General features: G+C 68.8%; 50 protein-coding genes and 1 tRNA gene (1 of these 51 running past the window's edge). 12 read left to right on the top strand and 39 right to left on the bottom strand.

Annotated features, from left to right (window positions below; genetic code table 11):
- The 4 genes from WBG06_RS25850 to WBG06_RS25835 all read right to left on the bottom strand — a co-directional run.
- Window positions 1-507 carry the beginning of a TIGR01777 family oxidoreductase gene (locus WBG06_RS25850; protein ID WP_336740597.1) on the bottom strand. It extends 813 nt beyond the left edge of the window, so 507 of the gene's 1,320 nt are visible here — the first part of the coding sequence; it begins with the start codon at window positions 505-507; its stop codon lies beyond the left edge, outside the window.
- Window positions 508-514: 7 nt separating this feature from the next.
- On the bottom strand, window positions 515-1,663 hold the full coding sequence (locus WBG06_RS25845; protein ID WP_336740595.1) for an acyl-CoA dehydrogenase family protein: 1,149 nt from the start codon (window positions 1,661-1,663) through the stop codon (window positions 515-517).
- 77 nt (window positions 1,664-1,740) lie between these two features.
- Complete coding sequence (locus tag WBG06_RS25840) at window positions 1,741-2,214, bottom strand: MerR family transcriptional regulator (RefSeq protein WP_336740593.1); 474 nt, start codon at window positions 2,212-2,214, stop codon at window positions 1,741-1,743.
- Between the two features lie 15 nt (window positions 2,215-2,229).
- A complete protein-coding gene (locus WBG06_RS25835; RefSeq protein ID WP_336740591.1) occupies window positions 2,230-3,096 on the bottom strand; it encodes an SDR family NAD(P)-dependent oxidoreductase in 867 nt (288 codons plus the stop codon).
- A 92-nt stretch (window positions 3,097-3,188) separates the two neighbouring features.
- Here WBG06_RS25835 and WBG06_RS25830 point away from each other — a divergent pair, with 92 nt between their 5' ends.
- Both WBG06_RS25830 and WBG06_RS25825 read left to right on the top strand, forming a co-directional pair.
- Window positions 3,189-4,130 carry an alpha/beta fold hydrolase gene (locus tag WBG06_RS25830; RefSeq protein WP_336740589.1) on the top strand — a complete coding sequence of 314 codons (942 nt, stop codon included), beginning with the start codon at window positions 3,189-3,191 and terminating at the stop codon, window positions 4,128-4,130.
- 66 nt (window positions 4,131-4,196) lie between these two features.
- Entirely contained in the window at window positions 4,197-5,171 is a 975-nt protein-coding gene (locus WBG06_RS25825) for a 2-hydroxyacid dehydrogenase (RefSeq protein ID WP_336740588.1), read from the top strand.
- Here the strand turns inward: WBG06_RS25825 and WBG06_RS25820 are convergent.
- The 4 genes from WBG06_RS25820 to WBG06_RS25805 all read right to left on the bottom strand — a co-directional run bounded on the left by WBG06_RS25820 (window position 5,122) and on the right by WBG06_RS25805 (window position 11,334).
- The gene (locus WBG06_RS25820) at window positions 5,122-6,414 is read right to left on the bottom strand and encodes a hemolysin family protein (RefSeq protein ID WP_336740586.1); all 1,293 of its coding nucleotides are present in this window, start codon (window positions 6,412-6,414) and stop codon (window positions 5,122-5,124) included. The genes WBG06_RS25825 and WBG06_RS25820 overlap by 50 nt on opposite strands.
- A 90-nt stretch (window positions 6,415-6,504) precedes the next feature.
- Window positions 6,505-8,766 carry an FdhF/YdeP family oxidoreductase gene (locus tag WBG06_RS25815; RefSeq protein WP_336740637.1) on the bottom strand — a complete coding sequence of 754 codons (2,262 nt, stop codon included), beginning with the start codon at window positions 8,764-8,766 and terminating at the stop codon, window positions 6,505-6,507.
- A gap of 74 nt (window positions 8,767-8,840) precedes the next feature.
- A complete protein-coding gene (locus WBG06_RS25810) occupies window positions 8,841-10,670 on the bottom strand; it encodes a BCCT family transporter (RefSeq protein WP_336740585.1) in 1,830 nt (609 codons plus the stop codon).
- A 145-nt stretch (window positions 10,671-10,815) separates the two neighbouring features.
- Window positions 10,816-11,334: a RidA family protein gene (locus tag WBG06_RS25805; protein WP_336740583.1), complete on the bottom strand. Its 519-nt coding sequence runs from the start codon at window positions 11,332-11,334 to the stop codon at window positions 10,816-10,818.
- A gap of 172 nt (window positions 11,335-11,506) precedes the next feature.
- Between WBG06_RS25805 and WBG06_RS25800 the strand changes: the two genes are divergently transcribed.
- Window positions 11,507-12,181, top strand: coding sequence for a GntR family transcriptional regulator (locus WBG06_RS25800; protein ID WP_336740581.1), 675 nt, complete (start codon window positions 11,507-11,509; stop codon window positions 12,179-12,181).
- A 71-nt stretch (window positions 12,182-12,252) separates the two neighbouring features.
- Here the strand turns inward: WBG06_RS25800 and WBG06_RS25795 are convergent, their stop codons facing one another.
- From WBG06_RS25795 to WBG06_RS25785, 3 genes are all read right to left on the bottom strand, one after another.
- Entirely contained in the window at window positions 12,253-13,419 is a 1,167-nt protein-coding gene (locus WBG06_RS25795; RefSeq protein WP_336740579.1) for a hybrid-cluster NAD(P)-dependent oxidoreductase, read from the bottom strand.
- Window positions 13,420-13,438: 19 nt separating this feature from the next.
- The gene (locus WBG06_RS25790; RefSeq protein WP_336740577.1) at window positions 13,439-14,689 is read right to left on the bottom strand and encodes an aromatic ring-hydroxylating oxygenase subunit alpha; all 1,251 of its coding nucleotides are present in this window, start codon (window positions 14,687-14,689) and stop codon (window positions 13,439-13,441) included.
- Window positions 14,690-14,965: 276 nt separating this feature from the next.
- Window positions 14,966-15,706, bottom strand: coding sequence for an IclR family transcriptional regulator (locus tag WBG06_RS25785; RefSeq protein ID WP_336740575.1), 741 nt, complete (start codon window positions 15,704-15,706; stop codon window positions 14,966-14,968).
- Window positions 15,707-15,999: 293 nt separating this feature from the next.
- Between WBG06_RS25785 and fdhA the strand changes: the two genes are divergently transcribed.
- Window positions 16,000-17,211 carry a formaldehyde dehydrogenase, glutathione-independent gene (gene fdhA / locus WBG06_RS25780; RefSeq protein ID WP_336740573.1) on the top strand — a complete coding sequence of 404 codons (1,212 nt, stop codon included), beginning with the start codon at window positions 16,000-16,002 and terminating at the stop codon, window positions 17,209-17,211.
- 75 nt (window positions 17,212-17,286) lie between these two features.
- Here fdhA and WBG06_RS25775 read toward each other — a convergent pair whose 3' ends face one another.
- The 9 genes from WBG06_RS25775 to glyA are packed head-to-tail and all read right to left on the bottom strand — an operon-like array spanning window position 17,287 to window position 28,143.
- Window positions 17,287-18,612: a bifunctional folylpolyglutamate synthase/dihydrofolate synthase gene (locus WBG06_RS25775; RefSeq protein ID WP_336740571.1), complete on the bottom strand. Its 1,326-nt coding sequence runs from the start codon at window positions 18,610-18,612 to the stop codon at window positions 17,287-17,289.
- Window positions 18,609-19,493, bottom strand: coding sequence for a dihydropteroate synthase (folP, locus tag WBG06_RS25770; protein WP_336740570.1), 885 nt, complete (start codon window positions 19,491-19,493; stop codon window positions 18,609-18,611). Before folP ends, WBG06_RS25775 begins: the two co-directional genes overlap by 4 nt.
- Window positions 19,490-20,374 carry a bifunctional methylenetetrahydrofolate dehydrogenase/methenyltetrahydrofolate cyclohydrolase gene (locus WBG06_RS25765; protein WP_336740569.1) on the bottom strand — a complete coding sequence of 295 codons (885 nt, stop codon included), beginning with the start codon at window positions 20,372-20,374 and terminating at the stop codon, window positions 19,490-19,492. Before WBG06_RS25765 ends, folP begins: the two co-directional genes overlap by 4 nt.
- A 22-nt stretch (window positions 20,375-20,396) precedes the next feature.
- A complete protein-coding gene (locus tag WBG06_RS25760; RefSeq protein WP_336740567.1) occupies window positions 20,397-21,770 on the bottom strand; it encodes an L-serine ammonia-lyase in 1,374 nt (457 codons plus the stop codon).
- Complete coding sequence (locus WBG06_RS25755; RefSeq protein ID WP_336740565.1) at window positions 21,770-22,426, bottom strand: sarcosine oxidase subunit gamma; 657 nt, start codon at window positions 22,424-22,426, stop codon at window positions 21,770-21,772. Before WBG06_RS25755 ends, WBG06_RS25760 begins: the two co-directional genes overlap by 1 nt.
- Complete coding sequence (locus tag WBG06_RS25750) at window positions 22,419-25,331, bottom strand: 2Fe-2S iron-sulfur cluster-binding protein (RefSeq protein ID WP_336740564.1); 2,913 nt, start codon at window positions 25,329-25,331, stop codon at window positions 22,419-22,421. Before WBG06_RS25750 ends, WBG06_RS25755 begins: the two co-directional genes overlap by 8 nt.
- A complete protein-coding gene (locus WBG06_RS25745) occupies window positions 25,328-25,618 on the bottom strand; it encodes a sarcosine oxidase subunit delta (RefSeq protein ID WP_336740562.1) in 291 nt (96 codons plus the stop codon). The genes WBG06_RS25750 and WBG06_RS25745 overlap by 4 nt, the downstream gene beginning before the upstream one ends.
- Window positions 25,619-25,630: 12 nt before the next feature.
- On the bottom strand, window positions 25,631-26,848 hold the full coding sequence (locus WBG06_RS25740) for a sarcosine oxidase subunit beta family protein (protein WP_336740560.1): 1,218 nt from the start codon (window positions 26,846-26,848) through the stop codon (window positions 25,631-25,633).
- A complete protein-coding gene (glyA, locus tag WBG06_RS25735; RefSeq protein WP_336740558.1) occupies window positions 26,848-28,143 on the bottom strand; it encodes a serine hydroxymethyltransferase in 1,296 nt (431 codons plus the stop codon). The genes WBG06_RS25740 and glyA overlap by 1 nt, the downstream gene beginning before the upstream one ends.
- A gap of 127 nt (window positions 28,144-28,270) precedes the next feature.
- Between glyA and WBG06_RS25730 the strand changes: the two genes are divergently transcribed.
- A complete protein-coding gene (locus tag WBG06_RS25730; RefSeq protein ID WP_336740556.1) occupies window positions 28,271-28,948 on the top strand; it encodes a GntR family transcriptional regulator in 678 nt (225 codons plus the stop codon).
- Window positions 28,949-29,015: 67 nt separating this feature from the next.
- On the opposite strand, the gene WBG06_RS25725 is transcribed toward WBG06_RS25730, so the two are convergent.
- Both WBG06_RS25725 and purU read right to left on the bottom strand, forming a co-directional pair.
- Window positions 29,016-31,520, bottom strand: a complete 2,505-nt coding sequence (locus tag WBG06_RS25725) for a GcvT family protein (protein ID WP_336740554.1) — start codon at window positions 31,518-31,520, stop codon at window positions 29,016-29,018.
- Window positions 31,521-31,549: 29 nt separating this feature from the next.
- Window positions 31,550-32,452: a formyltetrahydrofolate deformylase gene (purU, locus tag WBG06_RS25720; protein ID WP_336740552.1), complete on the bottom strand. Its 903-nt coding sequence runs from the start codon at window positions 32,450-32,452 to the stop codon at window positions 31,550-31,552.
- Window positions 32,453-32,681: 229 nt separating this feature from the next.
- Between purU and gdhA the strand changes: the two genes are divergently transcribed.
- Window positions 32,682-34,022, top strand: coding sequence for an NADP-specific glutamate dehydrogenase (gene gdhA / locus WBG06_RS25715; protein ID WP_336740636.1), 1,341 nt, complete (start codon window positions 32,682-32,684; stop codon window positions 34,020-34,022).
- 87 nt (window positions 34,023-34,109) lie between these two features.
- Here the strand turns inward: gdhA and WBG06_RS25710 are convergent, their stop codons facing one another.
- The 5 genes from WBG06_RS25710 to WBG06_RS25690 all read right to left on the bottom strand — a co-directional run bounded on the left by WBG06_RS25710 (window position 34,110) and on the right by WBG06_RS25690 (window position 41,307).
- Window positions 34,110-37,478 (bottom strand): PQQ-dependent sugar dehydrogenase, encoded by a 3,369-nt coding sequence (locus WBG06_RS25710; RefSeq protein WP_336740551.1) that lies wholly within the window; start codon window positions 37,476-37,478, stop codon window positions 34,110-34,112.
- Window positions 37,479-37,602: 124 nt separating this feature from the next.
- Window positions 37,603-38,730 carry a sugar phosphate isomerase/epimerase family protein gene (locus WBG06_RS25705; RefSeq protein WP_336740550.1) on the bottom strand — a complete coding sequence of 376 codons (1,128 nt, stop codon included), beginning with the start codon at window positions 38,728-38,730 and terminating at the stop codon, window positions 37,603-37,605.
- Window positions 38,731-39,112: 382 nt separating this feature from the next.
- Window positions 39,113-39,832 carry an SMI1/KNR4 family protein gene (locus WBG06_RS25700; RefSeq protein WP_336740549.1) on the bottom strand — a complete coding sequence of 240 codons (720 nt, stop codon included), beginning with the start codon at window positions 39,830-39,832 and terminating at the stop codon, window positions 39,113-39,115.
- Window positions 39,825-40,922, bottom strand: coding sequence for a hypothetical protein (locus WBG06_RS25695; protein ID WP_336740548.1), 1,098 nt, complete (start codon window positions 40,920-40,922; stop codon window positions 39,825-39,827). The genes WBG06_RS25700 and WBG06_RS25695 overlap by 8 nt, the downstream gene beginning before the upstream one ends.
- Before the next feature lie 73 nt (window positions 40,923-40,995).
- Window positions 40,996-41,307, bottom strand: a complete 312-nt coding sequence (locus tag WBG06_RS25690; RefSeq protein WP_336740546.1) for a hypothetical protein — start codon at window positions 41,305-41,307, stop codon at window positions 40,996-40,998.
- Between the two features lie 232 nt (window positions 41,308-41,539).
- On the opposite strand from WBG06_RS25690, the gene WBG06_RS25685 reads away from it, so the two are divergent.
- The 5 genes from WBG06_RS25685 to WBG06_RS25665 are packed head-to-tail and all read left to right on the top strand — an operon-like array spanning window position 41,540 to window position 44,065.
- A complete protein-coding gene (locus tag WBG06_RS25685; RefSeq protein WP_336740544.1) occupies window positions 41,540-41,863 on the top strand; it encodes a WXG100 family type VII secretion target in 324 nt (107 codons plus the stop codon).
- Window position 41,864: 1 nt separating this feature from the next.
- On the top strand, window positions 41,865-42,170 hold the full coding sequence (locus WBG06_RS25680) for a WXG100 family type VII secretion target (RefSeq protein WP_336740542.1): 306 nt from the start codon (window positions 41,865-41,867) through the stop codon (window positions 42,168-42,170).
- Window positions 42,167-43,417 carry a WXG100-like domain-containing protein gene (locus WBG06_RS25675; protein ID WP_336740540.1) on the top strand — a complete coding sequence of 417 codons (1,251 nt, stop codon included), beginning with the start codon at window positions 42,167-42,169 and terminating at the stop codon, window positions 43,415-43,417. The genes WBG06_RS25680 and WBG06_RS25675 overlap by 4 nt, the downstream gene beginning before the upstream one ends.
- A gap of 1 nt (window position 43,418) precedes the next feature.
- Complete coding sequence (locus WBG06_RS25670) at window positions 43,419-43,772, top strand: hypothetical protein (RefSeq protein ID WP_336740538.1); 354 nt, start codon at window positions 43,419-43,421, stop codon at window positions 43,770-43,772.
- The gene (locus WBG06_RS25665; RefSeq protein ID WP_336740536.1) at window positions 43,769-44,065 is read left to right on the top strand and encodes a hypothetical protein; all 297 of its coding nucleotides are present in this window, start codon (window positions 43,769-43,771) and stop codon (window positions 44,063-44,065) included. Before WBG06_RS25670 ends, WBG06_RS25665 begins: the two co-directional genes overlap by 4 nt.
- A gap of 491 nt (window positions 44,066-44,556) precedes the next feature.
- Here the strand turns inward: WBG06_RS25665 and WBG06_RS25660 are convergent.
- The 12 genes from WBG06_RS25660 to WBG06_RS25605 form a co-directional block, all read right to left on the bottom strand.
- Window positions 44,557-44,629, bottom strand: a tRNA-Ala gene (locus WBG06_RS25660).
- A gap of 63 nt (window positions 44,630-44,692) precedes the next feature.
- Complete coding sequence (locus WBG06_RS25655; RefSeq protein ID WP_336740534.1) at window positions 44,693-45,313, bottom strand: histidine phosphatase family protein; 621 nt, start codon at window positions 45,311-45,313, stop codon at window positions 44,693-44,695.
- A gap of 8 nt (window positions 45,314-45,321) precedes the next feature.
- On the bottom strand, window positions 45,322-45,696 hold the full coding sequence (gene rsfS / locus WBG06_RS25650; RefSeq protein WP_336740533.1) for a ribosome silencing factor: 375 nt from the start codon (window positions 45,694-45,696) through the stop codon (window positions 45,322-45,324).
- Window positions 45,693-46,355, bottom strand: a complete 663-nt coding sequence (nadD, locus tag WBG06_RS25645) for a nicotinate-nucleotide adenylyltransferase (RefSeq protein ID WP_336740532.1) — start codon at window positions 46,353-46,355, stop codon at window positions 45,693-45,695. Before nadD ends, rsfS begins: the two co-directional genes overlap by 4 nt.
- A gap of 11 nt (window positions 46,356-46,366) precedes the next feature.
- On the bottom strand, window positions 46,367-46,528 hold the full coding sequence (locus WBG06_RS25640; protein ID WP_336740530.1) for a hypothetical protein: 162 nt from the start codon (window positions 46,526-46,528) through the stop codon (window positions 46,367-46,369).
- Between the two features lie 29 nt (window positions 46,529-46,557).
- On the bottom strand, window positions 46,558-47,808 hold the full coding sequence (locus WBG06_RS25635) for a glutamate-5-semialdehyde dehydrogenase (RefSeq protein WP_336740528.1): 1,251 nt from the start codon (window positions 47,806-47,808) through the stop codon (window positions 46,558-46,560).
- Window positions 47,809-47,870: 62 nt separating this feature from the next.
- A complete protein-coding gene (locus WBG06_RS25630; RefSeq protein ID WP_336740526.1) occupies window positions 47,871-48,758 on the bottom strand; it encodes a phosphotransferase family protein in 888 nt (295 codons plus the stop codon).
- Window positions 48,759-48,775: 17 nt separating this feature from the next.
- Window positions 48,776-50,062, bottom strand: coding sequence for a phospholipase D-like domain-containing protein (locus tag WBG06_RS25625; protein WP_336740525.1), 1,287 nt, complete (start codon window positions 50,060-50,062; stop codon window positions 48,776-48,778).
- A 130-nt stretch (window positions 50,063-50,192) separates the two neighbouring features.
- A complete protein-coding gene (locus tag WBG06_RS25620) occupies window positions 50,193-51,146 on the bottom strand; it encodes an electron transfer flavoprotein subunit alpha/FixB family protein (RefSeq protein WP_336740523.1) in 954 nt (317 codons plus the stop codon).
- A 23-nt stretch (window positions 51,147-51,169) separates the two neighbouring features.
- Complete coding sequence (locus WBG06_RS25615; RefSeq protein WP_442945511.1) at window positions 51,170-51,952, bottom strand: electron transfer flavoprotein subunit beta/FixA family protein; 783 nt, start codon at window positions 51,950-51,952, stop codon at window positions 51,170-51,172.
- Between the two features lie 129 nt (window positions 51,953-52,081).
- Window positions 52,082-52,417 carry a hypothetical protein gene (locus WBG06_RS25610; protein WP_336740520.1) on the bottom strand — a complete coding sequence of 112 codons (336 nt, stop codon included), beginning with the start codon at window positions 52,415-52,417 and terminating at the stop codon, window positions 52,082-52,084.
- A 5-nt stretch (window positions 52,418-52,422) separates the two neighbouring features.
- A complete protein-coding gene (locus WBG06_RS25605; protein WP_336740519.1) occupies window positions 52,423-53,202 on the bottom strand; it encodes an enoyl-CoA hydratase/isomerase family protein in 780 nt (259 codons plus the stop codon).
- A gap of 154 nt (window positions 53,203-53,356) precedes the next feature.
- On the opposite strand from WBG06_RS25605, the gene WBG06_RS25600 reads away from it, so the two are divergent.
- Entirely contained in the window at window positions 53,357-56,782 is a 3,426-nt protein-coding gene (locus tag WBG06_RS25600) for a M36 family metallopeptidase (RefSeq protein WP_336740517.1), read from the top strand.
- Window positions 56,783-57,131 lie beyond the last annotated feature (349 nt).

Below are 57,131 nucleotides of genomic sequence, written 5' to 3'. Positions count from 1 at the left end.
GGTGAGGAACGGGACCAGGGCTCGCCCGACGGTCCCGTGGGAGCCGGTGACCGCGATGGTGAGGCTCTTGCCCGCTGCGTACGTCCTGTGGTGGGCGGCCAGATCGGCGGTCAGCTGCGCGTGGCGGTAGCCGAGCATCCGGTCCACCATCCGCCCGAGCACGTTCGTCTCGATCCGGTCGGTGACCAGCGTGGCGTCACCGGAGGCGGCGAACTCGTGCCGGTGGGTCCACGACAGCGGCCGCAGCGACGCGAGCCGGTCGGTGAACAGGTGGGGCGGGTCGTAGGCGGAAGGATCATGGCGAGCCACCCAGTCCACGCCGCGACCCAGCGAGAGCACCGCCGTGCCATCAGCCAGGTCGGTCGCCTCCACCCGCACCTCCCCCGGCGTCCACGGCGGCATCAGCCGGTGGATCGCCCCCGGTCGCCGATGCCACTCGAACACCTCCTCCAGCGGCGCCTCGACGCGCGTCGTCAGCGAGCGGACCCGAACCAGCGGCGACCTCATGCGTACCTCATCCCTGGAACTCCTTCACCATCTGCTTGGCGATGATCAGCTTCTGGATCTCGCTGGTTCCCTCGTAGAGCCGGAACAGCCGTGCGTCGCGGTAGAACCGCTCGACCGGCACCTCGCGCATGTAGCCGAGGCCCCCGTGGATCTGGACCGCACGGTCGGCGATCCGGTCGACCGCCTCGGTGCAGAACAGCTTGCACAGCGACGGTGCCGTGCGCCGGTCGCTGCCGTCGTCCCAGCTACGGGCCGCCTCGAGCACCATCGCCCGACCGGCGTACGCCTCGGTCCGGCTCTCGGCGAGCATTGCCTGGATCAGCTGGAACTCGGCCAGCTTCTGGCCGCCCTGGCCGTTGGTCGTGGCGTGGCGCAGGCTCTCCTCGATCAGCCGGTCCGCGAGTCCGACGGTGAGCGCGGCGATGTGCAGCCGGCCCTTGGCCAGCGACCGCATGGCCGCCGAGAAGCCCTCGCCCTCGACCTCACCGACCAGGTTCTCGGCGGGCACCTGGACGTTGTCGAGGAAGATCTCCGAGGTCACCGCACCGCGCTGCCCCATCTTGTGGTCGCGCGGCCCGATGGTGACGCCCGGTGTGTCGGTCGGCACCACGAACACGGAGATGTTCTTCGCCCCCTCGGCGAGGTCGCCGGTGCGGGCGAAGACCATGAGCAGGTCGGCCCAGATCGCGTTGGTGATGAAGCGCTTCTGCCCGTTGATGACGTACGCGTCACCCTCACGCACCGCGCGCGTGCGCAGCCCGCTCGGGTCGGAGCCGGCCTCGGGCTCGGTCAGCGCGAAGGACGCCACCAGCTCACCGCTGGCCAACCGGGGCAGGTACTGCTGCTTCTGCCGCTCGGTGCCGCAGTTGACCAGCACCTGGCCGGCGATCCCGTTGTTGGTGCCGAACATCGAGCGGAACGACGGCGTGGTCCAGCCGAGCTCCATCGCCAGCCGGACCTCCTCCGACATGGTGAAGCCGAGACCGCCGTACTCCTCCGGGATCGCATAGCCGAACAGCCCCATCGCCGCGGCCTGCTGCCGGAGCCGGTCGGGGATCTGGTCGGTCTCCTCGATCTCGTCCTCGGCCGTGACGACCTCCTTGCGGACGAACGCGCGGACGGCGTCGAGGATCGAGCTGAAATCGTCGGGCTCCATGGGTGCTCCTTCGTGCGGGGAGGTCGAGGCGTAGGACGAGTATGTCGGCGAACCGGTCGACCACGCGACGAACGGCCTCAGCCCTCGGGGTGGCCGTCGTAGGTGCGGATCTTGTATTCGGTGGTCTCCAGCGCAAGGGTGAGCTCACGGAGGCGGCGCCTGATCCTGTCGCGCTGATCGTGCAGGATCTGCCGCCGCTCGGGGATGGTGCTCGCGCCCTCCTCGACGAGCGCGATGTACCTGCGCAGGTCGCGCATGGTCATGCCCGAGAGCCGCATCCGGGTCAGGAAGACCAGGCGGCGTAGGTCGTCGGCGGCGTACTCGCGATAGCCGGAGGAGTTCCGCGCCGGGAGCACCAGGCCCTGTTGCTCGTAGTAGCGCAGCGTGGGCGCCGGCACACCGACGAACTCCGCGGCCTCGGCGATGCTCATCGGCGCGGCCGCCGCGTCGATCGCGGCGTGGTCCTGCAGGCCGTGGACCGCATCGACCACGGACGCCGCCGGGTCCTCGCCGGCAGCGAGGACCCGGTCGCGCAGCTCGTCGGTCGCCATGGGTGACATGGTGCCTCAGAACGCACGCACGGCGGGCGGCACGCCGGGGAAGTCCGCCGACCTGCTCACCTCGGCCCACCGCTGCACGTCGTCGAGACCACGCTGGTAGACGCGGGTGAGGTTGCGGACCGCCTCGGCCCCGAGCGGCAGCCGCAACGGAGCGTCCTCGGCCTCGAGCATCTCGCGGATCGCAACCGCGGCGCTGGCCGGATCGCCTTCCTGGATGCCGTCGGCCTCGGCCATGTTGGCGCGGACCGCACCGGCCACCCCCTCGTACGCCGCCTGCTGCCGCGCTGCGCGGAGCACCCCGGCCGCGTTGAACTCGGTGCGGAACCGGCTCGGCTCCACGATCAGCACCCGGATGCCGAACGGCGCGACCTCCCCGGCGAGCGCCTCCGACCAGCCTTCCAGCGCGAACTTCCCGGCCGAGTAGCTGCCGACCGCGGGGAAGGACATCCGGCCGCCCTGGCTGCTCATCTGCACGATCGCGCCCGAGGCGTTCGCGCGCATGTGCGGCAGCACCGCCCGGACGTACGCCGCCGGCCCGAGCAGATGCTGGTCGAGCATGTCCCGCAGCTCGGCGTCGGTGACCTCCTCGGCGGTCCCGACCTGACCCGCGCCGGCGTTGTTGACCAGCACGTCGACGCCGCCGAAGTCCTCGACGGCACGCCGCACGACCGCGGCCGCGCCCTCGACGTCGCGCACATCGTGCTCGACCGCGATCAACCGATCCCCGTACCGCTCCTTCAGCGCGTCGAACCGGTCCGCACGTCGCGCGGTGCCGAGCACCCGCTCGCCGCGCTCCAGCGCGGTCTCGGCCAGCGCCAGGCCGAGTCCCGAGCTCGCGCCGGTGATGATCCATCTCCTGGTGGTTGTCTCCATGACCACGACGCTAGAGATTCAAGCGCGCTGGAAGGCAAGCCCGGCGGCCGCGCTGCAACATGCTCGAAACCCATGGCGGCTAGCGTGCAGTCATGGCGCGGGCGATCGAGCAGCAGTCGCGGGTGATCCACGGCTACCAGCGCGCGTACCGCATCGGCGGTGACGGCTCCGCGATCCTGTTCATCCACGGGATCGGCGACAGCTCACGGACGTGGGACGAGGTGCTGCCCCTGTTCGCCGAGAACCATCTCGTCATCGCCCCCGACCTCCTCGGGCACGGTGACTCCGACAAACCGCGCGCCGACTACTCGGTCGGCGGTTTCGCCAACGGCATGCGCGACCTCCTGGCCGTGCTGGACGTGGAGCGGGTCACCCTCGTCGGCCACTCGCTCGGCGGCGGCGTCGCGATGCAGCTCGCCTACCAGTATCCGCACCTGGTCGAGCGGATCGTGCTGGTCTCCAACGGCGGCTCCGGGCGGGGCGTCTCGGCCTGGCTCCGCCTGGCGAGCCTGCCGCTCGCACCCGAGCTGCTCACGCTGTTGCGGCTGCCGTTCTCACGGACCGGGTTCTCCGCTTCCCTCGCCCTGCTGCGCCGCCTGGATCACGACCTCGGCGTCGACGCCACCGACCTGGCCCGGATCTTCGACGCGCTGCCCGACGCCCGCTCCCGCCAGGCCTTCGCCCGGACGCTGCGCGCGGTCGTCGACTGGCACGGCCAGGTCGTCACGATGCTCGACCGTAGCTACCTGGTCGAGGACATCCCGACGCTGATGATCTGGGGGGACCGTGATGGCGTCGTCCCGTTCCGCCATGCCGGACAGGCGCGGCTGGCGATGCCGTACGCCTCCCTCGACGTGTTCCACGGCGCGGGCCATTTCCCGTTCCGGTCCGACCCCGGGCGCTTCGTGATGACGGTCGAGCAGTTCGTACGCAGCACCGCACCCGCCACCTGGGACCAGGATGTGTGGCAGAAGCGGCTGCGCACCGGTCCCGAACCGGGTCCTGATGCGTCACGGCATCGAACGATGCCCTGACGCTCTTGGACGCGCGTGCCGATCGCTGTCTAGCCTCGAGAGGATCGCCGAACGACAGGAGACCCCGTGAACCGCCGCATCCTCCAGGTAGGACCGCTCAAGCCGTCGCTGGCCGCGACCCTCACCGAGCGGTACGACGCCCTGGTGCTGCCCGACGATCACGCGCGTGCCGCGTTCCTCGCCGAGCACGGACCCTCGATCGGCGCCGTGGTCACCACCGGCCGCACGGGCGTGACCGCCGACCTGATGGCGCAGCTCCCCTCGCTCGGCGCGATCGTCAACTTCGGGGTCGGCTACGACGCGATCGACGTCGAGGAGGCGGCGGCGCGCGGGGTGCTCGTCTCCCACACCCCCGACGTGCTGACCGACTGCGTGGCCGACACCGCGATCGGCCTCACCATCGACACCCTGCGCACCCAGAGCGCCGCCGACCGGTTCGTACGCCGCGGCGACTGGCCCGCGACAGGCAGCTACCCCTTGGCCCGGAAGGTCTCGGGCAAGCGCGTGGGCATCCTCGGCCTGGGCCGGATCGGCCGGGCGATCGCGACCCGCTTCGAGGCCTTCGGCTGCCCGATCTCCTACCACTCCCGCCGGGAGGTGCCCGGCTCTCCCTACCGCTACGCCGCCTCGCCCGCCGCGCTCGCCGCCGATGTCGACGTCCTGGTCCTCGCCACCTCCGGCGGCAGCAGTACGCGACATCTCGTCGACCGCACGGTGCTCGAGGCGCTCGGGCCCGAGGGCTACCTCATCAACATCGCGCGTGGCTCCGTGGTCGACCAGGCCGCCCTCGTCGAGCTGCTGCTCGCAGGCGGTATCGCCGGCGCCGGCCTCGACGTCTACACTAACGAGCCCGAGGTTCCCGCCGAGCTGATGGCCCTCGACAACGTGGTGCTCCTCCCCCACCTGGCCAGTGGCACCGTCGAGACCCGCGCCGCGATGGAGCAGCTGACCCTCGACAACCTCGACCGCTGGCTCGCCGACGGGACCGTGCTCACTCCGGTGCCGGAGATGCCTTCTCGGGGTGCAGCGCGATCTCGGTGATCCGGTTGCCGTTCCGGGCGGCCACCTCCAGGCTCACGCCCGGAAGGGCCAGCACCTCCCCGACCTGCGGGATGTGACCCAGCCGCGAGATGAGATATCCGGCGACGGTCTCGTAGCCACCGTCCTCGAGCTCGATGCCGGTGGTGTCGGCGAAGTCCTCGATCGTCATCGCGCCGTCGATCCGGGACAGGTCGCCGTAGTCGCGGATGCGGGTCTCACCGTGGTCGTACTCGTCGCGGATGTCGCCGATCATCTCCTCGACGAGGTCCTCGAGGGTCACGATGCCGTCGGTGCCGCCGTATTCGTCCACGACCATCGCCAGGTGGGTGCCGCTCTCGCGCATGGTGGCGATCGAGGGGATCACCCGCTTGCTCCCGGGCAGTGCGAGCACCGGACGGCAGACGTCACGGACGGTGCGCTGGTCGGTCGCGTCGACTCCGAGCAGGTCGCGTACGTGCAGGAAGCCGAGGATGTCGTCGAAGCCCTCACCGGTCACCGGGTAGCGCGAATAGGGCAGGTCGCGGACCATCTCGGCGGCCTCGGGAAGCGGCATCGAGGCGGGCATGAAGGTGACGTCGCCGCGCGGGCGCATCACCTCCTTCAGGCTCGTCTCGGTGGTGCTGAAGACGTCGCGGAGGATCCGGCGCTCGTCCTCCTCGAGGTCCCGGTTGGTCGAGACCATCTCGCGCAGCTCCTCCTCCGAGACCTCTTCGGCCGAGGCCTTGGGATCGCCGCCGAGCAGCCGCACGACGGCGTCGGTGGAGACCGAGAGCAGCCAGATCACCGGCCGCATCACGTTGGCGAACTTGTCCAGCACCGGCGCGACGGCGAGCGAGATGCCGGCGGCCTTCTGCAGCGCCAGCCGCTTGGGCACCAGCTCGCCCAGGACCAGGGAGAGATAGGCGATGAACAGGGTCAGGACGATCAGTGCGATGGTCTCGGCGAGCGCCTCACCCAGGCCGAGTCGCTCGAGGTAGGGCGCGACGTCGGGAGCGATCGTCGACCCGCCGTAGGCCGCGGAGAGGAAGCCCGCGACGGTGACGCCGATCTGCACCGCGGCCAGGAAGCGGTTGGGGTCGCGCGCCACCTCCGCCACCCGTGCCCCACGAGGCCCCTGACGCTCCATGGCGGCCAGCTGGCTCTCCCGCAACGACACCAGCGCCAGCTCGGTCGCGGCGAAGACGCCGCCGACGAGCACGAAGACCAGCACCAGCCCGAGACTGAGGAATGTCTGGCTGTCCATCAGGCCCGCTCACCCCTCGCGCCGATCCAGGGTGAGCGGTTGGAACTTCGAGGCCTCTTCACAGGGATGAATCTACAGCCACGCTGCGCGTCAGGCCGACTCCGCTCCGGCGCGTGCCAGGCGAACCACGACCCCCTTCGACGTCGGGGTGTTGCTGCCCTCGGCGACGCTGTCAAGCGGCACCAGGACGTTCGTCTCCGGATAGTACGCAGCAGCCGACCCCCGGCTCGCCGGATAGGCGACGAGGGTGAAACCCGGTGCCCGCCGCTCCACCCCGTCCTCCCACACGCTGACGATGTCGACGCGGTCACCGTCGGCGAACCCGAGCTCGGCGATGTCGGCCGGGTTGACCATCACGATGCGGCGGGCATGGTGGATGCCGCGGTAGCGGTCGTCCATCGCGTACGGGATGGTGTTCCACTGGTCGTGGGAGCGCAGTGTCTGCAGGATCAGGTGTCCGGGAGGCGCCTCCAGCCAGGTCAGGTCGTTGCGGGTGAAGACGGCCTTGCCGCTCGGGGTGCGGTAGACACCGGAGTTGACCGGGTTGGGCAGCACGAACCCCTTCGGGTCTCTGATCCGCTCGTTGAAGTCCTCGAACCCCGGCACCACCCGGGCGATCCGATCCCGGATCCGGCCGTAGTCGGCCTCGAAGCCCGCCCAGTCGATCCCGTAGCGGTCGCCGATGGTCGCCTGCGCGACCCGGGAGACGATCGCGACCTCGCTGAGCAGGTCCTCCGAGGCCGGCGGGAGCTTGCCACGGGTGGCGTGCACGGAGCTCATCGAGTCCTCGACGGTGACGAACTGCTCGCCGCTGGCCTGGACGTCGATGTCGCTGCGGCCCAGCGTGGGCAGGATGAGGGCGGTCTCGCCGACCACCGTGTGGGACCGGTTGAGCTTGGTGGAGACCTGGACGGTCAGCCGGCAGCTCCTCAGCGCCGCCTCGGCGACGTCGCTGTCCGAGATCGCCCGGACGAAGTTGCCGGCGACGCCCATGAAGACCTTCGCCTTCCCGTCCCGCATCGCCCGGACCCCGTCGACCGAGTCGTACCCGTGCCTGCGCGGCGGGTCGAACCGGAACTCGGCACCGAGCGCGTCGAGGAACGAGTCGGGCATCTTCTCCCAGATGCCCATCGTCCGGTCGCCCTGCACGTTGGAGTGGCCGCGTACCGGGCACACCCCGGCGCCGGGCTTGCCGATGTTGCCCCGCAGCATGAGGAAGTTGACCACCTCGCGGATCGTCGGCACCCCGTGCTTGTGCTGGGTCAGCCCCATCGCCCAGCAGACGATGACCGACCGGCTGGCCAGCACCTGCTCGTGGACCGCCTCGATCTCCTCGCGGGTCAGGCCGGTGGCCTCGAGCGTGTCCTCCCAGGTGATCGTGCGGGCGTGCTCGGCGAAGGCGTAGAACCCGGTGGTGTACGCCGCGATGTACTCCCAGTCGAGCACACCGCCGCCCGCCTCCTGGTCGGCCTCGAGCAGACGGCGGTTGAGCATCTGGAACAGCGCGAGGTCACCGCCGGGACGGATCTGCAGGAACTGGTCCGCGATCGCGGTGCCACGACCCACCACACCGCGGGCCTTCTGCGGGTTCTTGAACCGCATCAGACCGGCCTCGGGCAGCGTGTTCACCGCGATCACCCGGCCGCCGCGCTGCTTGGTCTCCTCCAGCGCCGACAGCATCCGCGGGTGGTTCGTACCCGGGTTCTGTCCGACCACGAACACCAGGTCCGCGTTGTAGATGTCCTCGAGCTGGACGCTGCCCTTGCCGATCCCGAGCGTCTCGTTCAGCGCCGAGCCGCTCGACTCGTGACACATGTTCGAGCAGTCGGGCAGGTTGTTGGTGCCGTAGGCCCGGGCGAAGAGCTGCAGCAGGAACGCGGCCTCGTTGTTGAGCCGGCCCGAGACGTAGAACATCGCCCCGTCGGGAGAGTCCAGGCCGTTGAGCTCGTCGCCGATGGTCCGGAACGCGTCGTCCCAGGTGATCGGCTCGTAGTGGGTCGCCCCGGGACGCTTGACCATCGGCTCGGTCAGCCGGCCCTGCTGGTTGAGCCAGTAGTCCGACTTCTGGTCCAGCTCGGCGACCGAGTGCTGCGCGAAGAACTCCCGCGTCACCCGGCGCGACGTCGCCTCGTCGGCGATGTGCTTGGCACCGTTCTCGCAGTACTCGTTCCGGTGCCGGTGGTCCGGCTCCGGCCAGGCACACCCCGGGCAGTCCATCCCGCCGGCCTGGTTGAGATTCAACAACGTCAAGGCCGTACGCCGCACCGAGGTCTGCGTCAGGGAGTACTCGATCGCCTTCCGCACCGCCGGCACGCCTGCGGCCCAGGTCTTCGGCTCGGTGACACCGAGCATCTCCACCGGCTCGTCGACGGCGTACGCCCCGTCCGCGTCGCGCTTCACCACACCCGTTCCCTTCGCGTCTCGTGCTAGCTCGCCGACTCTTGGATCGGCTCGTCGAGCGGCCCGTCGACCGGCCCGTCGACCAGTTCCTCGACCGGCTCATCGACCAACTCGGCCGGCTTGTCGGCAGGCGCGTCGGGATCGCGCGAGACCCTGATGACGAAGTCGTCACCATGCTCGGAGACCCCGTAGACGACGGCCTGCTCGACCGCCTTGGAGGCGTACTGGGCCCGGACCACCAGCGGGTCCTCCCGGAGGTCCTTCACCAGGGACACGCACAGCGCGACCATGACCAGCACGAACGGCACGGCGGCGACGATGGTGATCGTCTGCAGTCCGCTGAGCGCATCGGAGCCGCCGACCAGCAGCATCACCGCGGCGACCGCACCGGTGGCGACGCCCCAGAAGATCACGGTCGGCCGGCTCGGCTCGATGGAGCCGCGCTCGGAGAGCGTGGCCATCACGATCGAGGCCGCGTCCGCGCCCGAGACGAAGAAGAGCGCGACCAGGATCATGACCACCACGCTGGCCACGGTGGACAGCGGGAAGGACTCCAAGGTGGTGAACAGCTGGGTCTCCACGCCACCGGCGCCGGCGATGTCGACCCCGTTCTGCTGCAGGTCGATGGCCGCGCCACCGAAGATGGCGAACCAGGCCAGGCTCACCAGCGACGGCACGAGGAGCACGCCGGTCACGAACTGGCGGATGGTCCGGCCACGCGAGATCCGCGCGATGAACATCCCGACGAACGGCGTCCAGGAGAGCCACCAGGCCCAGTAGAAGACCGTCCAGCTCGACAGCCAGGAAGCAGTCTCGGACCCCTCGGCCGAGGTGCGCGCCGACATCATCGCGACCTCTTGGAAGTAGCTGCCGACGGTCGTCGGGACCAGGCTGAGGATGAACACCGTCGGGCCGGCCACGAAGACGAACAGGGCGAGCCCTACAGCGAGCACCATGTTGATGTTCGAGAGCCACTGGATCCCCTTGGCCACGCCCGAGACCGCCGAGAAGACGAACCCGACGGTGAGCACGGCGATGATCGCGACCAGGATGCCGTTGCCGGTGCGGCCGAGCCCGCCGACGATCTCCAGCCCGCTGCGGATCTGGAGCGCGCCGAGACCCAACGACGCCGCGGACCCGAAGAGGGTCGCGAAGATCGCGAGCATGTCGATGATCCGGCCCCCGGTCCCGCGTGCGTGGCGTCCGAGAAGAGGCTCGAACACCGAGCTGATCAGCAGGCCGCGGCCCTTGCGGAAGACGCTGTAGGCGATCGCGAGCCCGACCAGGGCGTAGATCGCCCACGGGTGGACTCCCCAGTGGAAGAGAGTCGTGGCCATGGCCGTCTGGATCTTCTCGGACTCTGCTCCCCCGTCCGTTCCGGGCGGCGGCGCGATGTAGTGGCTGACCGGCTCGCTGACGCCGTAGAAGATCAGGCCGATCCCCATGCCGGCGCTGAACATCATCGTGACCCACGAGATCGTACGGAACTCCGGCTCCTCCCCGTCACGGCCGAGCGGGATGTTCCCGAACTTGCCGAAGGCGAGCCACAGCACGAACCCGACGAAGGTCGAGGCCGTGGTGACGAAGAGCCAGCCCAGGTTGTCCATCACCCAGGACAACGACGTCCCCGAGACCGAGGCCAGCGACTCCGTGCTGACGAACCCCCAGACCAGGAAGCCGATCGCGATGATCGCGGTCACCCCGAAGACGACCCGGTCAAGACCTCCGGCGTCCTTCGCCGGTTCCTCGGGTGGACAGTCGAGCGCCGGATGGGTCGGGCTCCCGTTCTGACCGACGGACTTGTGGCGGGGCGACGCTACCGGGGAAAGGTCACCGCTACCGGTGGTTGATCTCATGACGCACTCCGATCGAGGGCTCTGGGAAGGAGCAGCATCTGTCGGTGCCATCAAGACTCCGGGCGGCGGCACTTCAGCGGGGCGCCACCCGTTCAGACGCTGATATATTAGTGACGATATATGTGATGCATCACACGATCAAGAGTCAGATCTCAACGACGAGATCGAGCTCGACCGGCGCATCCAGAGGCAGGACCGAGACGCCGACCACCGAACGTGCGTGGCGGCCCGCGTCACCGAAGGCCATGCCGAGAAGCTCCGACGCCCCGTTGGCGACGAGGGCCTGGTCGGTGAAGAGCGCACCGGAGGCGACGTACACCACGACCTTGACGATGCGCCTCACCCGTCCGAGGTCGCCGACCTCGGACCTGACCGCCTCGAGAGCGTTGACGGCGCACCGTTGCGCACAGGCCTGACCCTCGGCGAGGCTCAAGGTGTCCCCCACCCTGCCCGTGGCGACCAGCTCGCCGTCCTGGATCGGCAGCTGACCCGAGGTGAAGACGAGTCCACCCGCACGCACCGCCGGAACATGGGGCACAGCCGACACGGACGCTTCCCGAGGCGGCAGCCCGAGGTCAGCCGCAAGGACAGCAGGCTCCAGCAGGGCTGCGTTCGAGCCGCGAGAGCCCAGCAGCCGCAGCACCCGGTTCGCGCGATCGGACATGCCGGGACCCTAGCATTGATATACTAGTTGTCGACAGGGCGATCTCCAGGCGCGGACGCCCCATGTCGGCATCGGCACGCCGATCGCCTGTGACTGATGTATCAGACTAGGGTGGTCAAGCGACACCACATCATCCGCCGACAGGCCGGAACGGACATGGGACACGAACTCAATGACGGTTGACGAGATCCTGGCAGCCACGGCGAACCCGCCCGCCGCATCGCTCGCCGAGCAGGCCTACCACTACATCCGTGAGCGCTTGGTGATGCTCGACATCCGTCCCGGGGCACCGATCAACGACGGTCAGATCGCGGCCGCCATCGGCATGGGGCGCACCCCCGTCCGGGAGGCGATCAAGCGCCTCGAGGCCGACCACCTGGTCCACTCTTTCCCCCGCCGCGGCACCTTCGCGACGACCATCGACGCGACCGAGCTCAGCGCGATCGCCGAGATCCGGCGTCAGCTCGCTCCGTACGCCTCCCGCGCCGCCGCCGAACGCGCGACGCCGCAGCAGCGCGAGCAGATGCGGGCCCTGGCGGCGCAGATCGGCAAGGGCAAGCTGGCCGACGGCGACCGCACCGCGCTGATGCGCGTCGACAAGGCCGCCCACGGCCTGATCTACCAGTCGAGCGGCAACGCCCATCTCGAGGACATCCTGATCAGGTACGACAACCTCGCCATCCGGATCTGGTGGATGGTGATCGACCGTCTCCCCGACCTGGCCCACCACGTCGTCGAGCAGGCACAGCTCCTCAACGCCGTGGCCGACGGCGACGCCGACCGGGCCGAGAAGCTCACCCTCGAGCACATCAGCGGCTTCGAACGCGAGATCCGCGAGGTCCTCTGAACCTCGGGTGGCTGTCGGACACCGACCCGACAGCCACCCGAGCGACGTACGCCTGCTCGGCGGGACCGAGCTCAGCAGTCCAGCTGGATGTCACCCAGCGGCTTGGAGCAGCACATCAGCACCTTCTGGTTGGCGATCTCCTTCGGCCGGATGCCGCCGTTGTGCTTCATGTCGACCTCGCCGGAGAGCATCGACACCTTGCAGGTGCCGCACATACCCTGACCACAGGCGGACATCGGACGCATGCCGGCAGCGATCGCCGCCTCCAGCAGGGTCTCGTCCGGACCGCAGGTGATCATCCGGCCGCTGCGCGCGAACTCGACCGAGAACCCGGCCGCGGCCTCGTCCTCGGCGTCCTGCTCGACCGGCGGGGCGGCCGTCGGCGCAGGCACCGCGGGAGCACCGAAGTCGAAGCTCTCCTCGTGGTATTTCTCCATGTCGTAGCCGAGCTCTTCGAGCAGCGACTTCGCGGAGGCCATGTAGCCCGCCGGACCGCAGATGAACGTCTCGCGCTCGTTGAGGTCGGGCGCCAGGATCTCGAGCACCGGCTTGGAGATCCGACCCTGCAGCCCCATCCAGCGCTCGGTGGGGGCGTCGCCCTCACAGATCTCCACCACCCGGAGGTTGGGCATGAGGCGTGCCATCGCCTCGAGCTCACCGCGGTAGATGATGTCGGCCGGCGTACGAGCGCTGTGCACGAAGAGGATGTCCGCCTCGGAGCCGAGGTCGTACAGCGTCCTGGTCATCGAGAGCACCGGGGTGATGCCGCTTCCCGCGGAGAGGAAGAGGTATTTCGGCGCGTCGTCCTCCGGCAGGACGAACGCACCCGCCGGGGCGTGCATCGAGATCCAGGTGCCGGGCTCGAGGTTGTCGTGGAGCCAGTTCGACACCACGCCGTCCGGCACCCGCTTGACCGTGATGGCCAGCCGGTCGGGCCGGGTCGGCGGCGAGGCGATGGTGTAGCAGCGCGTCATCAGCTCGCCGTCGATCTCGACGCGGATCGTGATGAACTGGCCCGCTTCGAAGTCGAAGGGACGACGCTCGGGGGTCGTGAAGACGAAGGTCTTCACGTCGTGGGTGACCGCGAGCACCTGGCTGCACACCAGGTCCATCACGTCGCTCTCGGCCCAGCAGGGCTCGAGCATCCGCTTGCTGCGAACGGGCGCGGGGCGGCCGTTCTGCAGCCCGAAGGAGTTCGGCTCCGACACCTGGGGGATGTCGGTCTCGATGATGGTCATGTCTCCTCCCCGACTTCGGCTAGGCGTTGGCTTGGATGCGTTGGACGTACCAGGTGACGAATGCATCGACCTCACCCTCGACCTCTGAGTACGGACCAGGTACGTAGCCCGGGTCCGTCACTCCTCGCTGGGTGCCCTCGACCAGGACGCGGTCCTGGTCGTTGGTGGCACGCCAGACGGAGGTGAGCGACTCGACCGAGTAGTCGACGCCTTCGACGGCGTCAGGGTTCACCAGCCAGGTCGTCCGGACCAGGGTCCGGTCCACGGCGAGCGGAATCACCGAGAAGACGACCGCGTGGTCACCGAGGAAGTGGAACCACGAGTTGGGCTGCATGTGCAGCGACAGGTCGCCGAACCTCGGGTCCTCGATGGATCCCATCAGCTTCGCGCAGAGCTGCTGGCCGTCGGGGCCGAAGGAGGCGCCCGCGCCGTCGAGGGGCAGGTGGGAGATCTGGAACCCGGTCGCCTTGCCCTCCAGCTGGCAGACGTCCCCGTTCGGGAAGCCGATCGCCTCGCGGGCCTTCTCCAGCTCGGCCTGCGCCTCCAGGTAGCGCTCGAAGATCTGCTGCTGGCGCGGCGGCACGTCCTCGGCCTCGTAGCGGCTGATCGGGAAGTACGCCGTGAGCAGCTCGGGGTGAGAGGCGTCGCAGTGGTGGCACTCGCGGTTGTTCTCCATCACCAGCTTCCAGTTGCCCTCCTCGACGATGTCGGTCTGGTGGGCGACCTTCGCGGAGGCCAGCGAGTAGGGCTTCAGGTATGGCTCGATGAGCTGGCTGACCTCGTCGAAGTCGGCCGGCGGCTCGTCGGCCAGGCAGAGGAAGACCAGCCCACCGACCGCACGCACGTTGACCGGCTTGAGACCGAACTTGTCGTATTCGAAGGTGGAGGCCTGCGACTCGGCGAAGATCAGGCTGCCGTCGACCCGGTAGGTCCACTGGTGGTAGGGGCACACGATGTTGCCGATCGAGCCGCAGGCGGACTCGAGCAGTCGCGACCCGCGGTGCCGGCACACGTTCCGGAAGGCACGGACGTTCTCGTCGTCGTCACGGACGACGATCACGGAGTGGGTGCCCACATCGATGGTGACGTAGTCGCCGGGGTCCGGGATCTCCGCCTCGGCGACGGCGAAGATCCAGTGCTGGCCGAAGATGACGTCGAGGTCCTGCTCGTAGATCTCCGAGCTGGTGTAAAAAGGCGCCTCCAGGCTGTAGCCGGGTGCTCGCCTGTCCGCCAAGGACGCCAGATCCTCAGGCGTCGTTTCGATGCTCATACGCGTCACGTTGATGTCTCCCACGCTCAACCGGGCAGATTCCGGGTTCAGATAACGGCGGACCGCCAGACGGCGGTTGTTTCACTCTGCAAAACTGCTGCGCAGAACGCAACAACGATTCTGCCGCGCGTTTCGAGACGCTGTCAACGACTCCGTGTGGATTCCCCCACAGGATTTACAAGCGCTTCACGACACGGGAACGCGACGTGGCCCGCATGCACCAGACATGCGGGCCACGTGATCAGGCCGATCCCACCTCGGCCAGGGCAGGTCGGGTCACTCGGCCTTGGGGAAGCCGTTCCGCTCGGAGATCGCCGCAGCGGCAGCGAGCACGTGCTCGGCCAGCTCGGGCGCGTTCTCGGACGTGATCCGGAACGAGGGGCCGGAGACCACGACGGCGGCGATCACCCCGCCGCCGAGGGAGCGGATCGGCGCCGCCACGCCGGCGAGACCGATCTCGTGCTCGTCGACGGAGTAGGCATAGCCCAGCCGCCTGACCTCGGCGAGCTGCTCCTCGAGCCGCTCCGGGTCGACCACGGTCTCGTCGGTGTAGCGCTCGAGCCCCCGGTCCAGGATGTGCTGACGCTCCTCCGGCCGCATCATCGCCAGGAAGACCTGACCGGACGCGGTTGTGTGCAGGGGGCTCCGCTGACCCACCCAGTTCACCGAGGTGATCTCGGCGCTCCCGATCACCTGGTCGATCGTGATGGCCTCCTCGCCGTCGTTGATGACGATGTTGACGGTCTCGCCGACCTCGTCGGCCAATGCCATACAGATCGGGCGACTCGTGACCGAGAGATCGTGCTTGCGGGTCGCGCCGGCGGCGAGCTGGATGACCCCGTAGCCGAGCTGATAGTGCCCGCGGCTCGCGTTCTGCTCCACGAGCCCGCGGGCCTCGAGCGTCGCCAGCAGCCGGAAGACCGTGGACTTGTGCACCCCCAGTTCCTCGGAGATCGGCGTGACTCCGACAGCACCCCGACGGGCGAGCACCTGGAGGATGGAGATGGCTCGGTCCACTGAGTGAACGGTCGTGCTCCGTGTTTCGCTCGTGTTGCTCATGCTGAAACAGTATGCCTTCCGGACCGATTCACCTTGGTCACCCCTACTGCCGGGTAGGCAAGCCGCGAGCGATGTGACGCCGCCGTACGAGGTCTGAGATCGGTCCGAAATCGGTCGAGACAGGGTCTTGATGCGGGCGCTTCTCACGGTCTAGTTTGTTTCATATAGCGCTCTTGTTTCGCTATAAGAAACATCCCTGCAACCTGAGTACGCCGGACGCCCCCACCCCGGGGGCAGGAAGAAGAGACGCCATGGCAGACAACAGAGTCGTCGTCTACAAGGGGCCGGGCGAGGTGGCCGTCGAGTCCATCGAGTACCCGAAGCTGGAGCTCCCCCAGGATGTCGTCAGTGGTCTCGGCATCAAGCGTGCGGCGCCGCACGCGGTGATCCTCAAGCTCGTGACGAGCAACATCTGCGGCAGCGACCAACACATGGTGCGTGGCCGGACGACCGCCCCCGTGGGTCAGACGCTCGGCCACGAGATCACCGGCGAGATCGTCGAGATCGGCGACGACGTCCTCTTCCACGAGGTGGGCGACATCTGCTCGGTGCCGTTCAACATCGCGTGCGGCCGTTGTCGCATGTGCAACGAGGGCAAGACCGGCATCTGCCTCAACGTGAACCCGGCCCGGGCCGGCGCTGCGTACGGCTATGTCGACATGGGCGGCTGGATCGGTGGCCAGGCAGAGTACGTCATGGTCCCGTTCGCCGACTTCAACCTGCTGAAGTTCCCCGACCGCGACCAGGCCCTCGAGAAGATCCTCGACCTGACCATGCTCTCCGACATCTTCCCGACCGGCTACCACGGCGCCTACACCGCCGGCGTGACCACCGGGTCGACGGTGTACGTGGCAGGAGCGGGCCCGGTCGGGCTCGCCGCGGCGTACTCGGCCCAGCTGCTCGGCGCGTCGACCGTCATCGTCGGCGACATGAACGCCGACCGGCTCAAGCAGGCCGCCAGCTTCGGCTGCGAGACCGCGGACCTCTCCTCCGGCGACGCCCTCGCGGACATCATCGACGACATCCTCGGCGAACCGGTCGTGGACGCCGCCGTCGACGCGGTCGGCTTCGAGGCCCGCGGCCACGGCCGTGACGCCGCCGAGCAGCCCGCCACCGTCCTCAACGACATCATGGACGTGGCGCGCGCGGGCGCGTCCCTCGGCATCCCCGGCCTGTACGTCACCGGCGACCCGGGCGCCGTCGACGACGCCGCCAAGCAGGGCCAGATCGGCGTCCGGCTCGGCCTGGGCTGGGCCAAGTCGCACACCTTCGTGACCGGCCAGTGCCCGGTGAAGCAGTACAACCGTCAGTTGATGAACCTGATCCTCGCCGACAAGGCCCACATCGCCGACGCGGTCAACGCGAAGACGATCAGCCTCGACGAGGCCCCGGCGGGCTACGCCGCCTTCGACCAGGGCGCGGCCACCAAGTACGTCATCGACCCGCACGGCATGGTGGGCTGACCCCGACCGGACTGCACGACGGTCCTGCTCCGGCCAGATCGGCCGGGGCAGGACCGTTTCACTTGCTCAGCAACTTCACAGACCCAGCAGCCGGCGCGCCTCGCCGACGGTGACGACGGAGCCGGTGACCAGCACCTGTCCACCGGCAGCCGCGGAAGCGGCCTCGGTCGCCTCGGTGAGCGCGTCGGCGAGGTCGTCGACCTCCACGACCCGATCCGCACCCAGGACCTTCCGCGCCGCCGAGGCGACGGCATCGGGTGGGAGCGATCTCGGGCTGCCGTTCCGCGTGCAGACGATCGTGGTCACCACCGGCTCGAGCTCGACGAGCATGCCGGCGAGGTCCTTGTCCCCCATCGCGGCGACCACGGCGACGGTCGGCCGCGGACCCAGGTCGGCCAGCGCGGCCGCCAAGGCCCGAGCGCCGTCGGGGTTGTGGGCGGCATCGAGGATCACGGCGGGGGTGCCGGGCAGCACCTCCAGGCGGCCGGGTGACCGGACCGAGCCCAGCGCTCGTCGCAGCGCGTCCAGCGGGATCATCTCCTCCAGCAGTGCCTCGACGCTCGCTATCGCGAGCACGGCGTTGTGAGCCTGGTGGCGTCCGTGCAGGGCGAGCGGGACCTCTTGATAGTGGCCCGCAAGGCCGTCGACCGAGACGGTCTGCCCCTCGCCCGCGACGCGCCGGCCGCTCAGGCCGAAGTCACGTCCCTCGACCATGAGCCTGGCGAGATGCGCGTCGGCGTGAGCCCGGAGAAGCTGTTCGACCTCGGGGGTCTGACGCGCCGTCACCGCGAGTGCGCCGGGCTTGATGATCCCGGCCTTCTCGGCGGCGATGTCGAGCCGGGTCGGGCCCAGGTGGTCGACGTGGTCGAGCCCGACGGGGAGGAGGGCTGCGACAGGGGCGTCGATGACGTTGGTCGCGTCCCACATGCCACCCATGCCGACCTCGACAGCGGCGACGTCGATGCCAGCGCTCGAGAACGCCTGGTAGGCCATGGCGACGGTCATCTCGAAGAACGACAGCGGGGTCGGGCTCCCCCGGTCCACGGTCTCGGCCGCAGGCAGGACGTCCTGATAGGCCTGGACGAACGCCTCGGGCGAGATCGGACGGCCGCCGATGCTGATCCGTTCCCGGATGTCGGTGAGATGAGGGCTGGTGAACCTGCCGACCGTCGAGCCCAGCTCGAGCAGGATCGACTCCACCATCCGCGCGGTGCTCGTCTTGCCGTTCGTACCGGTGATGTGGATCGCCCGGTAGTCGCGTTGCGGTCGGCCGAGCAGGTCCGTCACCGCCCGGATGCGCTCCAAGGACGGGGCGATCCTGGTCTCCGGCCAGCGGGCGAGCAGCCGACGCTCCACCTCGGTGACGTCCAGGGTGAAGGCGGTGGCCGACGGGCGGCTCACCGCTCCCCCGCCCGGGCGCCGACGAGGCCGGTCGCGGCCATGGACCCACGCAGGCGCGCGGCCACCCTGGAGGCGGCCGCGGCGCCGGAGACCGAGTGGACGCGTACGCCCCAGGCACCGCCGACCGCGGCGACCGCGGCGACGGCGTCGGACGCCTCGTCGCGGTCGGCGGGAACGTCCGGATCACGCCGCCCGTACGCGGCGGCCTCGGCGAGGAACCGCTTGCGCGAGGCGCCGACGAGGACCGGGAAACCGAGATCCTGCAGTCTCGGCAGGGCCGAGAGCAGCTCCCAGGACTGGCTGACGTTCTTCGCGAAGCCGAGGCCGGGATCGAGGACGATGCGCTCGGGACGTACGCCGACGGCGAGAGCGGACTCGACCCGGCCGCGGAGCTCGGCGCAGACGTCGTCGACGACCGAGTCGTAGAAGCAGAAGTCGTCCATCCGGGTGGAGTGCGCCCGCCAGTGCATGAGTACGCAGGTGACGTCCGCCTCCGCCAGGAACGGCAGCATCTCGGGGTCGGCGAGCCCACCGGAGACGTCGTTGACGATGACCGCACCGGCGGCGACCGCCTGCCGGGCGACCGAGGCGCGCATGGTGTCGACCGAGACCGAGAACCCGCCGCGGGCCAGGGCCTCGACCACCGGGATCACGCGGGCCAGCTCCTCGGTCTCGCTGACCCGCTGGGCGCCGGGACGGGTGGACTCGCCACCGACGTCGAGGATGTCCGCTCCCTCACGGATGAGCTCGTGGCCCCGGCGTACGGCCGCGTCGACGTCGTGGAACCGGCCGCCGTCGGAGAAGGAGTCGGGGGTGACGTTGATGATGCCCATCACCTGACACCGCTGGGCGGTGTCGGTGGACAGCTGGGTGGCAATCATGTCAACGCCCCGACGATCGCCTCCCTGGCAGCCAGCTGCTGCTCGGCGATCTCGACGATGTTGGTCAGCAGCATCGCGCGGGTCATCGGTCCGACACCGCCGGTGGCGCCGGTCATCTTGCCGGCGACGACGTCGACGTTCGGATCGACGTCGCCCAGGATGCCCTCGATGGTGCGGGTGATGCCGACAGACAGCACGGTGGCACCAGGACTGACCCAGTCGGGCTTGACCAGATGAGCGACACCCGCGGCGGCGACGATGACGTCCGAGGCCCGGGCGTGGGCGGCGACGTCACGGGTCTCGATGTTGCACAGGGTGACCGTCGCGTGCTCGGTCGGGCGAGTGAGCATCAGTCCGAGGGGCCTGCCGACGGTCAGTCCACAGCCGATGATGCAGAACCGCTGCCCGGTGATCGGCACGTCGTGCTGCCGCAGCAGCTCGATGATCCCGCGCGGTGTGCACGGCAGCGGAGCGGGGGTGCCGAGCACCAGCTTGCCGAGGTTCGTGGGGTGGAGCCCGTCGGCGTCCTTGTCCGGGTCGATGAGCTCCAGGACCCGGTGGGTGTCGACGTGCGGCGGCAGCGGCAGCTGGACGATGAAGCCGGTGCAGCTCGGGTCCTCATTGAGCTGCTGGACCGCGGCCTCGATCTCCGCCTGCGACGCGGAGGCGGGCAGCTCGATCCGGATCGAGGCGATGCCGACCTCGGCGCAGTCGCGGTGCTTGCCTGCGACGTAGGAGCGGGAGCCGGGGTCGTCGCCGACCAGGATGGTGCCCAAACCGGGGTCGATGCCGGCCTCGTGCAACGCCTTGACCCGCACGGCGAGGCCGGCCTTCAGCTCGGCAGCGACCCGCGTGCCGTCGATCTTTGCTGCGGTGGTCATGCTTCTCCTTCGGCCCGTGATGTCAGCACTCGATGACGTTGACGGCGAGGCCTCCGCGGGAGGTCTCCTTGTACTTGATCTTCATGTCGGCGCCCGTCTCCCGCATGGTCTTGATCGCGGCGTCGAGCGAGACCCGGTGGCTACCGTCGCCACGGGCGGCGATGCGAGCGGCGTTGATCGCCTTGTTGCTGGCGATGGCGTTGCGCTCGATGCAGGGGATCTGCACCAGCCCACCGACCGGGTCACAGGTGAGACCGAGGTTGTGCTCGATGCCGATCTCGGCAGCGTTCTCCACCTGCTCCGGGGTGCCACCGAGCACCTCGCACAGGGCGCCGGCCGCCATCGCGCAGGCCGAGCCGACCTCGCCCTGGCAGCCGACCTCGGCACCGGAGATGGACGCGTTGATCTTGAACAGGATCCCGATCGCAGCAGCGGCGAGGAGGAACCGGACGATCCCGTCCTCGTCAGCGCTGGGCACGAACTTCTCGTAGTAGTGCAGCACCGCCGGGACGATGCCCGCGGCGCCGTTGGTGGGAGCGGTGACGATCCGGCCGCCGGAGGCGTTCTCCTCGTTGACGGCGAGAGCGAAGAGGTTGACCCAGTCCATCGCGCGGAGCGGGTCGGTCTCGTCCGTGACAGCGTGCAGGTGGGCGTACAGACCGGGGGCGCGCCGCGGGACCTTCAGCCCGCCGGGCAGCGTGGGCTCGACGCGGGTGCAGCCGTTGTGCACGCACTCCTGCATGACCGACCAGATGTGCAGCAGCTCGCCGCGTACCTCCTCCTCGGTTCGCCACGCCAGCTCGTTGGCGAGCATGACATCGCTGATGCCCAGGCCCGACTCGGCGCAGACCGCGAGCAGCTCCGCGCCGGTGGTGAAGGGGTACGGGATCGGGGTCGCGTCCTCGACGATCCGGTCCGCGCCGGCCGCGTCCTCGTCGACCACGAAGCCGCCGCCGACCGAGTAGTAGGTGCTCTCCAGGAGCACCTCTCCCCCAGCGCCGAAGGCACGGAAGACCATGCCGTTCGGGTGGGCCGGCAGAGTGCGGGTGCGGTGCATGACGACGTCGTCGGCGTCGAGCTCGATGTCCCGCGCCCCGGCCAGCCTCAGCCGCCGCGTGGCGCGGACCTCGGCCACCCGGGCGTCGGCGTTGTCAGTGTCGACGGTCTCGGGCCGGTTGCCCTCGAGACCGAGGATCACCGCCTTGTCGGAGCCGTGGCCGTGGCCGGTGGCCCCGAGGGAGCCGAACAGCTCGACCTGCACCCGGGCGGCGGCGTCGAGCAGCGACCCTGCCTTCAGAGCATCGGTGAACTGCACCGCCGCGCGCATCGGGCCGACCGTGTGGGACGACGACGGCCCGATGCCGACGGAGAACATGTCGAAGACGCTGAGAGCCATCAGCCGGATCCCAGACGCTGGATCGAGCTTGTCGAGATGACTTTGAACTCGGCCATGGCGTCGACCAGCCAGCGGCCCAGGAAGTCGGCGTACGAGGCGCGCGGCAGGATCCGGTAGGAGTCGGCCTCGACCTTCCACAGGATCACCGGGACACGTCCGATGTTGGTCACCACCGCCGTGCCCACCGCGTTGACCCGCGGGTGCAGGTCGAGCGGGCAGCCCTTCTCCAGGACCGCCCGCGCGGAGGGGCCCTCGAGGCGGAGGGTGGTGCGGTTGGCCGACAGGTCGACGACCGCGGCACCACCTTCCGAGACGCCTGCGCGCAGGTAGGACACCAGGGTGGATCCGGCCACGCTGGTCGAGACGACCAGGAACTCGTCGGGCGAGAGCCACAGGACGACCACGTCGTGGCCGGTGGCGACCTCACCGCACCGGGCGGGGAGATCGGCGCCGAGGATCGTGGCCAGGCGCTCCCGGTCGGGCGAGCCGACCGGCACCCGCAGGCCCACCATGGTGAGGAACTGCTCCTCGCGCACCCGCACCCCGAGGGCACCGGTGACGCCGGCGTCGACGAAGGCGCCGTGCAGGTGCTGGGCCGGGCTGACGCGCAGTCCGGAGATCGTCTTGTCGAGCGGCTCGATCGTGGTCTCAACCATCGCGGCGGCTTCCTTCCGGGTCGTAGAGGACGGTTTCAGCGACGACGACGTCGACCAGTCGGTCACCGACCGGCGCGACGAGGGTCTGGCCGATGCGGTTGCGGCCATCCTTGATCAGCGCCAGGGCGAACGAGCGCCCGAGCGCGGCACTGTGATAGCTCGAGGTGACGTGCCCGAGCATCGGCACGGGCCCGTCGGCGGGGGTGATCGGCGTACCGGACTCGACCAGCTGGGTGCCCTCGGGCAACCGGAAGGACTTGTCGACGGGGAGCACCGAGACGAGGTGCTTGCGGTCGGTGCGGGAGGTGTCGGCTCGGCTGTAGGACCGCTTGCCGACGAAGTCCTTCGCCTTGGAGACGATCCATTCCATGCCGGCGTCCTGAGGGGTGACCGTGCCGTCGGTGTCCTGGCCGACGATCGGGTAGCCCTTCTCGGCGCGGAGCACGTGCATGGTCTCGGTGCCGTACGGGGTGATCGACCATTCCTGGCCGGCGGTGTGGATGTCCTCCCAGACCTGCGGACCGAACCAGGTCTCGACGTTGACCTCGAAGGCGAGCTCGCCGGAGAAGGAGATCCGGCACACCCGGGCGGGGATGCCCGAGGCGAGCGTGGTCTCGCGGAAGGTCATGAACGGGAACGCGTCGTTGCTGACGTCCAGGTCCGGCGCGATCGTGGCGATCACGTCGCGGGACTTCGGGCCGACGACCGCGACGGTGGACCACTGCTCGGTGACCGAGGTGAAGCTGACGTCGAGGGTCGGCCACTCGGTCTGGTGCCACTCCTCGAGCCAGTCGAGGACCTTGGCAGCGCCGCCCGTGGTGGTCGTCATGAAGTAGCGGCCCTCGTCGATGCGGAGCGTGACGCCGTCGTCGAACATCATCCCGTCGGGCGTGCACATGACGCCGTAGCGGGCGGAGCCAGGGGCGAGCTTCTTGAACGCGTTGGTGTAGATCCGGTTGAGGAACTCACCGGCGTCGCTCCCCCACACCTCGATCTTGCCGAGCGTGGTCGCGTCCATCATGCCGACGGACTCGCGGACCGCGGCGCACTCGCGGAGCACGGCCTCGTCCAGCGACTCGCCGTCCTGCGGGTAGTACCAGGGCCGCAGCCACTGACCCACGATCTCCATCTCGGCGCCCTGCGCGACGTGCCAGGGGTGGATCGAGGTCAGCCGGGCCGGGTCGAACAGGTCGCCCCGCTCACGTCCGGCGAGCGCGACGAACGGGACCGGAGCGTACGGCGCGCGGTACGTCGTCGTGCCGATCTCGCCGGGGCTGCGACCGTCGTTGAGCGCGGCCGCGATGACCCCGATGGCGTTGACGCCGGAGGTCTTGCCCTGGTCGTTGGCGGTGCTGATGGAGGTGTAGCGCTTGATGTGCTCCACGCTGCGCATGCCGGCGCCGGTCGCCCGGAGCACGTCGTGCACCGTCTGGTCGCGCTGGAGGTCGACGAAGTGGTCGACCAGATCGTCGAGCGGCACGCCGTCGTCGGCCGCGAGCCACAGCGGGCGGGTCGTGCCGTCACCGGTCGGCGCAGGGAGCGGGCCCTCCGGTGCCTCGGCGGAGCCGATGAACCCGGCGGCGAGCAGCGCGGTCGCTGCTGCGTACCGGCCCTCGTCGAGGCACGCGTCGAGGGTGTAGCTGCCGCGGGCCGCTCCCACGATCTGCTGTCCGGCGACCTCGCCGTCGGGGACGAACCCGGCCAGCCGCTCGTCCCAGCGGACCTTGCCCTGCCGCTGGCTGTGCAGGTGGACCACCGGGCTCCAGCCGCCGGCGACGGCGACCAGGTCACAGGCGATCTCCCGCCGCCCGCCGACCGCGGTGCCGTCGGCGTCGATCGCCGACACGGTCGCGGCGGCGGTGACCCGCGGGTCGCCGGCGGTGTCGAGGACGGCGGAGCCGAGGAGGACCTCGATGCCGGCCTCCTCGGCTCGGCGGGCCGCCTCGGACCGGTCGGTGCGGGCGTCGACGACGGCCGTCACGCCGACTCCGGCGGCGGCCAGGTCGGCGGCGACCTCGTAGGCGCTGTCGTTGGTCGTGGCGAGCAGCACGTTCGAGCCGGCGGCCACGCCGTAACGGTTCAGGTAGGTGCGGACCGCGGAGGCGAGCATCACGCCCGGGCGGTCGTTGTTGGCGAAGACGAGGGGACGCTCGTGGGCACCGGTCGCGACGACGACCTGCTGGGCGCGGATGTGCCACAGGCGCTGCCGCGAGACGCCGGTGAGGGCGCTCTTGGCGGCGGCGTCGAGGTGGTCGAGCCGGCTCTCGAGCGCGATCACGTAGTTGGCGTCGTAGCTGCCGAAGGCGTTGGTCCGGGTGAGCACCGTGACCTCCGGGGCGGCCGCGAGCTCCTCGGCGACCTCGCGCAGCCAGGTGTCGCTGTCCACCCCGTCGACGCTCAGGCCGCGGGTCGAGAGCAGGGAGCCTCCGAGCTCGGGCTGGTCGTCGATCAGGATCACCCGGGCGCCGGACGCGGCGGCGGTACGGGCCGCGGTGAGCCCCGTGGGGCCGGCGCCGATGACGAGGACGTCGGTGTGGACGTACTTCTTGTCGTACACCGCGGTGTCGTCGGCGGGGTCGAGCTCGCCGAGGCCGCTGAGGTAGTCGGCCCGGAGCCCGTCGACGAGCTCGACGGTCGTGGCCGGGAGCATCGACTCGGCGACCGAGTCGCCGGGCCGGCGCAGCCTGACCAGCGCGTTGGACTCCTCGACCCCGGCGGAGAGGACGCCGCGGGGGCGCTGCAGGTAGAGCGAGGGACCGCACTCGAGCACGCCGTTGGCGATCAGTGCCGAGGCGAGGGTGTCACCGGCGTGGCCGGCGTACTCCTGGCCGTCGACGCTGAACGTGAGTCGGGTGGATCGGTCGATGCGGCCGCCGTCTGCGAGGCGGTGCGACGTCGTGCTCACTGTGAGCCTCCATCCAGGGTGGGACGTGGTTCGCCGGCCCCGTAGACGGCGGCGATGCGGTAGGTGACGGTGTCGCGAAGAACGTTGAACCACTTGCGGCAGCCGGAGCTGTGGACCCAGCGTTCGGCGAAGATGCCCTTGGTGTTCTCGCGGTAGAACAGATAGCGGCCCCACTCCTCGTCGGTGAGGGCGTTCGGGTCCTCCGGGTAGGGGACGTGGGCCTGACCGCCGTAGTGGAACTCGGTCTCGTCGCGGGAGCCGCAGTTGGGGCAGCTGATGAGGATCATCGTCGGCTCCTTTCAGTGGGCCACGGCGGCTGCGCCGTGCTCGTCGATGAGGGCACCGGTGCTGAAGCGCTCCAGTGCGAACGGGGCGTTGTACGCGTGCGGCTCGTCGTAGGCGATCGTGTGCGCCATCGTCCAGCCGGCGCCGGGCGTGCCCTTGAAGCCGCCGGTGCCCCAGCCGCAGTTGACGTAGAGCTGGTCGATCGGCGTCTTGCCCACCACCGGTGAGGCGTCCGGTGTGACGTCGACGATGCCGCCCCAGGTCCGGAGCAGGTGCGCCCGGGCGAAGATCGGGAACAGCTCGACGGCGGCCGCCATCTGCTCCTCGATCACATGGAACCCGCCGCGCTGCCCGTAGCCGTTGTACGCATCGACGCCTGCGCCCATGACGAGCTCGCCCTTGTGGGCCTGGGAGACGTAGACGTGGACGTGGTTCGACATCACCACGGTCGGGTGGACGGGCTGGTGGAGCTCGGAGACGAGCGCCTGGAGCGGGTGCGACTGGATCGGCAGGTCGAAGCCGGCCATCTCGGCCAGGACGCTGGAGTGCCCGGCCGCGCACAGCGCGACCTTCCCGGCCGCGATCGTGCCGCGGCTGGTCTGCACCCCGACGACCCGGTTGCCGTCCTTGACGAAGCCGGTCACCTCGCAGTCCTGGATCAGGTCGACGCCCATCTCGTCGGCCTTGCGGGCGAACGCCCAGGCGACGTGGTCGTGCTTGGCGATGCCCGCACGGGGCTGGTAGGTCGCGCCGAGCACCGGGTAGCGGATGTTGTCGCTGGTGTTGATGATCGGGCAGACCTCCTTCACCTGGTCCGCGTCGAGCCACTCGGCGTCGATCCCGTTGAGACGGTTGGCCTCGCAGCGGCGCACCGAGTCGCGTACGTCCTGCAGGGTGTGGGCGAGGTTGAGCACGCCGCGCTGGCTGAACAGGAAGTCGTAGTCGAGCTCGTCGGGAAGCACCTCCCACTGCTTGAGGGAGTGCTCGTAGATCGCCGCGGACTCGTCCCACAGGTAGTTGGACCGGATGATCGTCGTGTTCCGCGCCATGTTCCCGCCGGCGAGCCAACCGCGCTCGAGGACCGCGACGTTGGTGATGCCGTGGTTCTTCGCCAGGTAGTAGGCGGTCGCCAGTCCGTGCCCGCCGCCGCCGATGATGACGACGTCGTAGGAGGACTTGGGCTCCGGGTTGCGCCAGAGGAAGTCGGGGTGCTCGGGCAGCAGGTCTGCCATCACTCGGCTCCGTTCGACTCGGTGAGGTGGGGGTAGAGCGGGTGCTTCTCGGCGAGGTTCGTGACCCGGGCGCGCAGCGCGTCGGCCGTCTCTTCGGTGAAGTCGTCCTTCAGGGCGGCCGCGATGATCTCGGCGACCTCCTGGAAGTCGGTGTCGCCGAAGCCGCGGGTGGCCAGCGCGGGCGTGCCGATCCGCAGGCCGGAGGAGACCATCGGCGGGCGCGGGTCGAACGGGACCGCGTTGCGGTTCACGGTGATGCCGATGCGGTGGAGGCGGTCCTCGCCGTCCTGGCCGTTCAGCTCGGAGTCGCGCAGGTCGACCAGCACGAGGTGGACGTCGGTGCCGCCGCTGACCACGGAGATGCCCGAGGCCGCGACGTCGTCGGCGAGCAGCCGCTCGGCGATGATGCGGGCGCCCCGCAGCGTACGCTCCTGACGCTCGCGGAACTCGGGCTCGGCCGCGAGCTTGAAGGCGACCGCCTTGCCGGCGATGACGTGCTCGAGCGGTCCGCCCTGCTGGCCGGGGAAGACCGAGGAGTTGATCTTCTTGGCGATGGCCGGGTCGTTGGTGAGGATGACCCCGCCGCGCGGGCCGCCGAGGGTCTTGTGGGTCGTCGAGGTGACCACGTCGGCGAAGGACACCGGGTTCGGGTGCAGGCCGGTGGCGACCAGACCGGCGAAGTGGGCCATGTCGACCATGAGCCGGGCGCCGACGAGGTCGGCGATCCGGCGGAACTCGGCGAAGTCGAGCTGCCGGGGGTAGGCGGACCAGCCGGCGACGATCAGCTTGGGGCGGTGCTCGAGGGCGAGGCGCTCGACCTCGGCCATGTCGATCAGGAAGTCCTCGCGGCTGACCTCGTAGGGCACGACCTGGTAGAGGCGGCCGGAGAAGTTGATCTTCATGCCGTGGGTGAGGTGGCCGCCGTGGGCCAGCGAGAGACCGAGGATCGTGTCGCCGGGCTCGAGGAGCGCGAACATCGCGGCGGCGTTGGCCTGGGCACCCGAGTGCGGCTGCACGTTGGCGTACTCCGCGGAGAAGAGCGCCTTGAGGCGGTCGATGGCGAGCTGCTCGATGACGTCGACGTGCTCGCAGCCGCCGTAGTAGCGCCGGCCGGGGTAGCCCTCGGCGTACTTGTTGGTGAGAACCGAGCCCTGGGCCTCCATCACGGCGGCGGGGGCGAAGTTCTCCGAGGCGATCATCTCCAGCGTCGTCTGCTGGCGGCTCAGCTCGGCGTCGATCTGCTGGCGGACCTCGGGATCGAGGTCCGCGAGCGAGGCAGTCAAGACGTCAACCACGGTGAGCTCCCAAACTTTTGAAGTACGATTGATATATCAGTTCCGGATCACCAGTATGCTTGGTGTCGAAGAGACCTGTCAACGGTCCAGACCAGACGGTTCAGATCAAAGAAAGTGGTGACATCGAATGACCGACCTTCAGACGCCCGTCAGGCCGACGGTCGGCGCGCCGCCGACCTCATTGGCGTACGCGGCCTACGAGCGCATCCGGGACCGGCTGATCATGCTGGACATCAGGCCGGGCGAGCCGATCCACGACGGCCGTCTCGCGGACTCCCTCGGCTTCGGCCGCACCCCCGTGCGCGAGGCCCTCAAGCGCCTGGAGACCGACCACCTGGTCGTCTCCTACCCGCGCCGCGGCACCTTCGCGACGCCGGTCGACGTCACCGAGCTCGGCTCCATCTCCGACCTCCGCCAGCAGCTGGAGCCGTTCGCGGCCCACCGGGCGGCGACGGCGGCGACCGACGCGATGCGGGCCGAGCTGCGCGCCATGGCCGCCCGGGTACGCGGCCTCGACGCGTCGGGCGACGACCGGCCGACGCTGATGCGGCTCGACCTGTCGGTGCACCGGATGATCTACCGGGCGACGGGCAACAAGCACCTCGAGGACGTCCTGATCCGCTACGACAACCTGGCCACCCGGATCTGGTGCCTGGTCGTCGACAAGCTCCCCGACCTGGCCTCCCACATCTCCGAGCACGCCCAGCTCCTGGACGCCATCGCCGACGGCGACGCCGAGCGCGCCGAGCGGCTCACCCGCGAGCACGTCGACGGCTTCGCGACCGAGATCCGTCGCGTCCTCTGACGGCACTCCCGAGACGCACGATCGGGCGCCGGCCATACGGCCGACGCCCGATCCGGACTCCCACAGGTCAGCCGCGCAGGCGGCTCATCTCCGGGTCGAAGAGCGGCTCCGGGGTGACCGTGGCCGGGATCCGCTGACCGAAGTACTCGATCTCGACCTGGTCGCCCTCACCGATCTCGGCCGGAAGGTAGGCGTAGGCGATCGGCTTGCCGATCGTGAACCCGTACGCCGCGCTGGTGACGTACCCGACCGAGGTCTCGCCCGACAGCACGGGCTCCTTGCCGAGCACCATGGACTTGCCGTCGTCGATGGTGAGGCAGCGGAGGCGGCGGGACGCGGTCTCCACCGAACGGCCCTCGAGCGCGGCCTTGCCGACGAAGTCCTCCTTGGCGGCCCGCACGGCGAAGCCGACGCCCGCCTCGTACGGGTCGTGCTCGGTGGTCATGTCGGCACCCCAGGACCGGTAGCCCTTCTCCAGGCGGAGCGCGCCGAACGCGGCGCGGCCGGCGGCGATGACGCCGTGCTCCTGGCCGGCCTCCCACAGCACATCCCACAGCTTCTGGCCATTCTCGGCTGAGGCGTAGATCTCCCAGCCGAGCTCGCCGACGTAGGACAGCCGCAGGGCCGTGACGGGGATCCCGCCGATGGTGGCCCGCTTGCCGCGGAAGTACTTCAGGCCGTCGTTGGTGAAGTCGTCGGTGCTGACCTTGGCGATCAGATCCCGAGCCAGCGGTCCCCACAGGCCGATGCAGCAGGTGCCGCCGGTGATGTCGCGGACATGGGCGGCGAGGGCTGGATCCTCGGCCCGCAGCTTGCGGGCCTCCCGGCGGAGGTAGGCCAGGTCGACCGTCCCGTTGGCGCCGACCTGGTAGAGCTCGTCCTCGAGCCGGGCGACGGTGATGTCGCTCTTGATGCCGCCCTGGTCGTCGAGGAGCAGGGTGTACGTCACCGCGCCGGGCTTCTTGCCCGCGTCCCCGGTGATGAGCCGCTGCAGCAACGCCTCGGCGCCGGGGCCGGAGACCTCGAGCCGACGCAGCGGAGTCATGTCGTACATCGCGACCGCGGTTCGGGTCTTCCACGCCTCGACGGCCGCGATCGGCGAGTGGTAGCGGGCCGACCAGTCGTCACGCGTCGGCGCCTTCCACTCCTCCGGCAGCTCGTCGAGCAGGGCCGCGTTGGCCTCGTACCAGTGCGGGCGCTCCCAGGTCCCGGCCTCGAGGAAGAAGGCGCCGAGCTCGACCTGGCGGGCGTGGAACGGGCTGACCCGGATGTCGCGGGGCGACTCCTTGGGCTGCAGCGGGTGCAGGATGTCGTAGATCTCGACGAAGTTCTGCTGGGAGGTCTCGCTGACGTACGCCGGAGCGAGCTGCGTCTCCTCGAACCGGTTGAGCTCGCAGTCGGCGAGGTCGTACTGAGAGCGTCCCGTGGTCAGCACCTCGGCGACCGCGCGGGCGACGCCGGCGGAGTGGGTGACCCACACGGCCTCGGCCACCCAGAAGCCGTCGAGGTCACGGGACTCACCGACGAGCGAGCCGCCGTCGGGCGTGAACGAGAAGATGCCGTTGAACGACGACTCCGCGATCTCCGCCTCCTGCAGGCAGGGCAGCAGCTTGCGGCACTCGTCCCAGGGGCCTTCGAAGTCCTCGGGCGTGAAGTCGAGGCGCGAGGGCATGTTCTCGTCGTCGACGTGCTCCGGGGTCGGGCCGAGGTCGGCCGCGACGTACGGCATCGGCTTGTGGGCGTAGGAGCCGATCCCGTAGACCTCGCCCCACTCGCGGAAGTAGAGGTCCTGGTCCTGGTGGCGCAGGATCGGCAGGGTCGCGCCGTCGGCGAGCTTGTGCTTGCCGGCCAGGGCCGGGACCGGGGTGGTCTTGACGAACTGGTGCGCCAGCGGGAGTAGCGGTACGTCGGTGCCCGCCATCTTCCCCACCTCGACGCCCCAGAAACCGGCGCAGGAGACGACGATGTCGGCCTCGACCACACCGTTGGTGGTCTCGACGCCGGTGACGTGACCGTTCTCCTGGAGAACCCCGGTCACCGCCGTGTGCTCGAGGTAGGTGACCCCGGCCGCCTGCGTACGCTCGATGAGCAGGTCGACGGCGCGGGCCGCGCGGGCGAGACCGTCGGTCGGGATGTGCAGGCCGGCGAGGACCTGCGACTCGTCGATGTGCGGGTAGAGGTCCTTGCACTCGGCGGGGCCGATGACCCGGGCGTCGATCCCCCAGGACTTCGCGTAGCCGAGCTTGCGGTAGAGCTCCGCGACGCGGGCCTCGGTGGTCGCGACCTCGAGGCCACCGACCTGGTTGAAGCAGCTCAGGCCGTCCTTCTCCAGGCCCATGAACTTCTCGACGGTGTATTTGGCGAACAGGGTCATCGTCTTGGACGGGTTGATCTGGAAGACGAGACCGGGAGCGTGGGAGGTCGAGCCACCGGGCATGCTGAGCGGGCCCTGTTCGATGACCGTGATGTCGGACCACCCGCGGGACACGAGTTCGTCCGCGAGGTTCGTGCCGACGATGCCGGCGCCGATGATGACTGTGCGGGGCGAGACGGTGCTGCGGGACGATGGCATGAGCAACTCCTGCGATTCGGGGTGGGTGGTCAGCGGAACACGACGGTGCTGGAGCCGTGCATGAGGACGCGGTGCTCGCAGTGCCAGCGGACAGCACGCGAGAGCGCGAGGCACTCGGCGTCCTGACCCACGTTGGCCAGCGCCTGCGGGGTGTAGGTGTGGTCGACCCGGTTGACCTCCTGCTCGATGATGGGCCCCTCATCGAGGTCTGCGGTGACGTAGTGAGCGGTGGCCCCGACGAGCTTCACGCCGCGCTCGTGCGCCTGGTGGTAGGGCTTGGCGCCCTTGAAGCCGGGGAGGAATGAGTGGTGGATGTTGATCGCGCGCCCCTCGAGCTGGCGGCACAGGCCGTCGGAGAGGATCTGCATGTAGCGGGCGAGCACGACCAGGTCGACGTCGTACTCGTCGACGAGGTCGAGCATGCGCTGCTCGGCGTCCGGCTTCGTCTCCGGCGTGATCGGGATGTGCACGAACTCCAGCCCGGCGGCCTCCGCCATCGGGCGCAGGTCCTCGTGGTTCGAGGCGACGACCGCGATCTCGCCACCGAGAGTCCCTCCGCGCCAGCGGAAGATGAGGTCGTTGAGGCAGTGACCGAACTTGGAGACCATCACCAGCAACCGCGGCTTGCGCTCGTCGTGGAACGTGAAGGACATGTCGAACCGATCCGCGATCGGCCCGAACGCGGCGGTGAGCTCGTCCACGTCGGCACCGTCCGCGGCGGCGAACTCGGTCCGGAGGAAGAACAGCTCCCCCATCCGGTCGTCGTGCTGCTGGTGCTCGAGGATGTCGAACCCGCGGTCGTACAGGAAGCTCGTGACGGCCTGCATGATGCCCGGACGCTCCTGGCAGGAGAGCGTGAGCACGTTGGTCGTCGCCGTGGGAGCGGTCGCCACGGAAGCAACAGCGGTCGAGCTGGGCGGGCTGATGGTCATGCTGGGCTCCTGGTTGCCGGTAATGATACACAACTCATATATCAGAATGATCGTAGGACGGCTCTCAGACCGCCGTCAAGGGTCTCGCCCGCATCTGCCGGTCTCACTTTCTTTACCGTCGGTCAGCGGCGGGCGTGGGGCGTGAGAACGTGGGCGTCGGCGTTCTGAGCCCGCCGACGCCGTCGGGCCAGTGCGCGGAAACGACGAAGGAGCCCACGACATGACGTCCCTGAACAGCACCCTGCAGCCGATCTACGACGAGATCCTGACCCGCAATCCCGGCGAGACCGAGTTCCACCAGGCGGCTCGGGAGCTGCTCGACAGCCTCGACTCGGTCGTCGCCCGCCATCCGGAGTACGCCCAGGCCGCGATCATCCGACGTGTGTGCGAGCCGGAGCGGCAGATCATCTTCCGCGTGCCGTGGGTCGACGACGCCGGCCAGGTCCACCTCAACCGTGGCTTCCGCGTCGAGTTCAACTCCGCGCTCGGCCCCTACAAGGGCGGCCTCCGCTTCCACCCGTCGGTCTACCTCGGCATCGTGAAGTTCCTCGGCTTCGAGCAGATCTTCAAGAACGCCCTGACCGGGATGCCGATCGGTGGCGGCAAGGGCGGTTCGGACTTCGATCCCAAGGGTCGCAGCGACGCCGAGATCATGCGCTTCTGTCAGTCGTTCATGACCGAGCTCTACCGGCACATCGGCGAATACACCGACGTACCTGCCGGCGACATCGGTGTCGGTGGCCGGGAGATCGGCTACCTCTTCGGGCAGTACAAGCGGATCACCAACCGCTACGAGTCCGGCGTGCTGACCGGCAAGGGCATCGGCTGGGGCGGTTCGCTGGCACGCACCGAGGCGACCGGATACGGCACCGCCTACTTCGCCAACGAGATGCTCAAGGCACGCAACGGCTCGTTCGAGGGCAAGACGGTCGTGGTCTCCGGCTCCGGCAACGTCGCCATCTACGCCGCCGAGAAGGCGGCGGCGCTCGGTGCGACCGTCATCGCCTGCTCCGACTCGAGCGGCTACGTCGTCGACGAGAAGGGGATCGACCTCGATCTGCTCAAGGACGTCAAGGAGGTACGCCGCGCCCGCATCTCCGCCTACGTCGAGGAGCGCGGTGGCTCGGCCCGGCTGGTGACGGACGGCTCCGTGTGGGACGTCCCGTGCGACATCGCGCTCCCCTGTGCGACCCAGAACGAGCTCGACGCCACCCACGCCATCACGTTGGTCCGTAACGGCTGCACCGTCGTCGCCGAGGGCGCGAACATGCCGTGCACCCCCGAGGCGGTCAAGGTCTTCACCGACGCCGGCGTGGCCTTCGCCCCCGGCAAGGCCGCGAACGCGGGCGGGGTCGCCACGAGCGCCTTGGAGATGCAGCAGAACGCGTCTCGCGACTCTTGGACCTTCGACTACACCGAGGAACGGCTGCGCACCATCATGGTCGACATCCATGACCGCTGCCTGGCCACGGCGGAGGAGTACGGCGCCCCTGGCAACTACGTGACCGGAGCGAACATCGCCGGTTTCACCCAGGTCGCCGACGCGATGTTGGCCCTCGGCGTCATCTGAGGTCACCCGCCCGCGCCCCGACGGAGCCCAGCAAATGGCGAGTGCGGGTCCGAGGGGATGCCCTCGGACCCGCACTGTCCGGTCACCTCAGAGCTGGCCGATCACCGCCTGGGCGTCCCGCTGCAGCGCGGCACGAGCGTCGGCGTCTGCGACTTTGAGCGAGCTCGCCGCCAGCTCGGCGTACTCCTGCAGCTGTGACCGCGCGGCGGCACGGCGTCCGGCCTCGAGGTGCTTGGCGGCCTGGCTGAGCCGCTTCTCGAGGACGCTCTCCCCTGCCGACGTCACCTCGCCGGAGCGAGCCAGCCGTTCGGTCAGGGTGGTGAGCTCGGTCAGCGACGTGGTGGTCGTGAACGTCACCGTTCTTGTCGACGCTCGTCCTGCCTTGTCGGTCGCGGTGACCTCGAGGGTGTGGGACCCGAGCGAGAGCTTCCACAGGGCGAGCGCGTCGCCGGAGACCGCGGCACCGTCCACGGTCGCGGTCACGGACCCGACGCCGGAGGTGGCGTCGGTGGCCGACCACGACGCGTCTCCGGAGTTGCCGACCGTGGTGCCGTCGGAGACGCCCTCGACCGCTACCTGCGGCGCGGTCTTGTCGATCCGCACCACGACCTTGCCGACCTCGGAGACGTTGCCGCCGTTGTCGGTAGCCCGGTAGTGCACAGTCGTGACGCCCTCCGCGGACACCGTGAGCGGGTTGTTGGCGTTCTCCCAGGTCTGGCCGCCGTTGGTCGAGCGCTGCCGTGAGGCGACGGTGCCGTTGTCGGTCGCGGTGACCGCCACCGACACGTTCCCCGTCCACCAGCCGTTCTGGCCGGTCGGCTGCGCCGGGTCGAGCGTCGCGGAGACGGTCGGAGGCGTGACGTCGGCGAAGCCGTCCCCGACGAACCTGATCCGGTCCAGGGTGACGCCGCCGGTGGACGTCACGAACAGCTCGCCGCTGCCCGAGGGCGCTCCGGCGAGGTCGGACGTCGTCTCGGACCAGTCCTCGCTGGAGACGTCGAACGAGGCGAACGGCGTCGCGTCGGCCGACCCCCAGCGCAGCTGTACGCTGCCGCTGCCACTGGCGCGCAGCTTCGCCGAGGTGATGCCGGCGAGGTTCACCGGCTTCCAGGAGAGCCAGTCGCCCTCATCGAGCGAGGTGACCTTCCGCAGACCGCTCGCGGTCTCGTCCGGAGCGATCGCCACACCCTCGGAGGCGTCGGCCCACTCGGCCTCCTGCGACTTCGGGTTGAGGATCATCGAGACCTCGGACCGGGCAGCCGGCACACCGTTGGCGCCGTTGTCGGTGTAGCCGATGACGACGACTCCGAAGATGTTCTCCGTCTCGCCGTGCTCGGTGGCGTCGGCGGGCGTCGGGATCGCGAACCGGCAGCCGGTCCCCTGGCTGAGCGGGTGGGCGTGGACGTCGTGCCCGAGGCCGAACGTCCAGGTCACCCGCGAGCACACCGTCGCGCCCCCGTCCTCGGGGTCGTCGGTCGTCACGTCGAAGGGCACCGCCTGGCCCCAGTCGAAGAAGCCTCCCTCGGCCGGCGTGGACACCTCGATCGTCGGCGCGACGTTGCCCACGCTGATCGAGGTCGAGGTGATGCCGCGACGTCCTTCGGCGTCGGTGACCCGGAGCCGGGCGGTGTAGCGGCCGAGCTCCTCGTAGGTGTGCGACGTGGTCGCTCCGGTGGCGTCGAAGGTGCCGTCGCCGTCCAGGTCCCAGTCGTAGGTGAGCGCGCCGCCTTCGGGGTCGACCGAGCCCGAGCCGTCGAACTCGACGGTCAGGGGCGCGGAGCTGCTGGAGATGGGGTCGGCGACGATGTCCGCGCGCGGTGCCTTGTTGCCGACGCTGTAGTCGATCCGGTAGAGACCGGCATCCGGGTTGGCACGGAAGAAGCCGTCGCCGTAGTCGAGGACGTAGAGCGACCCGTCCGGCCCGAACTCGATGTCGATCGGGCTGTCGGTGATCGGCTGCCGGTTCGTCTCGAGATCGATGTTGGGCAGGAACTGCTCGATGTGCGACACCGGGCCGCTGGGCCAGTCGACGGTGAACGCGGCCAGATAGTCCTGGGAGAACTCGGCGAAGAACGCCTTGCCGTCCCAGTACTCGGGGAACTTCGTCGGTGACGGGTTGTCCGCGTCGTAGTGATACACCGGACCGCCCATGGGCCCCTGGCCGCCGGCGGGGCTGAAGTCGGTCAACTCCGGCCACGGCTGGTGGGTGTTGTTGTCGCCGTAGTAGAGGGTTGCGGCCGTCGCCGGCGGGACGCTCGAGAGTCCGGTGTTCCACCGCGAGTTGTTCTCAGCCCCGGCGGCGCAGTCGAAGAACTCCCGCGGCGTCGCCGTCTCGAAGTTCCACTCGTTGTAGTTGAAGTGGTCACCGGTGCAGTAGGGCCAGCCACCGTTGATCGGCTCGTCGATCGCGGTCGTCTGCCACTCGACGTACCCCATCGGGCCGCGGTCCGGGTTCGGCGCCCCGGCATCCGGGCCGTAGTCGCCCCAGCTCACCGAGTTCGTCGCAGCGTCGACATCCATCCGGAACGGGTTGCGCAGACCCATCGCGAAGATCTCCGGTCGCGTCCCGTCCGTGCCGGGAGCGAAGAGGTTGCCCTCGGGGATGGTGTAGGAACCGTCCTCCTGGACCGCGACCCGCAGGATCTTGCCGCGCAGGTCGTTCGTGTTGCCCGCGCCGCGGCGCGAGTCGAAGCCGGGGTTGAAGCCGGGGGCGTCGTTGTTGGGGGCGTACCCGTTCGCACCCGGAGCTCCCGCCGGGGTGTTGTCACCGGTGGCGAGGTAGAGGTTGCCCTCGTCGTCGAAGTCGACGTCACCGGCGACGTGGCAGCACTGGCCGCGCTGCACCTCGACCTTGAGGATCACCTGCTCGGTCGAGAGGTCCAGCTTGTCGGTCGCCTCGTCCCACTTCACCCGGGTGAGCTGGTTGTAGCCCTTCCACTGGTCCCAGTAGGCCTCGGTCTGACCGGCGGGCAGCGTGTTGGGGGCCGATCCGGACGGCGTGGTCGTCGGGTACGGCCCGGTCATGGTGCGCGGCGCGTAGTAGAGGTAGACCCAGCCCGACTCCTCGAAGTCGGGGGCGAGAGTGATCGTCTGCAGACCGTCCTCGGAGTTGTTGTACGTCGCGATCGTGTTGATCACGCGGGTCGTACCGGCGTCGGGATCGACGAGCCGGACGTCACCGTTCCGTGCCGTGGTGAGCACGCGCCGGTCCGGCAGCACGGCCATGTCGATCGGCTCACCCGTGTCCTTGGTGAGCGTGACCTTCTCGTAGTTGGACCAGTCCAGGGCAAGCTCGGCCCCGGGCTCGGTGCCGTGGTCGACACCGTCGTGAGCGGCAGCGGACGTCGCGAGTGCGAGCCCGGAGGTGAGGGCGAGCGCGAGCCCGGAGGTCACCGCGAGGAGTGATCGCCGAGCACGGCGGCGAGGTACCCCGCCGGCGGATCTGTGTGTGGGCATGACGATTCCTTGGAGAACGAAGGCGGAAGAAAGCCGGAGGAGGGCGTGCGAGCACGCCCGTGGCCGGAGCGCGACCTCGTGGGGGCGCGCTCCGGCGATGAGCGACGGTTGAGGCGGCGGCCGGTCAGCCGCGGAGCTCGTCCATGTTCTGGTAGCTCAGCTTGGCGAAGGCGAGGGACTGGCCGGGGTTCGCCGCACCGCCGGGCGCGGTGTCCTGCTCCCACATCGGGTTGTGGTAGCCCCGTGCCGGCATGTCACCGAAGAACGCCTGGTAGTCGATGTCGCCCTCCCCGAACGGCGCCATCACATAGCCGTTGGCCTGCGTCGCGTCCTTCTTGCCATCCTTGGCGTGGAAGAGCGGGAAGCGCATCGGCGCGGACTTGACGACCTCCAGCGGGTCGAAGCGGTCCTCGACGAGACTGCCGTCGGGGGCGGTGTAGGTGTGGTGCTTGTGCTGGGCGACGTGCGCCCAGTAGATGTCCATCTCCAGAGACACGTAGCGGGGGTCCGTGTTCGCCAGGAACCACTCCAGCCGGCGCACCCCGGAGGATCGTGTCGGGCGGCCGAGCGCATCGTTGGGTCCGCTGTCCAGGAGGAAGCTGTAGGCGACGTCGTGGTTGTGCGTGTAGAGCTTCAGCCCGTGCCCTGCCGCACGCTCGCCGAGAATGTTCCAGCGATCGGCCGCGGCCTGCCAGTCGGCCAGGTAGGCCGACCCGGTGGGATCGCTTCCGGTCCCGATGTGCCTCATCCCCAAGATGTTCGCGACCTCGCACGCCGCGTCGAAGGCAGCCAGAGAAGCATCGGTGATCGTGGAAGGAACCGACCCGTGGTTCCCCTCGGCCTCGAGACCGTTGTCATCGAGCCACATCCGCAGCAGGTGCGCACCCTCGACGTTGTTGACGTTGCCGCCGGGGGCGTTGGCGTTCTGGTTGAAGCCGGCGAACTCGATCTGCCGGTAGCCGATCTTCGACAGCTCCTCGAGGACCGCCTTGAACCCCGAGGCGTACGGGCTGGTGGCCGGATCGCGACTGATCGCGTCGCGCACCGTGTAGAGGATGATCCCGCGCCGCGGCCGCGGGATCAGCAGAGCGTTCTGGGCGGCGGCGGGTCCGGCGAGCGGGAGACCGCCGAGGGCGACTCCGGCTGCCGCCATGCCAGTGGTGGCGGCCAGCAGCTGTCGACGGCTGAGCCCGAGCTTGCGTGCGAGCGCCGGAACCTCGTGGTTCGCGGCAGGGTTGGGACGGTTGCGCATCAATGCTCCTTCGGGAAGGTGAAGACACACAGGACCCGAGACTGTGACCTACGTCACGTCGTGCCGACGCCAACCTACGGTTCCAGCCAGGCAGCCGTCAATAGTTTCTGGCATTGTCATCGAAAGTTGGAAACCAACTTTCGAAAGTCTCCGCGGGGTGCGATCCTGCCCGATACAAGGACGGCAAATGGCCAGAGGCCGTGTACCGCTCCTGCTTTCAGGAGCCGAACACGACCTCTGGCCTGTGCTCAAGGCGCGCATCCACCAAACTCTCAGCGCCGTTCGAGCCGCCGAGCACGACGCACCCCGCGATCCCGCAGAACAGCACCTTGTGAGCCGCAGGCTCCATGATCGCGTTGTTCCCAGTTCGGGTCGGTGACGCTCACTTGGTGAGCCACCCGAGGAGCCGAGCAAGAGCGGTATCCCTCGGCTGAGTCGAGGATTCCTCGTCACCAGCGTACTTTCGGAGGAGTTCCGCCTCGGCCTTGTCGAGCCATTCCAGGTAGTAGTCACTGAACGAGTCGGCGACCGGGAAGCATCCGTCTCCGATGACGCGGATACTGCCCCGCTCGGGGCCGGTGACCACCAGCCACTCGTACCAGCCGCAACCCTGGTGGCTCAGCGGGATCGAGCCAATGAACTGACGGTGGTAGAGCGCGTCATCGGCTGCGCGCCACGATCCGTACGCCTCATTGAAGGCGCTGTGCAACTGGAAGTCCCCTCGTCGCGGCTCGCGGGCCTCGTGCTCCTCCCACTCCTGCTCGATCTGCTCATGGGAGAGCGCCGCGACATCAAGGAGACCCAGCTGCGTATCGCCGCCATCATTCACCCAGCGCCATCCGTCAGGTTCCTTCGACAGCGCAGGCAGGCCATAACCCGGCCCTGCTCCGCCAGCACCGACCTCGAGCAGAAACGCCCGATAGTCCTCGGGAAACCTGATTCGCAACTGGGCCTCGGCCTCCTCCACCTCGTCGGCGGAAAGCGTCGGTGCCAGAAGCCAGGTGTGCCCAGTTCCCCGGGTTCGCGCGCCAAAGACCTTGAACTCCGAGTCGTTGGCTCGAAGTCTTTCCAACCGCTCGGTGACCTGCTGCCAGTCAAGCATCATTCCTCCCCCACAGCCTGCACCTCTTCAGGACCCGACTCAGAGGGGAAGGCTTGGCCGTTCCGACCGTTCGCGCCGCATCTGTGACCCAGCGCTCGGGAACGAATCGGCTGAGGTCGGTCTCGCCTTCAACCACAGCCGCGGCCAGGTCACGTACGACCCGGTCGAGTGCCTCCATCTGCGCGGGCCGGTCCTCGACCACCCAATAGGGGACGACTTCCTCCAAGAACGTGTACTCCTCATCCAGAAGTGTCAGCGCTCGCAAGTCAGCCGGACCGTCGTGCCCGACCCGCCGATGCCCCCATGCCGCGAGATCGATGGGCTCTACCTCACCGACAAGCACCTTCGCCGAGCGGCGCCGCAGATCAAGACGCAACGAACTCTCCTCGGTGGGATGCGGAACGCCCAACTCATCGACGATGCGCAGGATCAGATTGTCGATCTCGCCCCAGGATGCGTCCTTGTCGACACCCGCCAATTCTCGCAACGAGGGCGAATCTAGGCCTACAACCAACGCCTCGACCGCCGAATCGACGACTCGGACACGGTCGCGATCCGTACCGTCGAGCCAGTAACCCCATGCGATCTGCAGTTCCTCGGACAGTTCGCGGACGGCATCCGCATCGACCGTCACCAAGGGCCACCAATGCCGTTCATACAGCTCCACAGCGGCTTCCACTGGCGTCAACCACACACCTTCAACGACCGGTGGCGAACTGGTCGTAGGACGGTAGACGCAGAAGTACGCGACCGGGCTCGGCCACTCGTAGTCGCCCTCTGCGAGCGAAACGTTGCGCACAGCCCCAACAAGCACGACGGGCTGCTGTGTCCCGAACACAGCAACAGTGAGGTCATCGATCACCACTACCGGGTCCGCGCTTCCTACCAGCGCCGTCGGCAGGTCCCAACCCGGACGGCCACCACTTCTGGCCATACAGAAGATCCGCCCAGCATCGTCTGTGATTTGAAGGCGCACCAGACCGACCGGACCTGGCATCTCCTCCCCGCTGTCCGCAAGGACAACCTCCGCGACGCCGCCTTCAGGGAGCCACGCGGCGTCGGGGTCATGGACGAGGGTCAGCACCGGCATACCGTAGCCATCTCCTTCCTGGCAGCGCACTGAAGTTTCCGCCGGGGAAACGGAAGTCGACCGGCCGGCTGATTCAGTCGCCGTCGAGGTGAAGCTCATGGTCGGAAAGGCTTGCGCAGCTTCGGGCCAACGCCAAGACCTCCGTACACACCGTCGGGTCGATGTCGAGGCTGGCCACCTCGGCGGTGAACGGATCCATCTCCTCCCCCGAGAGCACCAACGAGCCGTACGGGTCTGCCCGTGAGAGCATCGGCAGGCCCGACGAGGCGCAGGCGTGGGTGAAGGACGCGTCGGAATCGATGTAGGTAGCCACCCGATGTCGGCGCCAGCGGCGCGGGCTCGTGCCAGGCTTCTCGACCCGCCACAGCGTGATGTCGATACCCATCTCTCAACCCACCTCGTACGACGATGCGGTTGGAGGTGGCACCCGCAGACTCACCGGCCCCTCCGGACGGCTCGAGGGCGCCGACCGCCGGAGCGGATTTTACCGTTGAGCCGGTTTGAGAAGTCGGCTATCACGGTAAGAGGCATACGAGACCAAATCCATCGCAGAGTCAGCGCCTATCGGGAGGAGCCCCCACGATGACCCAGATGTCCAGGATGCCGGAGGGATCGCGATGACGACCACGGCCATGACGCTGGCTGCTTTTAATCGCGCGCTCGGTGACGTAGACACCGCGGTGGACCGGATCGCGACGAGCAAGACGACCGCAGACCGTCAGATGCGCAGCCTTCTCGGTGGCGGATGGACCGGCGTCGCGGCCGACTCGGTCAGCGAAGCATGGGACGAGTGGGTTGCGGCCGCCGATGAGGTCCGCGAGGCGCTGGCCGGCATGGGACATCTACTCACGGCGACACGCGACGACTTCGTGCAGCAGGACGACGCCTCCCAGCAGCAGGCCGACTCCATCTCAGCGAAGCTGATCGAGAGGTTGGGCTGACATGGGCGACGTCGACAACTTCAAGATCGATGCCGAGGAGCTCGACTCCGTCATCAGCGGTCTCGAGCGATGCGAGGGTGATCTTGAGACGTTGACGGGTGATCTCGAGCGTCAGATGGCCACGTTGCACGAGACGTTCGAAGGGCTAGCGGCTCAGGCCCACAAGGAGGCTCACGCGCAGTGGACGCGCGGGATGCGTGACATGCACGCTGCTCTCTCGGCCCTTCGGGCGGCCTCCCGTCAGGCTCATGGGAACTACACCGCTGCCGCAGACAGCAATACAAGCATGTGGCAGGCGTTCGAATGAGAATCGACGTTCAGGGCAGCGGGTACGACTCCGCGACCGAGGCGTTGCTGAGCGCAAACTCCGCCGCTGCAAGTGCCTACCAGACGCTTACGGGCAAGCTCGGCGGTTACACGGCTCTCGGCGGGGATGACACGAGCTCCGAGGAGTTCGTGAAGTCCTATGATGAGTCGGCGATCGAGGCGGTCAACGCCTTCGCGGCGCTGGTCGACGGGCTTGGCGCTCTCGCTGTCGCTGCCGACGAGTCCGGGCGGAATCATCGCCGGGCGAACGCCGCGTCGGTCTACAACAAGCCGCAGCCCTCGGTGAATGAGGATGCCAAGGAGCCCCAGACCGCGCCGGCCTTCACCCCGCCGTCGTCGCTGGGTGGCGACAACGCCGACATGCCGGACTGGTGGAATCACATCGTCGACCACCTCCAGGGCTGGGGCTGGCCCAGCGCCAATACCGACCAGCTCCGGTCCGCTGCGGATGCATGGAAGTCGGCCGCGAGTGCCGTGCGTGGCCTGGTCGATGAACTGTCGATGGCTTCGACTCACCTGGAGGCGCAGCGATCTCCTGAGATCACCATCGCGCTCGGCGTCATTCGACGAACCAAGTCGGACATCGAAGACCTGGCCGATGGGCTCGAAGGGCTCGGCGACGCCTGCCGCGACTATGGCAGCCAGGTCGACGAGACCCGTGAAACGATCAAGGGACTGCTCAGGGACCTCGCCATCGAGGTCGGCGTGACCGCCGGGATCAGCGCCGGTCTCAGCTTCTTCACCTTCGGGGGTGCTGCGGTCGTTGGCGGTGGTGTGATCGCCGCCCGTGCGATCCGCTATGCCAAACTCGTCCTGGCCGCGCTCCGCGGCCTGCGCGCGGCTCGTGCGGTGGGCCAGATCGCGAGCAAGGCGTCGAAGATCGCGAGGGTTCGGCTTGCGTTCGAGAAGCTCAAGAAGGCGCGCAGGATCGTCCAGACCTTCAAGCAGGGACAGCGAGGCAAGACGATCGGCCGGGGCGCGCTCAACGCGAAGCAGAGCAAGAACCTCAAACGGTTCGAGAAGAAGCTCCCCAAGGACGCCGAAGAGACCATCGTCAAGCAACTCAACAACGGCGACGTCGTCTACACGTCAAAGGTGCCAGGGCGAGTCCCCGGGTCGTACGCGGAATACACCAAGATCGTCGATGAGGCCGGCGACACCGTGAGCTACGTCAAGACGACCTACGCCCCGGACGGCAAGATCGTCCACATCAAGGAGAAGATGTGACATGAGCGAGAACCGACTTCAGATCCTCGACGACCTCCTCAACCGCCGCATCCCCACCGCCGAGGCACACGCAGCCCTCAAGCGCTTCCCCTGGGACGAGGAAGAACTCATCGACCTCCGTGTCGAACACGTCGCCAGCGTCCTGACAGACATCATCGACGGCAAGCTCAGCCCGGACGAAGGCACCGCATGGGCCGACGCCATCGACTCGCGCGACGACATCGGTCGTCAGCCCGGTCATGAAGACGATCTCAACGATGCCCTCTTCCAGCTCAGCAGCCCCGAACTGCTCCCCGGCCCGCTTACTGCGGAGGCGCCACGAATCCTCAAGGCGCTGCGAGGAGAGACCCAATGACCGACGCATCCGACGGCCTCGAGGACTTCACCGGCGACGAGCGCTCAGCACAGGTACTTCGAAACTCACTCCGGGTGCTCGCGCAACAAGCCGCAGGAACCACACTCGGCGACGAAGTCCAGGACGTGCTCGCAGGGCGACGGCACATTCGTGAGTTGGCGAATAACGAAGAGTTCGCCCAACTCACGACCGATGGCATGCACGCCTTCGAAGAAAACTGGGCGCAACTGTCGCCCGCCGAGCGCGAACAACAACTACGCGAAGGCGAGGCGTACCTCGCAGGTGATGAGTAGTCTCCCGCTTCGCCACAGCCTGCCTCGCCCTGTCAACGACCTTTCCGTTCTCAGCCATCCCGGGGATGGCGCCCGCACCTAAGGTCCATGAGGACCAAGCAGAGCCGTGAGGACCGCGAGGCCAACCTCGCAGCACTCCATGAACGCCTCGCCGACGCGGTCAACGCACTCGTCACCGGCGATGGACTGGCGCCGGGCGTTGGAGTTCGCTGCGAGGTTCCGCAGCAGAAGCTTAAAAGAACGTCCTGCTGATCCATCAGGCCATGGAAGTCGCGTACGCCGAGGCCGGGTGCCGACTCCGGTGCCGACCTCCGCCGGTCCGGTGGCTCGAGCGGCAGGAGCAGTCTGCGCGTCCGAGTTGGTTCGCAGCAGTCCGAGCCGGCACGCAGAGACTCCGAAACCGGAACAACTAACGCGGCAAAATGCGAGTCAGGGCCGTATTCAAATCCCTTAGTTAGGATTCAGAACACGGCCCTGACCTGCTATTTCGGTGGAGGTGAGGGGACTCGAACCCCTGACCCTCTGCATGCCATGCAGATGCGCTACCAGCTGCGCCACACCCCCGTGGCGTTGTCCCGGTCGATCACCCCGGGCAACGAGAAGAACAGTAGCGGAACCCTCTTCCGATCACGAAATCGGGGCCCCCGTTCCGTACGTCGCAAGCCGCCAAGGCGCCGACGGGATGAGTCCGTGGGCGGACTCCCGGGCCACGAGCTCGATCCAGGCGCAGTTCGTCAGCGGGGCCAGGGTGGTGACGACGGACGGATCCCAGCCGAGGAACGCGGCCAGGCCCTGGCGGATGGCACCGCCGTGGGCGACGACGACCACGGTCTCGCCGGGCGCGACGGCCTCGGCGATGTCGTGAAGGGCGGCGCTGAAGCGCGCCGCGACGGTGGGCCAGGACTCCCCGCCGTGGGGTTCCCAGCTGGCCGGCATCTCACCGAAGCGCTTGTGGATCTGGGCGCGGTTCATCCCCTCGGCCTCCCCTGCGCAGACCTCCCGCAGGCGCGGGTCGTAGGCGGCCTCCCGGCCGGTCTCCTCGGCGACGTACGCAGCTGTCTGCCGCGCCCGCATCAGGTCCGAGGAGACGAGGTGGGTGACGGAGAAGGTCGTCCCGAGGGCACGAGCGGCGGCCTTGGCCTGCTGGTGGCCGGTCTCGGCCAGCTCGATGTCGGTCTGGCCCTGATAACGGCCGTCGGCGTTCCAGGGCGTCACGCCGTGGCGGAGCAGGACGATGCGACGAGTCACGGGAGCGGTCAGCTCTCGGAGACGACGTCGGCAGGCAGCTGGATCGACGGGCAGTCGCGCCAGAGCCGCTCGAGGGCGTAGAACTGGCGCTCCTCCTCGTGCTGGACGTGCACGACGATCTCGCCGTAGTCGAGCAGCACCCAACGGCCCTCCTTGTGGCCCTCGCGCCGCAACGGCTTGGAGCCGAGGTCGCGCAGCTTCAGCTCGACCTCGTCGACGATCGACTGCACCTGACGCTCGTTGGGTGCGGAAGCGAGGACGAAGGCGTCGGTGATGGCCAGCTGGTCGCTGACGTCGAAGGCGAGGATGTGTCCGGCCTTCTTCTCCGAGGCTGCCCGGGCAGCGGTGATGGTGAGCTCGATGGCGTGCTCGGTCGCGGTCATACGCGGTCCTTGTCTGAGGGAGTCTTGCGGTAGAGGTCGTGCTTGCCGATGTACTGCACCACGCCGTCAGGGACGAGATACCAGACCGGCTCGCCGCGGTGACGCCGCTGGCGGCAGTCGGAGGAGGAGATCGCCAGAGCCGGGATCTCCAGCATGGTGATGCGGTCGGCGGGGATCTTCGCGATGACGTCGGGATCCATGGAGTAGCCCGGACGGGTGCAGCCTACGAACTGGGCGAGCTCGAAGAGCTCGTCGGTGTCACGCCAGGTGAAGATCTCGGCGAGCGCATCGGCCCCGGTGATGAAGTAGAGCTCGGAGTCCGGCAGCGCCTTGGCCAGATCGCGCAGCGTATCGATGGTGTAGGTCCGGCCCGCCCGGTCGATGTCGACCCGGCTCACCGTGAAGCGCGGGTTCGCGGCGGTCGCGATGACCGTCATCAGGTAGCGGTGCTCGGCCGGCGAGACGTCCCGGTCGGCCTTCTGCCACGGGTCGCCGGTCGGCACGAAGACGACCTCGTCGAGGTCGAAGAAGGACTGCACCTCCGAGGCCGCCACCAGGTGGCCGTGGTGGATGGGATCGAACGTGCCGCCCATCACCCCGACACGGCGCTTGCCGGTCAGGCCCTCCAGACCCGGCTCGGGCGCTCCCCCGCTGCCCATCGGATCAGTGCTCAGGAGTGCTCACGGCCGCCGGCGAACCAGACCAGGGCCAGCAGCGCGAAGACCAGCACGGCCAGGGCCACGCCGCCGATGACCCACTCGATGCCAGAGGTGCCGTGCTCGGCCCCGTGCTCAGCGGAGGTGATGATGCTCGACACAACAGAGTTCGACATGGCGCACAGATTACCTTGCCCTCAGCCGGCTAGCGCACATGGCCGTCGCCGGTGACCACGTACTTCGTCGAGGTCATCTCCGGCAGCCCCATCGGACCGCGGGCGTGCAGCTTCTGGGTGGAGATCCCGATCTCCGCACCGAAGCCGAACTCGCCGCCGTCGGTGAACCGCGTCGAGGCGTTGACCATGACCGCCGCAGAGTCGACCGCGGCGGTGAACCGCCGGGCGGCGCTCAGGTCCTCGGTGACGATCGCCTCGGTGTGCCCGCTCGACCAGCGGCGGATGTGCTGGACGGCGGCATCGAGGGAAGGTACGACCGCGGCACTGATCTTCAGCGCCAGGAACTCGGCCGCGAAGTCCTCGTCGGTGACCGGCTCGACCTTGTCATAGGCCTGGAAGGCCTCGTCCCCCGTGATCAGGACACCACGCTCCTGGAGCGCCGGGATCACGCGGGGCAGGAACTCCTTGGCGATGTCGGCGTGCACCAGCAGCGACTCGGCCGAGTTGCACACGCTGGTGCGCTGGGTCTTGGAGTTGACGACGATCGCGAGCGCCTTGTCGAGATCGGCCGCCTTGTCGACGTAGACGTGGACGTTGCCCACCCCGGTCTCGATGACCGGCACCGTGGACTCCTCGACCACGCTGCGGATCAGTCCGGCGCCACCGCGCGGGATGAGCACGTCGACCAGGCCGCGCGCTCGCATCAGCGCCTTGACCGAGTCGTGGCCCTCACCGGGCACGACCTGGATCACGTCGGCCGGGAGACCCACAGAGGCGACGGCGTCACGGAGCACGGATCCGATCGCCCCGTTGCTGGCCGCGATGTTGGAGGAGCCGCGCAGCAGCGCGGCGTTGCCGGACTTCAGGCAGATCCCGGCCGCGTCGACGGTGACGTTGGGCCGCGCCTCGTAGATCATCCCGACGACGCCGAACGGCACCCGCACCTGGCGCAGCTCGAGACCGTTGGCGAGGATGCTGCCGCGTACGACGTCTCCGACCGGGTCCGGGAGCGCGGCCAGCTCGCGCAGCGCGGCGGCGATGCCGTCGAGGCGCTCCGGCGTCAGGGTGAGCCGGTCGACGATGTTGGCGGGGCTGCCCGACGCCTCGGCGCGGGCGACGTCGCTGGCGTTCGCCTCCAGCACCTCGTCGGCGCGTTCGAGGAGCGCGTCGGCCATCGCGTGCAGCGCCGCGTCCTTCACGCTGCGCGGCGCGACCGCGAGCTCGTAGCTCGCCTCGCGTGCCTTCGCCGCCACCTCACGGATCACTGCCTCTGCACTCATAGGAGAAGCCTAGGACCTACCCGGTGCCCCGCCACCACCCGTTCGCCGTGCGGACCGCTGGACTACGAACCGGCGTGGAGGTCGCCGGTCCGGGCGATCGCGAGCAGGAGATCGTGCGCGTGGTCGGCCACGGGGTTCTCGGTACGCCGCGCACCGAGCTCCACCAGGGCGACCAGGTCCGCGGCGCGGGCCAGGTCGAGGGCCTCCGACGTACTGCCCCCGCGCACGGAGACGTAGCCCTCCAGAACACCTGCGACGTACGCCTCGGCGCGGTCGAAGCGCAGCAGGTTGCCGAGGTCTGTGAACGGCGAGCCTGCGTGGGCGTACTCCCAATCGAGGACCGCACGCACATCGAGCGCCTCCGGGTCGAGGATGATGTTCTTCGGATTGAGGTCGCTGTGCACCAGGCTCACCCTGCCGACGGTGTCGAGGAGGTCCTGGGCGTCGGCGGCCACATCGCGCAGCCCGTCCAGATCGGCCGATGACCAGTCGAGACGATCCGCGTAGGACTCGACCCACTCGGTCAGGTCCACCGCGAACGCCTCGACCCGCAGCTCGCTGTCGGCAAAGGTCCCGGCGGTCAGGAACGGCATCCCGGCCAGCGTGCCCGCGATCTCCCCCAGACCACGCCCGAGCCTGCCCTGCTGCTCCTCGTCCAGGTCCGGCAGCAGCAGATCCCCGCGTACGCCGTCGACGTACTCGGTCACCAGCAGGGCGGGAGCGCCTGTGGCCGGGTCGGCGCGGCGCACCTCCAAGACGCCGGGAACGGGGACGAGGCCCCGCACCAGACGGTGCAGGGCCTCGTGGATCTCCGCAGCCTGCGAGTGGTGGCGTGGGTCGGCGAAGATCCGCACGACCGACCTATCACCGCCGACCTCTGCCAGGAACGTCTCGCCCGACCAGCCGCCCTCGAGCGGCCGGAGGCCCCCGCCCAGTTCACCGAAACTCACCGCGCGAGGCTATCCGGTCATGCGCAGGGACGGCGCTTCGGCTCCGAGTAGATCCGGTGAGTGGCGTTCGAGCTGTTCCACATCCTGTTGAAGCGGTCGGTGTAGGCGTTGTAGTAGCTCTTCGAGGTGAACCGGAAGGTGACCTCGTCGTTGCTGAACGAGGGCGGCGACCAGTTCTCCGAGCCGGTCCAGACGCTGGTGGTGCCCCGGCCGGCGAAGGCGCCGTTGACGCTCATCCACTTGTAGTGGGAGTAGCAGCGCGACCCGTAGACGATCTTGTCGCCGCTGGTGGACGTCTTGCGCCCCCAGTCCCAGGCCGCGTCGCGCGCCGGGATGCCGACCCGTCGGAGCTTGCGGTAGACCACGTCGCTGGTCACCGAGCCGATCACCCGGACCACACAGCCGCGCTTCTTCAGCCGGACCACCTCATCGGCGATGCGCTCGCCACGTCGTCCGTACCACGCGTACATGTGGACTCGCAGGATCGTCTTGCCCTTGGTGCCGTAACCGCTCGGCGCACGGCACCCGACCTGACGCAGCCGGTCGATCACCCGGTCGCCGGTGCCGCGGGCATAGATCTCGTCGCTGGTCGTGCCCGGACGCGTGCGCTGGAATCCGACCGAGGTGCCTCCGCCGGACCACGACACGTAACGCGGCGAAGCCTTACGGTCGGCCTTGAGCTCGTTGAACATCCGCAGCCAGGTGCGCCAGAGGCTGTCGTTGGCGTAGATCGTCTGGGCATCGTTCCACTGCGAGCCGGCCGCGCCGCCACCGAGGTTGCCGGAGCTGTTGATCAGGATGTTGCGCTTGGTGCCGACCTGGGTGAACGAGTGGATCTTGATGTGCAGGTTGCCCTTGTCATATCCACGGCACGCACCGGCGCAGCCGTAGATGAAGCTCGCGCGGGAGCGCTTGGTGCCGAGACGTTCGGCCAGCTTCCGCTCGCCGCTGCTCCACATCTTCCGGTTCGTCAGGATCTGCACGTGGACACCACGCTTGTGTGCCGCGATCAGCTGATCGACGGTGTCAGCACGGTCCAGGTTGTAGGTGACGAACCGGATGTAGGAGCCCTTCGCGGCATAACGGATGCTGTTGTTGATCCGGTGCACGACGAAGTTGCGCTGCGACGCATTCCCTGTCGGGTTGTTGAAGAACGGTCCAGCCGGAGGCGACCACGTCGCCGCGGTTGCCGGTGTCGAGATGACGGACATCGTCGCCACGACCAGCGCCGCGACGCAACCCGCCACAGCCGAAGCGATCGAGATCTTCCGGGTCGTCTTCGACCTCAGCAAATTGACCCACATGAGCCCGGACTATACCCAGCGACGTATGGCCCGCAACGCCAATTCCCCAAACTTGCTGCCAAACGTGAGAAACCCGTCACCGAGCGGTGCTCGGCAACGGGTTTCTCGAGGTCGTACGGGGCCTCGTTCGTCAGCCCTTGGCGGCCTTCACGGCCTCGGTGACGGCCGGGAGGACCGTGTGCAGATCGCCCACCACACCGAAGTCGACGAGCTCGAAGATCGGTGCCTCCTCGTCCTTGTTGACCGCGACGATGGTCTTCGAGGTCTGCATACCGGCACGGTGCTGGATCGCACCGGAGATCCCGTTGGCCACATAGAGCTGCGGGGAGACGGTCTTACCGGTCTGACCGACCTGGAAGGTGTGCGGCATCCAGCCCGAGTCGACCGCGGCACGCGAGGCGCCGACCGCGGCACCGAGCGCGTCGGCGAGCCCCTCGACGGCGGAGAAGTCGCCGCCGGTGCCACGACCACCGGAGACCACGATCGCGGCCTCGGTGAGCTCGGGACGACCCGACGCCTTACGCGGCTGGGAGGCCACGATCTGAGCGGTCTTGGCGGCATCCGAGATGGTCACCTCGAACGGGGTGACCGCGGCGGCGCCGTCCTTCTCGACCGGAGCGGCCGAGTTGGGCTTCACCGTGATGATCGGGGTGCCCTTGGTGACCTTGCCCTTGACGGTGTAGTTGCCCGCGAACACGGACTGGGTGGCCACACCGGACTCGTCGAGGTCGACGGCGTCGGTGATCAGACCGGAGTCGAGCTTGATCGCGAGGCGGGCCGCGACCTCCTTGTTCTCCGCGGAGCTCGGGAGCAGGATCGCTGCCGGGGAGGCGGCGCCGGCCAGCTGGGCGATCGCCTCGGCCTTCGGGGCGACCAGGTAGCCCTTGATCTGGGCGTCGTCGATGACGTACACCTTCTCTGCGCCGTAGCCCTTGACGGCCTCCGCGGCACCAGCGGCACCGTCGGCACCGCCGATGTAGACAGCGGAGGGCTCGCCGAGCTTGGCGGCGAGGGTCAGCAGCTCGTAGGTCGGCTTCTTGACCTGACCACCTACGTGGTCGATGAGAACGAGAACTTCAGCCATGATTCAGATATCCCTTCTCGGCCTCAGATGAACTTCTTGGACGCGAGGAACTCGGCCAGCGCCTTGGCGCCCGAGCCGTCCTCGTCGGTGACGATCTCACCGGCGGTGCGCGGCGGGCGGGCCGCCGTCTCCTCGACCGCGGTGTAGGCGGCACCGAGACCGACCTGGGCGGCGTCGACGCCGAGGTCGCCCAGCGACCACGTCTCCAGCGGCTTCTTCTTGGCCGCCATGATGCCCTTGAACGACGGGTAGCGAGCCTCGCCCGACTGGTCGGTGACCGAGAGGACCAGCGGCAGCGTGCCGCCGATGACCTCGGTGGCGACGTCGCCGTCACGCTTGATGCGGATCTGGTCGCCCTGGGTCTCGACGACCGAGGCGAGGGTGACCTGCGGCAGGCCGAGACGCTCGGCCAGCATCGCCGGGACGACGCTCATGCCGGCGTCGGTCGAAGCCAGACCGCCGACCACGAGGTCGACCTTGGTCTCGGCACCGAGCTTCTCGATCGCCTTCGCGAGCACCAGCGAGGTGGCGATGGCGTCCGAGCCGGCGATCGCGTCGTCGACGACGTGGACGCCCTTGTCGGCACCCATCTGCAGCGCCTTGCGCACAGCAGCCTCGGCAGCCTGAGGACCAACGGTCAGCGCGGTGACGGTGATCTCCTCGCCGTCACGCTTCTCCTTGATCTGCAACGACTGCTCGACCGCGTACTCATCGAGCTCGGAGAGCAGACCGTCGACGTTCACGCGGTCGACGGTGAAGTCGTCCTCGAACTGCCGGTCCGCGGTCGCGTCCGGTACGTACTTCACAAGCACAACAATGTTCATGATGGTGCGGCCTTGCCGGCCCCTCCTGGAATGGTCGTAGTTCGCCAGCGATGTTACCGGTCAGTCACATACGGATGACAGGTGCCTTCGCGTTGAGAATGTCACATGACGTCAGGGCCTGATGACACCGGCCACGATCCGGCCGACGATCAGCCAGGCCAGCGCACCGATGCCCCAGTTGAAGAGCGCGTTCTTGGTCTCCGCGTCCTCGCCGCCGAACTGCTTGATGCCGTTGTCACGGGAGAAGAGCCCCAGGTCGGCGACGTCTGCGGCGTCGAGCACGAACTTGACGAGGGTGTTGTCCTGGTTGGCGTTCAGCGCGATCAGCAGCGCGCCGATCGCCAGCGCCAGCGCGGCGATCAGCGAGACCACCCAGACCACTCTGGCGGCGTAGGACCGGACCGTCTTGACCACGCCAGGACCGGTGGACGTCTTGGTGTCGGACACGAGAGTCACTTCCCTTCGAACTTCGCTTTGCCGGGGCCGTTCTCCAGGAACGACGTCATCCCGGTCTGAGAGTCCTGCGTCGCGAACACGCCCGCGAACTGCTGTTGCTCGATGGCGAGCCCGGTGGCGAGGTCCACTCCGAGACCCTTGTCGATCGCCGTCTTCGCCGCCGCCAGGGCGTACGGGGCCGCTGTCGTGAACTGGCTCGCCCACGCGAGCGCCTCCTCGTAGACCGAGGCCGCCGGCACGAGCCGGTCGGCCAAGCCGATTGCAAGCGCCTCGTCTGCCTTGACGAAGCGCCCCGAGAAGATCAGGTCCTTGGCCGTGGACGGCCCGACCAGCCGCGCCAGGCGCTGGGTGCCACCGGCACCCGGGATGATGCCGAGCAGAACCTCCGGCTGACCGAAGGTGGCGTCCTCTGCGGCGATCCGGAAGTCGGCCGCGAGCGCGAGCTCGCACCCGCCGCCCAACGCGTAGCCGGTCACCGCAGCCACCACCGGCTTGGGGATCTCGGCGACCGCCGTCACCGCGGCCTGCACACCCGCGACCCGCTTGGCCATCTCCGAGTAGGAGAGGCCGGCCATCTCCTTGACGTCGTTGCCGGCGGCGAAGAGTCTCTCGCCGCCGTAGACGACCACGGCGCGTACGTCGTCGTCGGCCGCCGCCTCGGTCGCGACCTCGAGCAGCTCGGCCTGCACCTGGAAGCTGATCGCGTTCATCTTGGGACGGTCGAGTCGGATCGTGCCGACGCCGTCCTCGACGGTGAGGTTGACGAAGTCACCCATCGTGGCGCTCCCTGTCTGTCGTTGGCCTGCCTGTGAAGGCGGTTACATGTGTCGGGAACACTATCGGGTGCCTTCCACCTCGCGTGGGCGGGTTCGCGGTACAGGCGTTGCGTGTATCGCGTAACCCCAGCCAGTAAAGGGACGTTTGGCCTATATGACCGAAACACGTTCCAGTCGCACCAGGGTGAGCCTCGGCGCCGCACTGAGCATCGCCCTCGGCGCCTTCGTGCTGGCGACGCCGGTCTCGGGTGCCGCGCTCTCCGCTACCGATGACGCCGCCGGCGTCTCCGACACGTCCGACTCGGCCCGCTCCGGCGGGCTGCTCGGTCACGAGGCCGATGCCGGCCTGGACGTACGCGACCGCGTGCTGCCCACCTCGGCCCAGGAGTCCGCCGCCACGGCGCTCGACGCTGTCGACATCCGCTGGAACGCCCATGGCACACCGACGTCGCTGATCGCCGCCGACGGCGTGCTGGCCCGGGCCGTCTCGTCCGACCCGGTCGCGGCTGCCCGCGGGTTCCTCGAGGACAACGCGGCGGTCTTCGGGCTCTCCGCGACCCAGATGAGCGACCTGGAGCTGGTCAGCGACCAGAAGTTCGCCGCGAACGGCGGCCACGCGGTCCTGTTCCGGCAGACCTACGACGGCCTCTCCGCCGCCACCGAGGGCCTGGTCACCGTCGGGGTGGCCGACGGCGACATCGCCTACGTCTCCTCGTCGCTGTCCAAGGTGACCGGGAGCGTCGCCGGGGCGAAGCTGAGCCCGACCGAGGCATGGCTGAAGGCTGCGGCCTCCGCCGGCCGGCCGGTCACGGGCTCGAAGGTCGGCGAGATCGTCACCGACGCCGCCGCGAAGCTGACGGACTGGACGAAGCTGACCGTGCCCGGCCTGGCGACCGACCAGCTGGTGCGGCTGCGGGCCTTCCCGGTCCCCGGCGAGGGCGTGCGCCCCGTCTTCCAGGCCACCGTGGTCGACTCGGCCGCCGCGACCCTGCTGGGGCAGACGGTGCTCGTCGACGCGGTGACCGGTGAGGTGCTCCTGCGTCGCGACAACGTCGACCACGAGAACGACATCGAAGGACCGTTCACCGGCACCGCGCTGAACGCCTGCGGACCCAAGCACCCCTTCGAGATCGCCGACGACAAGACCCGCACGCTGGCCGCGGTCGCGGTCGGGCTGCCCACCGACGACTTCACCGTGAAGCTCTTCGCCCCCGACGGCAAGCTGCTGGTCGAGGGGGACCTGCTCACCAGCCCCGAGACCGCGACCTACACCGCGGACAAGATCGAGCCGGGGACGTACGCGGTCCAGGTCTGTCCCTTCGACGACTCGCTCCTGGCGGGCAGCTACACGGTGACCGTGGCCTCCTCCGACGCCGGCGCAGAGACGGGTGACCTGCCGGGCAGCAACCCGCGCTGGTCCTACTTCCCCGGCACCCCCGACGCCGCGTCGACCGGCAGCGACGCGGTCCCCGCCAACGACGTGATCGCCTGCTGGACCAAGGTCGCCGAGTGCACCGGTCCGGAGCTGAAGAGCCTGGCCAACGCCGGCCCGTGGGACACGCTGCTGAACACGACCGTCGGCGTACCTTCCCTGACGACCATCGGCAACAACGCCAACACCCACGAGGGCTGGCTCTCGCCGCTGGCCGCGGGTGGTCTGGAGCAGGCTCCGGTCTCGCCGGTACGTGACTACACCGGGAAGTTCACCGACGCCTGGAACAACTCCAAGTGCTCGCCGACGACGCTGGTGCCCGGCGGCAACGACGTGAACTACGTGGTCGGCAACCTGTTCGCCAGCCACAACCGGATGCACGACTGGTCGTACTTCCTCGGCTTCACCGAGGAGAACTACAACCTGCAGACCGACAACCTCGGCCGTGGCGGGCGTGGGCTCGACGCCGAGGTCGGCAACGCCCAGGCCGCCGCGCTCGACTCGCAGATCATCGAGCAGAGCGGGCTGCTGACCGGCCGCAACAACGCCAACCAGCTCACCTTGATGGACGGCGTGCCGGGCATCACCAACCAATACCTCTTCCAGCCCGCCGCCGGCGCCTTCTACGCGCCCTGCACCGACGGTTCGCTGGACTTCGGGATCGTGGGCCACGAATACACCCACGCCATCTCCAACCGGATGGTCGGCGGACCGGACGACGGGCTCACCTCCGAGCAGGGTGGCGCGATGGGCGAGTCCTGGAGCGACCTGGCCGCCGCCGAGCACATGTTCGCCCACGACCTCGACAACGGCGGCAGCCCCTGGGCGGTCGGCTCCTACGCCACCGGCAACACCGACGTCGCGATCCGTGACTTCGCGATCGACAAGAACCCGCTCAACTTCTCCGACTACGGCTTCGACTCCACCGGGCCCGAGGTCCACGCCGACGGCGAGATCTGGAACGGCACGATGTGGTCGGTACGGCAGGCGCTGGTCGACAAGTACGACGCCACCCACCCCTACGCCGACAAGGCCCTGCAGCGACGCTGCTCGGTGGGCACCACCTCGGCCTCGCCGCTGGCGCCCGACCACTGCCCCGGCAACCGCCGCTGGATCCAGCTGGTCTTCGACTCGTTCCTGCTCCAGCAGGGCGCGGCCTCGATGCTGGACGCCCGCGACGCCTTCCTCGCCGCCGACCAGATGCGCTTCGGCGGAGCCAACCGCCAGGTGATCGCCGATGCGTTCGCCCGACGAGGCATGGGTCAGTACGCCACCACGACCGCCGACGACCACGAGCCCACCCCGAGCTTCGCCTCTGTGGCCTCGCGCAACGTCAAGGTCACCTTCAGCGCGCCCGCGAGCATGCCCGGCAAGGTGTACGTCGGCCGCTTCGAGGCCCGGGCCACCCCGATCGCGGACACGCTGGTCGACACCGCGATGGGGTCGTCGGCGCACTTCACCCCCGGGACGTACGAGTTCCTCTACGTCACCAAGACCGGAGGCGCCCACCGCAAGACGGTCACGGTCTCCCCGTCTGAGACCGCCAAGACGGTCTCCTTCCCGTCGGTCACGAACCTCGCAGCCGCCGCCAAGGGAGCGACGGTGATCGCCTCGACCGCGGGCTCCCGCAACCCGGACGCGTTGATCGACGGCACGGAAGCCACCAACTGGGGCGGCGTGACCGAAGACAACGTCGACACCACCACCCCGTCGGTCGCCGTCGACCTCACCGGCGGCACCCACACGGTGACCAAGGTGAACGTGAGCGCCTACCTCTCCCCCGCCACCGAGACCGACGCCGACTCAGGCTCCCGCTTCACTGCCTTGCGGAAGTTCGCCCTCGAGGCGTGCGTGGCCTCGTGCAACACCGCCGGCGCGACCTGGAAGCGCTTCTACACCTCGCCCGACGACGCCTTCCCCGGCAAGCGCCCGAGGCCGGTCGCCCCCAACCTCACCCTGCGCACCTTCGACGTCCCCGACACCGCCGCCGCAGCAGTACGTCTGGTGGCCCTGGAGAACCAGTGCACCGGCTACGACGGCTACGCCGGTGAACAGGACGCCGACCCGCTCACGACCACCGACTGCAAGACCGGCTCCGACCGCGGGACGATCGTTCATGCGGCAGAGCTGCAGGTCTTCGGACAGTGACGCCGGGCCTGCGGACCGGGGTGCGGCGGCCTGGCTTCGGCCAACGCACCCACGGGTGAGCAACGACTCGGGTGTGCGCTTCGCCACGGAAGAACATCTCCCCGCTCGAAGGTAGGTTCCCCACGCTCCGGAACACGGGGAGCCCACCTTCGAGCGGGAGGTCTGCGGACAGGGTCAGGTGCGGCGCGTGAACCGGATCCGCCCATTCGGCAAGCGCTCATACCCGTAGTTCGGATCGTGGATCCGGCGGTGATCCCGTGGGCACAACAGGAGGGTCTGTCGGAATCTTTGTGTAACTGGCTCGGCGTGATGCCACGGATCTGGTCCGTGGCGGAAGGAGCATCACGTC

It is taken from the genome of Nocardioides sp. CCNWLW239 (assembly GCF_037137035.1).
Lineage (GTDB): Bacteria > Actinomycetota > Actinomycetes > Propionibacteriales > Nocardioidaceae > Nocardioides.
The sequence above is the reverse complement of the archived record's forward strand: the minus strand, read 5'-3'. Positions and strand labels throughout refer to the sequence as shown.

Bases quoted from the DNA above. Each gene is read 5' to 3' on its own strand.
- WBG06_RS25705 (WP_336740550.1), bottom strand. From the start codon at position 38,730: ATGCGCAACCGTCCCAACCCTGCCGCGAACCACGAGGTTCCGGCGCTC.
- WBG06_RS25670 (WP_336740538.1), top strand. From the start codon at position 43,419: ATGAGCGAGAACCGACTTCAGATCCTCGACGACCTCCTCAACCGCCGC.
- WBG06_RS25810 (WP_336740585.1), bottom strand. From the start codon at position 10,670: ATGAGATCAACCACCGGTAGCGGTGACCTTTCCCCGGTAGCGTCGCCC.
- WBG06_RS25730 (WP_336740556.1), top strand. From the start codon at position 28,271: ATGACCGACCTTCAGACGCCCGTCAGGCCGACGGTCGGCGCGCCGCCG.
- nadD (WP_336740532.1), bottom strand. From the start codon at position 46,355: ATGGGCAGCGGGGGAGCGCCCGAGCCGGGTCTGGAGGGCCTGACCGGC.
- WBG06_RS25680 (WP_336740542.1), top strand. From the start codon at position 41,865: ATGGGCGACGTCGACAACTTCAAGATCGATGCCGAGGAGCTCGACTCC.
- WBG06_RS25600 (WP_336740517.1), top strand. From the start codon at position 53,357: ATGACCGAAACACGTTCCAGTCGCACCAGGGTGAGCCTCGGCGCCGCA.
- WBG06_RS25685 (WP_336740544.1), top strand. From the start codon at position 41,540: ATGACGACCACGGCCATGACGCTGGCTGCTTTTAATCGCGCGCTCGGT.
- purU (WP_336740552.1), bottom strand. From the start codon at position 32,452: ATGACCATCAGCCCGCCCAGCTCGACCGCTGTTGCTTCCGTGGCGACC.
- WBG06_RS25830 (WP_336740589.1), top strand. From the start codon at position 3,189: ATGGCGCGGGCGATCGAGCAGCAGTCGCGGGTGATCCACGGCTACCAG.
- WBG06_RS25700 (WP_336740549.1), bottom strand. From the start codon at position 39,832: ATGCTTGACTGGCAGCAGGTCACCGAGCGGTTGGAAAGACTTCGAGCC.
- WBG06_RS25790 (WP_336740577.1), bottom strand. From the start codon at position 14,689: ATGAGCATCGAAACGACGCCTGAGGATCTGGCGTCCTTGGCGGACAGG.
- WBG06_RS25840 (WP_336740593.1), bottom strand. From the start codon at position 2,214: ATGGCGACCGACGAGCTGCGCGACCGGGTCCTCGCTGCCGGCGAGGAC.
- WBG06_RS25665 (WP_336740536.1), top strand. From the start codon at position 43,769: ATGACCGACGCATCCGACGGCCTCGAGGACTTCACCGGCGACGAGCGC.
- WBG06_RS25755 (WP_336740565.1), bottom strand. From the start codon at position 22,426: ATGGTTGAGACCACGATCGAGCCGCTCGACAAGACGATCTCCGGACTG.
- WBG06_RS25625 (WP_336740525.1), bottom strand. From the start codon at position 50,062: ATGTGGGTCAATTTGCTGAGGTCGAAGACGACCCGGAAGATCTCGATC.
- WBG06_RS25635 (WP_336740528.1), bottom strand. From the start codon at position 47,808: ATGAGTGCAGAGGCAGTGATCCGTGAGGTGGCGGCGAAGGCACGCGAG.
- WBG06_RS25760 (WP_336740567.1), bottom strand. From the start codon at position 21,770: ATGGCTCTCAGCGTCTTCGACATGTTCTCCGTCGGCATCGGGCCGTCG.
- WBG06_RS25745 (WP_336740562.1), bottom strand. From the start codon at position 25,618: ATGATCCTCATCAGCTGCCCCAACTGCGGCTCCCGCGACGAGACCGAG.
- WBG06_RS25800 (WP_336740581.1), top strand. From the start codon at position 11,507: ATGACGGTTGACGAGATCCTGGCAGCCACGGCGAACCCGCCCGCCGCA.
- folP (WP_336740570.1), bottom strand. From the start codon at position 19,493: ATGATTGCCACCCAGCTGTCCACCGACACCGCCCAGCGGTGTCAGGTG.
- WBG06_RS25765 (WP_336740569.1), bottom strand. From the start codon at position 20,374: ATGACCACCGCAGCAAAGATCGACGGCACGCGGGTCGCTGCCGAGCTG.
- WBG06_RS25835 (WP_336740591.1), bottom strand. From the start codon at position 3,096: ATGGAGACAACCACCAGGAGATGGATCATCACCGGCGCGAGCTCGGGA.
- WBG06_RS25815 (WP_336740637.1), bottom strand. From the start codon at position 8,766: ATGCTCGGTGTCACCGAGCCGAAGACCTGGGCCGCAGGCGTGCCGGCG.
- WBG06_RS25710 (WP_336740551.1), bottom strand. From the start codon at position 37,478: ATGCCCACACACAGATCCGCCGGCGGGGTACCTCGCCGCCGTGCTCGG.
- WBG06_RS25640 (WP_336740530.1), bottom strand. From the start codon at position 46,528: ATGTCGAACTCTGTTGTGTCGAGCATCATCACCTCCGCTGAGCACGGG.
- rsfS (WP_336740533.1), bottom strand. From the start codon at position 45,696: ATGACCGCGACCGAGCACGCCATCGAGCTCACCATCACCGCTGCCCGG.
- WBG06_RS25725 (WP_336740554.1), bottom strand. From the start codon at position 31,520: ATGCCATCGTCCCGCAGCACCGTCTCGCCCCGCACAGTCATCATCGGC.
- WBG06_RS25605 (WP_336740519.1), bottom strand. From the start codon at position 53,202: ATGGGTGACTTCGTCAACCTCACCGTCGAGGACGGCGTCGGCACGATC.
- WBG06_RS25690 (WP_336740546.1), bottom strand. From the start codon at position 41,307: ATGGGTATCGACATCACGCTGTGGCGGGTCGAGAAGCCTGGCACGAGC.
- WBG06_RS25620 (WP_336740523.1), bottom strand. From the start codon at position 51,146: ATGGCTGAAGTTCTCGTTCTCATCGACCACGTAGGTGGTCAGGTCAAG.
- WBG06_RS25740 (WP_336740560.1), bottom strand. From the start codon at position 26,848: ATGGCAGACCTGCTGCCCGAGCACCCCGACTTCCTCTGGCGCAACCCG.
- WBG06_RS25795 (WP_336740579.1), bottom strand. From the start codon at position 13,419: ATGACCATCATCGAGACCGACATCCCCCAGGTGTCGGAGCCGAACTCC.
- WBG06_RS25820 (WP_336740586.1), bottom strand. From the start codon at position 6,414: ATGGACAGCCAGACATTCCTCAGTCTCGGGCTGGTGCTGGTCTTCGTG.
- WBG06_RS25845 (WP_336740595.1), bottom strand. From the start codon at position 1,663: ATGGAGCCCGACGATTTCAGCTCGATCCTCGACGCCGTCCGCGCGTTC.
- WBG06_RS25675 (WP_336740540.1), top strand. From the start codon at position 42,167: ATGAGAATCGACGTTCAGGGCAGCGGGTACGACTCCGCGACCGAGGCG.
- fdhA (WP_336740573.1), top strand. From the start codon at position 16,000: ATGGCAGACAACAGAGTCGTCGTCTACAAGGGGCCGGGCGAGGTGGCC.
- WBG06_RS25695 (WP_336740548.1), bottom strand. From the start codon at position 40,922: ATGCCGGTGCTGACCCTCGTCCATGACCCCGACGCCGCGTGGCTCCCT.
- WBG06_RS25805 (WP_336740583.1), bottom strand. From the start codon at position 11,334: ATGTCCGATCGCGCGAACCGGGTGCTGCGGCTGCTGGGCTCTCGCGGC.